Source organism: Syntrophorhabdaceae bacterium (assembly GCA_028698615.1).
Classification (GTDB): Bacteria; Desulfobacterota; Syntrophorhabdia; order Syntrophorhabdales; family Syntrophorhabdaceae; genus Delta-02.
This window is the reverse complement of the sequence record JAQVWF010000005.1, coordinates 55,354-112,826: the sequence shown is the minus strand read 5'-3', so window position 1 is coordinate 112,826 and position 57,473 is coordinate 55,354. Positions and strand designations below refer to the sequence as shown.

Below are 57,473 nucleotides of genomic sequence, written 5' to 3'. Positions count from 1 at the left end.
AGCTAATTAACGAGGGGCTAAAACGATTGAAGGCATCAGGAACAGAGTTAGTATTTGTTCTCGGACACCCTACATATTATCCACGTTGCGGATTCGCTCCGGCAGGAAGACAGGGGTTTGAAGCGCCCTATCCCATACCTGAAGAGCATTCAGCGGCATGGATGGTTCAAGCATTAAATGGTGATGCCTTAAGGAATATCAACGGAAAGGTAGAATGCTCAAGAGCTCTTAACGAACCGCAACATTGGAGAGAATAAGACTTGCTAACAAAGGGCTAAAGACCCGCAACAGCGGCAGTTGAACAACCAGGGGGCCTTCGTTAATAACGAAATAACTTTCTCAAGCAAGGTGCCTGTCTTCTTGCATTACGCTGAAATATAAGACGGAGGGAGTCTGACGGGCTGAGTTGTTTACTTATTGAACGTCACCTGTCCGGCCTTGGAGAGGAGGATAGTGTCAAGAATCTTTCGCACTGGAAAGTGCATTTGTCAAGAATAAAGATTTGACCCCGTGCCCCCCAGTCTCCTCCCTCACCACCAACTACGGGAATAGGGAGGAAACGTTCATTGGAGAGCAAGTAACCCTCTCGGGCAAGTTTCAATCACCTGCTCGCAACGATGCCCTGGCTTTGCCCAATACACTCAAACATGACGTGAAGTTCGTATGGATTGGGTTTCTTGCTGTTTTTTCAGGCTATGTTTCCTGCGTGTCCTCCGGCTCGCGCCATGCCTCATCCCCGAACAGCCGCGCTCCGAATCACACCCGTTTCATCGTTCCCTTGACCCGGTGTATCACAAGTGTTACACTGATAAGCGAAAGGAGATCTCATGCCGACCAAGAATGCGAGAGTGAATGTGGTATTGGAGAAACCGCTTTACGCGGCGGTGGATGAGATAGCGAAGCGACAGGGGTTGTCCAGGTCCATGGTGGTGAGAGACCTGGTCAGGGAAGCGATCGAGCTTCGCGAGGATCTGGCCCTTGCCGCATTCGCCGAACGACGGGAAAAGAGTTTCGATGCGAAAAAAGCCATCGCCCACGAGGACGTATGGGGCTGATGTGGAATACGTACTCAAGTACCATCCATCCGTCAAAACGGAAGATATCCCTAAGCTTGACAAACGCATTGCCGCAAGGATAAGAGAGGCCATAGAAACACGACTCCTCACGGCACCTCAGGAATACGGCGAGCCCCTCAGAAGAACTCTGAAAGGATACTGGAAACTCCGCGTCGGCGACTACCGGGTGGTGTTTCGAGTGCAGGACACAAACGTCCTGATCCTCGGGATCATTCACAGGAAAGAGGTCTACCAGATCATCGAGAAGAAAAGAATTCCGGGTTAGAAGAGACTGATGACCCAAGCGCAGACACGAAAGCTCACGAGCAAACGGAAGGCCCCCTGCAGGGCGTACGAATGTAAGGGTAAGGTTCTGGTCTTGTCTGAAACCTGAAACTTGAAACCGTCTTTTGCTCGAACCGCCCCATCGGGGCGTAAGGTTTGGCGGAGGGAGTAGGATTCGAACCCACGGGGCGCTTGCACGCCCAACGGTTTTCAAGACCGCCGCTTTCGGCCGCTCAGCCATCCCTCCGGGATTGATTATTCTAAATATTTTTGAATCAAATGTAAACCGTTACCACCGGATAAGGCTGCTTCCCCATGTGAGTCCGCCGCCGAAGGCGGTGAGGAGGACGAGGGAATCCTTCTTTATTGTGCCGTCGCGCACTGCTTCGTCGAGCGCGATGGGCACCGTCGCCGAGGAGATGTTGCCGTATTTCTCTATAGTCATGTAGACCTTTTCCTTGGGGACACCGAGCTTCTTTGCCATGCCCTGGAGTATCCTCAGGTTCGCCTGGTGGGGAATGATAATGTCTGCGTCATGGACGGTGTAGCCGCTGAATGCCGCCGCTTCCTCGCTCGCCTCGGCGAATCGCGTGACGGCCACCTTGAAGGACTTGTTCGCCTCGATCATCTTGAGGAAATGAAGACCTTTGTCGACGCTTTCATGGGAGATGGGCGTCGTCTTCGATCCCCCGCCGGGCATGAGGAGCGTGTCGCCGGCGGCTCCGTCCGTATGGATGTGGGTCGAGAGGATCTGCGCCCCCGTTTCTGATTCCGTCACCACCACCGCGCCTGCGCCGTCACCCCAGAGGATACAGCTCTCCCGCTCCTTCCAGTTGACCACCCTGCTCATTATCTCGCCCGCAACCACGAGAACCTTCTTGTTCGCCCCGGACTTTATTAACTTGTCCGCCACGTGAAGGGCAAAGAGAAAACCGGAGCAGGCCGCCGTCACGTCGAAAGAAACGGCATTGGTGCAGCCCAGCTTGGCCTCGAGCCAGTTCGATCCCGCAGGACAATGGGTGTCCGGCGTGATCGTGGCGAGAATGATAAGATCAATGTCGGACGCCTTGACACCGGCGACCTCCATTGCCCTCTCACAGGCCACCTTGCAAAGGTCGGACGTCGCCTGGTCCTTATCGGCTATTCTTCGGGATTTGATCCCTGTCCGCGTATAGATCCATTCGTCTGTCGTCTCGAGAAATTTTTCAATATCGAAATTCGTCATGATGTGCTCGGGAACGTACGAACCCGTCCCGATGATGGCAGTTCTCTTCATGGAAAGCTCCGTTTTTCTTGGTTTTGCTGCTAAATAGAAACAAAAATATCAAGGCATTGTCAAGGGAAAACCCGGAAACGATGGATCGTGTGCCCGGATATCTCTAAGGGGCTTAATTTCCTTGACATGAACTATCTATGTCTATAAAATATGGGTCATATTTCAATGAAAACTGACCATATCGACACTCGGGGATTCATCACCGTCCTGATCCTTGCCCTTCTGTGGGGAATCAATTACTCGGCGATCAAGATCTCCAACACGGGGTTCTCGCCCGTTTTTACATCTTTCCTTCGCTCCGTGATAGCTTCGGCTCTGGGGATCGCCTACTGCCTCGCCATCAAACAGCACCTCTATCATCGCGGAACACTCCTCGTGCACGGGATTGTCGTGGGGATTCTCTTCGGACTTGAGTTCGCCTGCCTTTACCTTGGTTTGCTGTTCACGGGCTCGGCAAGGGCCGTCATCCTCATCTACCTTTCGCCTTTCGTGGTTGCCGCCGGAGCTCATCTGTTCCTGGGGGAGCGGTTAAGCCCCCTCAAGTGGACGGGCCTTCTCCTCGCCTTCGCGGGGCTGGTCAGCGTCTTCTACGGCAAGCCGTCGGGCTATAACAAGCTGATGTTCGCAGGCGACATGCTGGAGATCCTCGCGGCCTTCTTCTGGGGTGCCACGACTCTCTACATAAAGAAATATCTCGCGGAAAAGATGCATCCCATAAATACGTTCCTGTATCAGCTTGTCTTCTCCATTCCCGTTCTCTTCCTGTGCGCGTATTTCATCGAACCCGAGTGGGTCAATAACCCCGGGGCAATGGCGATCTCGTCGCTCATTTTCCAGGCAGTTGTCATTGCCTTTGCTTCATACCTGTTCTGGTTCAAGCTCATCCACGATTATCCCGTAGCGAAGCTCTCGGTGTTCACCTTTCTCACACCGATCTTCGGCGTGGCTTTCGGAGTCCTTTTTCACGGCGAGGAGTTCACCATGGGGCTCGCAGCTGGTCTTTTCATGGTATGCGCCGGCATATACGTGACAAACTATAAGAAATGAAAAAACACAGGCTAATAACAGCGGCAGGATTCGTCATCAGCATCGTACTTCTCTATTTCTCCCTTCGGGGAATAGAATACCGCCAGCTTGCCGAGTCCATCGCCAGGGCCGACCTCACATACGCCTTGCTTCCTGTCTGCTTTATCTTCGTCTGCCTGACGCTGTGCTCCTTCAGGTGGTCCTTGATAATGGGCAGCAAGGTCAGGCTCCGCGATGCCTTTATCGCACTTGTCATCGGGCTCTTCATCAATAACGTCATGCCCGCCCGAATCGGCGAGGTGGCGCGGGGCTATGCCATCTCGAAGCGAAGGGGCATCCCTTTTACCTACGCCGTATCGACAGTGTTCATCGACAGGGTCTTCGACCTTCTGGGCCTTCTCTCCATCACATTTCTTTTCTTCCCAGGTCAGGCCCTTCCCGTCTCGGTATCCAAGGCACTCTATGCTCTCGTGGCCATCTTCGTGGTCTGCGTGATCGTGCTCTTCGCCGTGAGCCGCGAAGGAACCGCCTTGAAGATGGCCCGGTTCCTCGAAGGGTTCAAACGTCCCTTTCTCGCAAGGCTCGCGACGAGGGTGCTCGAGATCCAGGAAAACCTTCGCCGCATAAGCAGGCCGGGGCACATTGCGCTTTTCATCGTGCTTTCCATAGCCAACTGGCTGTCCATGAGCACCGCCCTTTACTTCTCCCTGAAGACCCTTGGAGTCTCCCTGCCCTTTGCCTATGTTCCCTTTGTTTGTGCTCTTCTCAACTTCGGCCTTGCCGTCCCCTCTTCCCCGGGCTACATCGGCGTCTACCAATTCCTTCTTGTCTACCTCCTCGCCATCTTCGGGGTTCCCAGAGCCCAATCCTTCGCGGTGTCCCTCTTCTTCCACGCCTCATGGTACATCCCCTACAACATCATGGGATTCATCTTCATCATCAAGGAACATCTGCACATAAAGGACATACAGAGGATGGAGGAGTAGAAAACGGTTTACGGTTCCTTTACGCGGGAACGCAAAAGAATTATGGGTATTGCGGTATCGCTGAGAGTCCGGCCTTCTCGTCGAGGTCCAGGGCCACGTTCATGTTCTGGAGAGCCTGGCCGGAGGCCCCTTTGACGAGGTTGTCGATGGTCGAGATGACTACGATACGGCCGTCATCGAGAACCTTGAGGCCGATATCGCAATGGTTGGAAAAACGGACATAGCGGGTGTCGGGATAGACGTTCTCATCCATCACCCGAATAAAGAAGTCGTCCTTGTAGGTTTCACGAAAGACATCGAGAACGTCGGCGGTCCTCGCGGCCTTCGCCAGCCTGCTGTATACCGTCGTCAGAATACCGCGGGACATGGGCACAAGATGGGGTATAAAGGAGATCCTCTGAGGCGAGTATTTGTTGACTTCCTTCTGTATCTCCGGTTCATGACGATGGACACCCACGCTGTAGGCACGGAAGCCCTCGGAGACCTCGCAGAAGAGGCTGCCTACCTTCCCCTCACGGCCGGCGCCGCTGACACCCGATTTTGAATCGATAAAGATATCGCCCTCAAGCATCCCATTCTTGAGGAGGGGGTAAAGAGCCAGGATGGCCGATGTGGGATAGCAACCCGGGTTACCCACGAGCTTCGCGCCCTTGATCTTCTGCCTGTACAGCTCGGGCAGGCCGAAGACGGCGCTGGGGACCAGGTCCTTCGCGGTGTGGGGCACGTAAGCGCTTTCATATATCGCCAGATCTTCGAAACGGAAGTCCGCGCTGAGGTCGATGATGACCGCCTTCCCGTCGAAAAGCTCCCGGGCCTTCTCCATGGAGGTCCCATGCGGTAAGCACAGGAAATAGACATCGCAGGAGCCGCGATAATCACCATCAGTGGGCTGCAGCACCTCTTCGAAACGGCCCCGGAAAAGGGGGAAGACCTCAGAGATCTTGCGGCCCCGATAGGTGTTGGACGTGATGAGCTTTATCTTCGCATCGGGGTGAGTAAGGAGCAAGGACATCAGGACGGAGCCTGTATAGCCCGTTGCTCCTACGATTCCGACAGTAGGCATGGATTTATCTCTTGGAGAACTGGAAGCTGGCGCGGGCGCCTTTCTTTCCGTATTTCTTCCGTTCCTTGGATCTCGGGTCCCTCGTGATGAGACCCTGTTTCTTCAAGGCTACCCTGAGTCCGGCATTCACCTCGAGAAGGGCCTTGGCAATGCCGTGACCGAGCGCCCATGCCTGGGCGGGTATTCCGCCGCCGTATATGTTCGCGACGACATCGAATTTCCCGACGTTTCCCGTCAATACAAGGGGCTTGCTGACCATGAGCCGGAGTTCCTCTACGGGAAAATAGTTCTCAAACGGCCTGCCGTTAATAAGAAACTCCCCGGAACCCGGTTTTATCCAGACCCGCGCGACGGCGGTCTTTCTCTTTCCAGTTGCGTAGTACCTCTTTTCAGGCACCTTGTACCTCCTTAAACGATATCTCCCTGGGCATCTGGGCCTTATGTGGATGTTCGCTGCCCCTGTACACCTTCAGTTTCTTAAGAATCTTCCTGCCGAGTGTATTCTTGGGGAGCATGCCTTTCACGGCCAGGTATATGACCTCTTCCGGCTTTTTCTCAAGCATGGTCTTGGCGTTTGTCACGCGCAACCCGCCCGGATAGTTGCTGTGCCTCTGATAGGTCTTCTGCAGGAGCTTGGCGCCGGTAAGCTTTATCTTCTCAGCATTGACGATAATGACAAAGTCGCCCGTGTCGGCGTGCGGCGTAAAGACCGGCTTGTTCTTGCCCCTGAGGATCGTTGCAACCCTGGCGGCCAGCCTTCCTAATACGGCGCCGTCGGCATTCATTACGTACCAGTCGTTCGAAACTTCACCTTCTTTTGGAAAATATGTCTTCATAACCATTTTCACCCTTAAAAAAATTTGTCTAAGTTAATATATTTGCTGCTCTAAGTCAAGCAAAACTTTAAGATTTACGCTTGCTGGAAGGGGTTTCAGGGCCCTTTGGCCGTATGAAAAAGAACAAGACCCTCCCGCTGTCCTTCCGGGTCATCCGGCGATTCGCTTAATATCCTGACGAGCCTGCCCCGGCCGCATTCCTTTTCAATGCTCTCCACGAAGATCTCTTCGGTGATAAGATACCTGCCGGAGTCCGCGGTGAAGGAACAGGTCTCGGCGACATTCTTCAAGGTCTTCACGGGCTCTGTCCTGTCGAGATAGAAAATGAGGGACGAATTCGCCACCCCGTACATGGCAGTCCTGTCGCGTGCTTCTCCGCGTGTCTTCTCTGATACCTTAAGGGCGAAGGGCTTCAGGACCCTGTCCCTCTCCCCTATTAAAGTCCCCGCGGTAAACCCCCATAGGAGGAGTGTGAAAAAGAGCAGGAACACGAGGACCGATCCCGGCAGGAACATTCTCTTAAACAGAAATATCAGCGCCGCCACCCCGGCCGCGGCGATCAGGGGCCCGGCAACTATCTCGGAAACATGTCGGTATTCCTCGAATCCAAAGTAACCGAAAACCAGGGCCAATCCCGCAATGACCGGAAAGAACGCCGTGACGACAAGGCCCGCCTTCATCGCGACCGAGGTGCCCTCCCCATCGTTACTCAGAAATCCGGCAAGGGACCTTCCCATGATCAGCGCAAATGCGGGAACCAGAGGCAATATATAGTAGCTCCTCCTCGAACCGGAAAGGGTAAAGAAGAGAAAGACGGCGACTGTCACAGTCGCAAGCCAGCGTCTTTCCGGACCCCCCTCCCATTTCTTCATGTGGACGAGCGCCCCGACGGCAAGAAACGTCCAGGGGATGAGGAATACCGGCGTGTGTTTGAAATAGACATAAAAGGGTTCGACGTGGTCGAAAGGCTCCAGGAATCTCACCACATTCTCACGCCACATCAGCGTCACCGCCTCCCACGACCCCGTCATGATAACCGGTAAAAAAAGGAGCAGGGCAAAGAGGGCGAGTCCGCAGGCTGCCGCGAGAACACCTTTTGGAGAGAGTATCCAACCAAAGTGGGCGCTCACCTTCCTTCCCATCTCCTTGAACCCGTGCCGACGCGATTCATCGAATATCTCCACACAGCTCACCGCGAAGACCGTTGTTACGGCAACGGCAGGCGCCAGCGGTCCTTTACAGAAGGAAGATACCGCGCCCACAAGGTAAAAGAACATGTACCTGGTAAAGGGGCGCTTACGATCTTTTCCTTGCACGAGCCACAGCATGGACCATATGGCCAGAACGTTGAGCACCTCCGCCGATGCCGTTCTCGACCAGAAACCGAACATGGCCGTGGTCAAAAGGATAAGGCCGGCGAAGAACCCCGCCGCGAGACCGAAAAGACCCCTGCCGATGGCGAAGACAAGGGCTACCGTCCCTATTCCAGCCAGGACACCGGGGAGACGGGCAGAAGTCTCGGTAACACCCCAAATGAGGGAGAAAGGAACAATGGCCCAATAGCTCAGGAGCGGTTTGTCAAAGTACACAATGCCGTTGATGGTGGGGAGGAAGTAGTTGCCCGTCTGCATCATCTCCCGGGCAATGACGGCCCATCGTCCTTCGGAACCCCACAGCGAGCGCACCGAAAGGCCGGAGAACAAGAGAACGGCAGCCGCCGCAACAAGGACGGTGAGCGCAATGTAATCAGGAAGGGACCATTTCTGACCGGCCGTGCTGTTCACATCGGTTCTCATTGGGTTATTCTGCTTTGAGGACGGACTCTTCCTTCTTGCACTGGACCAGAAGGCTGGCAACGAACAGAATTATGGTGAGGACCAACAGCGCAAAACCGTGAGAGTTATCCTTGATGAAACCAGGATCAAAGGGCCAGAGCTTTTCAAAACTGGCCCCCTTCAGGGTATGAATGAATATGATAAAACCTCCCGTTGCCCAGAACCGCATGAACCGGGATATCTCGTTGCGTGTGATCCTCTGCGTCGAGAATCCCTTCCCCACTTCCCTCATGCTCCGGATAGAGTACGCATCGGGGAATATCTGGGGAACGTCGACACTGTAGCGCAGGTAATCGCTGTTGTGGAGCTGGGCCAGCGTGGCCTCCTCCTTCCTGATGGTCGGGCCGTAGGACCAGTAGAACAGGAACGGGTAGATGAGAAGGAGGTAGACGTTGCCGCTAACGAGGCAGAAGCTCGAATCTATGAGATAGTTGGCCATGTAATAGGGATGCCGGACCACGCCGTACGTCCCCTCCCGGCACAACACCACATTGCGTATAAGGACACCCTTCGTCATATAGTGAAAGAAACAGCCGAAGATCAAAAGGGCCCCCGCTACTGCAAGCCTCACCCAATCCAGGTTGTAGAGCACGGCGGAAATGAAACAGACTACAATGATAATATCGCGCAGGTTGCTGCGGTTGATAAGGGGCCGCCTGCCCCCTGGATGTCTCTTCTCTCCCAGGTTCGCTTCAAGCGGCGATCTGTTTTCGGCAGGCTCGTTCTTTGCCACAACTGTTTGTCCCGTATTGCTTTTTCTTCATTCGGATGGTATCTTTTACTGTCGTTACGTATATCACGAGCACTGAAATATTACAAGAAATAATAACTTAGGCGGATTCCGATGAAAAAATTCAAGATCCTCGTCACAGACCATCTTGCCGAAGAGGGGCTGAAGATCCTCGCGGCAGACAAGGAAGTCGACATCGAAGTCAAGGCTGGCATAAAGCTCGATGAATTGAAAACAATCATCGGCAACTACGATGCCATTATTACCCGGAGCGGCACGACGGTCAGGGAGGATCTCATTGAGAATCCGGGCCGGCTCAAGATAATCGGGCGCGCCGGTGTCGGCGTGGACAACATCGATATCGAGGCGGCCAGCAAGAAAGGCCTCATCGTGCTCAATGCCCCCACGGGGAACACCCTGGCCGCGACAGAGCTTACCATGGGCGTCATGCTCGGCGCCGCGCGAAAGATACCGCTCGCCAACGAGTCCCTTAAGCAGGGCAAGTGGGACCGAAAGAAGTTCATGGGGATCGAACTCAACAACAAGACCCTGGGTATTATCGGTCTCGGCCGCATCGGGAGCAACGTTGCCATCCGCGCGAAGAGTTTCGGCATGAAGGTCATCGCCTACGACCCCTACATAAAGAAGAGCAAGGCCGAGAGCCTCGGGGTCAATCTTTACGACGAGCTCGACGACCTTCTCGGGGTTTCCGACGTCATCACCTTTCATACGCCCCTCACGGGAACGACGAAGAACATGATCACCGCCGAAAAGCTTGCCATCATGAAGGACAACGTCATTCTTGTCAACTGTGCCCGGGGTGGGATCGTTAACGAGAACGACCTTTATGATTCTCTCGTTTCGGGAAAGATCTTTGCCGCCGGCGTCGACGTCTGGGTAGAAGAACCACCCAAAAACAACAAGCTCCTCACCCTTGAGAACGTTTTTGCCACGCCGCACATCGGCGCCAATACGGCGGAAGGCCAGAAGGCCGTTTCGGCCATCGTCGCCGAACAGGTCCTCAATGCCCTCCATGGCCGCCCCTATCAGCATGGCGTCAACATACCTTTCATGAAATCCCTCCTCCCGGACCACCTTCAGCTTTATTTCAACCTGTCTGAGAAAATGGGCAAGCTTGCGGCCCAGATCAGCAAGGGCAGGCCCGAGAGGATATCGGTGGTCATGGTGGGAAAGAATTTTGAGGAAGATCTGTGCGAACGCAAATTCGACGTTCCCTTCAGTTACCAGCCCTTCACCATCGCGGGAATCAACGGCTTTCTCGATATCTCGCTCCAGGGCTCGGTAACTTACATCAACGCCCCCTACCTGGCCAAGGACCGCAACATCATCGTTGAGGAATCAAAAACGGAACAGTTCGACAAGTTCAACGACCTCATCATCTTCAACCTCAAGACTGATGTCGAGGAGATCAGCATAGCAGGAACGGTCTTCCCCGACAAGCTCGGAAGGATCGTCCTTCTTGATCGCTTTCACCTCGACGTCATCCCCGAAGGAACATTCCTTGCTTTCAAGATCCTCGATCGCCCCGGTGTCATCGGCAAGGTCGGCACCATCCTCGGCAACCACGGCATCAACATAGCAAGCTTCACCGTTTCCCGCATGGTGCAGGGCGAAGAAGTGGCCTTCGTTTCCGTGGACAGCCCCATAGGCAAGGCGGTGTTCAAGGAGATCAAGGCCATAGACGGCATGATAGAGGCAAGGGAGATCCGTCTGTGAGAGGCAGGTCACAGGTCATAGGTCGCTGCTGTCCAGGATAATACATATTCTCCCATGCCTGGTCAGTAGTAACAAGGGTTCGAGATAGCCACAGCCCTTGCTCCAGAACAAGGTTGGTCCCTTGCGTCATCATAACTGAACTGCATGCTGTCCTGCATTCCGGAACGCCGCCGCCACACGGCCCTGAAGCACCGTCCTGCGCCCACAAACATGTTTCAAACCTCAAAATTTTCTGATATGCTTTACCTATGTCGAAAGAAAAGTCAGGATCCAAAAAAAACCTGAAAAAACGCAAGGGTATAATACTGGAGATCAAGGACGGGAATAAGGACAAGGAGAAAAAAACAAAGAACTTCACCTTCCTCTATTTTATCATCGCCATCATCGGCATCTTCGTCATCAACAGCTATCTTTCCTTCCGTTCCGAGATAAAGACCGTACCCTACAGCGAGTTCAAGGGCCTCGTCACGCAGATGAAGGTCGGTGACCTCACCATCGACGCCGAAAAGATCCAGGGAACCATGACCCAGCAGGATGGCAAGAAGGTTAAGTTCGTGACGAGCAGGGTCGAGGACCCCGACCTCGTCAAGGACCTCCAGAAGAGCAACGTTCAGTTCTCCGGTTCTTTCGAGAACAAGATCCTCAGGATCATTATCGAATGGATACTTCCTTTCGCCATCATGATCCTTATATGGAATCTCCTCATGCGAAAGATGGGCGGCGCGCCGTCGGGTGTTCTTAACTTCGGGAAAAGCCGGGGCAAGATCTACGGAGAGGACGAGATAAAGATAACCTTCGATGATGTCGCCGGTGTCGACGAGGCGAAGGAGGAGCTCCAGGAGATAATCGAGTATCTTCGTTTCCCGCAGAAGTTTCTCGATCTCGGCGGAAAGATCCCCAAGGGGATACTGCTGGTCGGCCCGCCGGGTACCGGCAAAACGCTTCTCGCAAAGGCCGTCGCCGGAGAGGCAAAGGTGCCCTTTTTCAGTATGAGCGGTTCCGACTTCGTCGAGATGTTTGTCGGCGTCGGGGCATCCCGGGTCCGGGACCTCTTTTCCCAGGCCCAGCAGAAAGCCCCCTGCATCATCTTCATAGACGAACTCGATGCCCTGGGCAAAGCACGGGGCATGAATCCCCTTTCATCTCACGATGAACGCGAACAAACCCTCAACCAGCTTCTTGCCGAAATGGATGGTTTTGACACCAAGACAGGGGTCCTCATCGTGGGCGCGACGAACAGGCCCGAGATCCTGGACCCGGCGCTGCTGAGGCCGGGAAGGTTCGACAGGCATGTCCTTGTCGACAGGCCCGATATCAAGGGGCGCGAAGAGATCCTCAAGGTCCACATCAGAGAGGTCAAACTTGCGCCCAATATTGACCTCTCCGTCATCGCCGCCAGAACCCCCGGCTTCGTCGGTGCCGATCTGGCAAACCTTATCAATGAAGCAGCCCTTCTTGCCGCGCGGAAAGGAAAAACCTCCGTGACAATGGATGAGTTCGAGGAGGCCATCGACCGCGTGGTGGCCGGTCTTGAGAAGAGGAAAAGGGTGATGAGTAAGAAGGAGAAAGAGATCGTCGCCTATCACGAAACGGGACACGCGCTCATGGCCGAGTCCCTGGAAACCGCTGACCCCGTGCACAAGATATCCATAATCCCCCGGGGCATCTCTGCCCTGGGATATACGATGCAGCTTCCCACGGAAGACAGGTATCTCATGACGAAAAGCGAGCTCATCGACCGCATGTGCGTCCTTCTCGGGGGAAGAGTAGCCGAAGAGATCATCTTCGATGAGATCTCCACCGGCGCCCAGAATGACCTGGGCCGCGCAACTGATATCGCGCGGTCCATGGTAAAGCAGTACGGCATGAGCGAAAAACTCGGTCACATGACCTTCGAACAGGAACGCAAGCCTCTCTTTCTCGATATCAGCCCCGGTTCCGGCGCCAAAGACTACAGCGAGGAAACGGCCAGGGAAATAGACAACGAGGTGCGGGCCATCATCGAGCATTCCTACACAAAGGTAAAGGGCATCCTTACGGAAAAACGTGGGTCTCTGGAAGTGGTCGCCAAAACACTCCTCGAAAAGGAATCCATCGACGGTGAGGAACTGAGACGAATGCTGAAGGAATACGTGGAGGGGGACCATGGTAACTAATCTGGACAAGAAACAGATCGACCTTATCAAGGAATCCCTGTGCGTCTACGAAAAGGCCCGGGAGTGCAAGTCTTTGCTCCGCCAGGAACAGCTTTTCTTTGCCAACATCGAGGATTTCGTCGATGACAGGGGCAGAAGCTGCCTTTTCAGGCTCAAGGAGATGTGCCACGATCTCTTTCGCAATTCCACAGAAGCGAGCTATAAAGAAAAGCTCTTCGACATCACCGTCGGTTACACCTTTCACGGGGCGATGAAACTCCGCGAGAACCTCTATCTCCTGGAATACTACCAGCCCCAGTGTGAAATCGCCCTTCAGGACCTGAACGAGCAGGAAAAAAAGATCGTCAATGAGATAGGAGCGCTGGTGAAAAAGGCAAAGGCCCGCCTGAAGGAGGAGTTGAAAGAGGTTACCGTGCTTGCCGATGAACTTGTCAGGCAGCTCAAGGATCTTATCCTTCTATACAAGGCCAACTATCTGCTCCCCCGCTTCCTCTACGAATACGAGAAGACGCTTGTAAAGATATACGGACGAAAGGGCTTCGACGAGATCCTCCTCACGGCATACGCGGACGGTAAGACCCTTCTCATTTTCAAAACGGCCGCCAGCTACCTGGATAGTGAATATTTCGACAGGGCCAGGAAACTCTTCAAGCGCATCACCAGAATGGACGCCTCCAACACAACCGCGCTCTTCCTTTACCTTTTTTCGTCGGCCAACCATTTCTATTTCAAGAACATGTTCACGAGGGCCCTCGCCCTCGCCATGAAGGCACAGGACATGGAGGTCGATAGCGGCACCAGGGAAAGGCATCGCCAGTCGCTGACAGACCTCATCGCCGATCTCTCGAGGGAGATGAAGAAGAAACGAGACTAGCGGAGGCAATTATGCCCATCTATGAATATACCTGCCGCGAATGCGGGAATGAATTCGAAGTGATAGTATTCAGGGACGACGTCCCTGAATGCCCCGCGTGCGGGGCCAGGGACCCGCAAAAGAATATGTCTTCCTTCGGCTTTTCGGCGGGATCGAAGTTCAGATCGTCGGGTGGTTCGGGTGGTTCCTGCGCCGGATGCTCCTCGCCTGATTGCTCGGGCTGTTCGTGACGGCGGACAACCTGCGGAAGACCCCTGTCCTGTCAGGCACGGCACGGCACGGAATGGATCTCTCCCGCAAAATATCACGACTCATTACGAATGAAGGTATGATCGCCGAGAATGACCGTGTCCTTGTCGGTTTCTCCGGGGGCATCGATTCGGCGACACTCCTTTTTGTGCTCATGGAGATCCGGGAGAGGGTTCCCTTCGACCTTGCCGTCGCCCATGTGAACCATCTCCTGAGACAGGAAGAGTCGGAAAGGGACGAAGCCTTCACGAGGGAAACAGCGGAGCGCTGCAAGCTTCCCTGTTTCGTGCAAAGGGCGGACGTGAAGGGCTATGCCCGGTCGATGGGACTCTCTGTCCAGCACGCAGGCAGGGATATCCGGTACCGTTTCTTCAATGAAACGGCCGACCGCGAGGGATACACGAAGGTTGCCGTCGCCCACAATCTCGACGACCAGATCGAAACCTTTCTTCTGAGACTCGTCAAGGGGACGGGTATCCGCGGATTGTCTTCGATACCTCCCGCGCGCGAGAGGATAGTACGGCCATTCATCAACACCTACAGGTCAGAGATAGAATCCTATGCCGCGGCCCGCTCCATCCCCTTTGTCAGCGATTCCTCCAACGACAAGACGGTCTATGAACGCAACTACGTTCGCCACAAGATAATTCCTCTCCTCAACGAATTGAACCCGGCATTCAAGGATAAGGTCGTTTCCCTCCTCGGGGACCTCACAAAGATAAACGGCTTCTTCGACGAAAAGAAGCGCACCTTCGCTGCGAAGAATATGCGTGAAAGCGGCGGCGACACTCTCGTACCCGTCGGGCCGCTTATGAAACTCGATGAAGAGACCCGTTTCAGGGTCATCAGCGAAATCATCGGGAACCTGGCGCCTTTCGTCCCTCTCAGGGAACATATCGGGCTCATCGAAAAGGTGTTGTCCTCTCAAAGACCAAATCTGCGCCTCGATCTGCCTTCTTCTCTCAGGATAACCAGGGCCTATGACACGCTCATATTCACCACGAAGAAAGCTCCGGCGGCGGTCAAGGAGACCTTTCTCCTTGTGGAAGGGAAGAACTGCATCGCTCCCCTCGAGATGAATGTCACCGTCACCGTCTTGAAGGAACCTCCTCCTTCCTATCCAGTGAACGCTTTCACGGCATACTTCGACCTCGGCAAGCTCGGCTCCCTCGACAGCCTTGTTATCCGCACATTCCGTCCCGGCGACAGGTTCCGCCCCCTCGGTATGGACCAGCTGGTGAAGATAAAGGATTTCTTCATATCCAGGAAGATACCGCTGGAGTCACGCAGGCAGACTCCACTCCTGCTCTGCGGCGATGCAATTATCTGGGTCGTGGGCCACCGGATCGACGACCGGTTCAAAATAGAAAGCAACACCGGCAGAGTCCTGAAGGTGACCACCCGAAAATCCTGTCAACCCTCTTCAATTTCTGATTGACAGGTCCTTCCCTCATGGTGTAAAAAAGTATCCGCTATGCCTTTCGGGCACGTGAGGAGTGATGGATCCGACCTTTACTCCTTATCCAAAAAACCTAAAGGAGTTGCCGTATGCTATCCAGAAGAGCCGCCTCACTGAAACCCTCACCTACACTGGCCATCTCGGCAAAGGAAAAAACACTCAAGGCCCAGGGAATAGACATCGCCGGCTTCGGCGCGGGCGAGCCCGACTTCGACACTCCTGCACATATAAAAGATGCCGCCATCAAGGCCATCAACGACAATTTCACCCGCTACACCCCCGTCACCGGCATCGATCCTCTCAAAGACGCAATAATCGAAAAATTCAAGCGCGACAACGGCCTTGACTACAAACGCGAAGAGGTCATCGTTTCCTGCGGTGGAAAACACGGTCTCTACAACCTGTTCCAGGCCCTCTTCCAGGAAGGCGACGAGGTTATAGTCCCTGCCCCCTTCTGGGTATCCTATCCGCCGATGATCGAGCTTGCAGGCGGCAAGCCCGTAATCCTCGAAACCAGCGAGGAAGACGACTACCAGATCACAGCGGACACCCTGAAGAAACACCTCACCCCCCGGACCAAGGCAGTCATTCTCAACTATCCCTCGAATCCCGTGGGCTCTGTTTTCTATCGCGATAACCTCGAGGCTATAGGCAGGCTTGCAGTGGAGCACGACTTTTTCCTTATCTCCGACGAGATCTACGAGAAGCTCGTCTATGATGATTACCGCCACGTCAGTATCGCTTCCATGGACAACGCATTCAAGGACCGGACCATCATATGCCACGGTGTTTCCAAGACCTATGCCATGACGGGCTGGAGAATAGGCTATAGCGCGGGCCCCGCCGCCATTATAAAAGCCATGGGCAACATCCAGAGCCAGAGCACCTCGAACCCGACCTCCATATCGCAGATGGCGGCGCTTGCCGCCTTGAGCGGCAAGCAGGACTTCATCGGCACCATGGTCGCCGAATTCAAGAAGAGAAAGGATTTTCTGGTGAAAAGCCTGAGGGGCATTGAAGGCGTGACCTGTTATGACCCGAGAGGCGCTTTCTATGTATTTCCCAACTTCAATGTTGTTCTCGGAAGGCGATACAAGGACCGCGTTGTGGATTCATCGACAACGCTGACAGAGATCCTTCTCGACGAGTTTCATACCGCGGTGGTTCCCGGTGTGGAGTTTGGCAAGGAAGGATACCTCCGGCTCTCCTTTGCCACATCCATGAACGTCATTGAAAAGGGCGTGAACAGGATAGCCAAAGCGGTTGCATCCATGACCTGAGAAGAAGACCACACTTCGCAAAGAGGGGACCGATGCGGCCTTGCGCACAGTCCCCTCTTTGTCTTTGCCCTCTGGATGAAAACACCAGATTGTGGTAGTATGATGGGACAATAAGGAGGGTACAATGGCGGAAAAACAAGCGAAGAAACGTGTAACATTTAAATTCAGCGATGCCGGGGCCAGCCACGTTTATATCGCCGGTTCTTTCAATTCCTGGGACCCCTCCGGGCGCCCTCTTAAAAAGGATGCAAAGGGAACCTGGAAAACAACTATCATGCTCCCCCAGGGTATCCACCAGTACCGGTTCATTGTTGACGGCAATTGGATCGAAGATCCCTCTTCCAGCCATAAGGAAATGAACGAGTTCGGCGGCTTCAATTCCGTAGTTGTCGTCTGAACTCCCCGAAGGAGACGGAGCGGCAACCTCGAGCCTCTCACGGGAAGCAACCGGTCCTGCGGCCCTGCCCGGAACCCCTTCTACGGCTTGTCAGGCCTCAAAATCCGATTGTAATCGGTGGCAAAAGCGACTATACTCTTGCCATCCAGATCAGGAGGCAGGCAATGCTTGAAGGACACATCTACAAGACTTTTGATCTTGAGCTTAAAGAGCTCAAGGAGAAGCTCCTCTATGAAGGCGGGCTGGTTGAGAAAGCTATCAACAAAGCGATCAAGGCACTCCTCGAGCGCAACTCCGACCTTGCCGACAAGGTCATAGAGGACGATCCGGTCGTCAACGCCCTCGAAGTTGAGATCGACGAGTTCTGCCTCAAACTCCTGGCTCTGCGGCAGCCTGCGGCACGCGACCTGCGCTTCATCACGACAGCCATCAAGATCAACTACGACCTGGAGCGTATCGGCGACATGGCCGTCAATATCTGTGAGAGGGTCCAGGAACTGAACCAGGAACCTCAGCTCAAACCATACATAGATCTGCCCATGATGGCCGAGACGGTGCAGCTGATGCTCAAGGAGAGTCTTGACGCCTTTGTCAAGGAAGACGTGGCCGCCGCACGAAAGGTCACCAAGGACGATCAAAAAGTCGACCAGCTGCTCGACCAGATCTTTCGCGAGCTCCTGACGTACATGATGCAGGACATGCGGACGATATCACGGGCCACCCGGGTGCTCTTTATCTCCAAGTACCTGGAGCGGATGGCCGATCACGCCGTCAATATCGCCGAACTGGTCATCTTCCTCGTAGAGGGAAAGATAATAAGACATTCCAAGGATCCCCAGGAATAATATATGCTTCTGAGGAAATGGGTCATAATTCTACCTCTCATCGCCACTCTGCTTTCCTGTTCAGGTACCTTCAATGACAAGTCCGGAAGAAAACACACCATCACCATTGCCGGTTCCACGTCGGTCATGCCCTTCACAGAGAAGCTTGCCGAGCATTTCATGGTAGACCACAAGGGCTTCATCGTCGACGTGCAGGGAGGCGGCTCAACCGCGGGCATCCAGGCCACGATCAACAATACCGTCGAACTGGGGATGTCGTCGCGGGGATTAAAGAACGAGGAAAAGAGACTGAGCACTATCACTATCTGCTATGATGGAATAGCCATCGTCGTCCATCCCGACAACCCCATCGGCACATTGAGCCTCGACGAGATACGCCGGATATTCAGTGGCCGCATCTCGAACTGGCGACAGATGGGATGGGTTGACAGAAGGATAGACGCGGTGTCCCGTGAGGAAGGATCAGGTACACGGGGCGCATTTGAGGACCTGATCATGAAAGGTGCCGAGATAGACGACGGCACCATGGTGCAGGACTCCAACGGATCCGTCAAGGAGGTCGTCGCGACCGACCCTTATGCCATAGGGTATATATCCATGGGCCTGGTGGGCAAGAACGTGAAACCCGTTGCCATCGACGGCGTCAGCCCCTCCATCAAGACCATCAAGTCGGGCCGCTACAAGATAGTACGGCCTTTTCTTTACGTGACCAACGGGGAGCCGGACCCCAGGACCACGCAGTTCATCGACTATGTCCTTTCCGGGGAAGGGCAACAGATCCTCAAGAACGAAGGACTCGTGGGGTTTTATGATTGACAGAGCGGTAGTCAAGGAGCGCTTCGTCAAGTGGGTGCTCGTAGCCTTTGCGCTTTCATCACTTCTTTTCCTCTTTCTCATCTTCATCTTCATCCTTGCCGAGGGTCTGCCCCTCTTCCTTAAGGTGGGGGTCAAAGAGATCATCTTCGGGATGAAGTGGGCGCCAACCAAGGGTCATTTCGGCATCTTCCCGATGATCATATCGTCCTTTCTCGTCACTACCGGGGCCCTCCTCATCGGTGCTCCCATGGGTCTTTCCTGTGCCATCTATCTCTCCGAGTACGCGGGGAAGAAGACAAAGATGCTTCTCAAGCCGGCCATTGAATTGCTTGCCGGCATTCCTTCCGTTGTCTTCGGCTTCCTCGGCGTCATCTATATCGTCCCTCTCGTCAGAAATTATCTCGGGGGATCCGGATTCTCTCTCATATCCACATCCCTTGTTCTCGGCGTCATGATCCTGCCCACCATCATCAGCATCTCCTTCGACGCCCTTGTCAGCGTCCCCAAGACCTATCGTGAAGGCTCGGCTGCGATGGGCGCTACGAAATGGCAGACCATCTACAAGGTCATCATTCCCTCCGCGAAATCCGGCATACTGGCAAGTTTCATCCTCGGCATGGGAAGGGCGATAGGAGAGACGATGGCGGTCATCATGATCGCCGGCAACGCCCTCAAGATACCTACAAGTATCCTCGACCCGTTGAGGACATTGACGGGCAATATCGCCCTGGAACTCGCGTACGCCACCGGCGACCATCGCCTCGCGCTCTTCTCGACGGGTGTGGTCCTCATGCTCATAATCATGATACTCAATTATATCGCTAACTTCGGCATAAAGAGGAAAATCGCCAAATGAGAATCAATCCTCGGATAATCAACCGGTTCGTCAGGATGGGACTCAACGTACAGGCATTCTTCACTGTCGGGATACTCATCGTCATCGTGGCGATAATCTTCTTCAAGGGCTTCCCGCATACCAATTTCGCGTTCATCTTTTCCTTTCCCGAGGACATGGGAAGGGAGGGCGGCATCTTCCCCTCGATCGTGGGAACCATACAACTCGCCCTTTTGTCCATCCTTCTGGCCACCCCTCTCGGTCTCGGGACTGCGATATTCCTCACGGAATATACGAAGGAGTCCCTCTTTACGAAATTCATCCGCTTCGGCGTCGAATCTCTTGCGGGAATCCCGTCGATCCTCTATGGCCTTTTCGGTTTTATCTTTTTCGTGATAAAGCTGAAGATGGGCTGGTCTCTGCTCGCAGGCGTTCTCACGATGACCATCATGATCCTCCCCACCATCATCAGGACATCCGAGGAGGCGATAAGGGCCGTGCCCCGGCAACTCAGAATAGTCAGCTACTCCTTGAGCGCAAGCAAATGGGAAACGATAAAGAAGGTGGTTCTCCCTGCCGCCATGCCGGGGATACTGACGGGAATCATGCTCAGCATCGGGCGCGCCGTTGGTGAAACGGCGGCTATCATCTTCACCATGGGCAGTTCACTGAGGCTCCCCCTTTCCCTCATGGACTCGGGCAGGACCATGGCGGTCCACTTTTACATCCTGGCCCGCGAGGGCATATCCATGGAGAAGGCGTACGGCACCGCGGTGGTGCTTGTACTGAGCATCCTGCTCATCAACATACTGGCGTATTACATCATGAACAGGGCCATTGCGCGATATTCATAACAGGGATATATGGAACCAAAGATCTCAACAGACAGATTAAGAGTATCCTTCGGCAAGGTAGAGGTGCTGAAGAATGTTACCATCACCGTTCACAGGAATACTATCACCGGTTTCATGGGGCCTTCCGGAAGCGGCAAGTCCACCCTCATTTCCGTCCTCAACCGCATGATCGACTTTGAGAACAACGTCAGGATCGATGGCGACGCGGCCATAGACGGAACGAGCATCCTCGACGGGAGCATCAACCCCATAGAACTGCGAAGACGCGTCGGCACCGTTTTCGCCGTCCCCATCCCCCTTCCCCGCTCCATATTTGAGAATATCGCCTATGGACCGAGGCTCAAAGGGATAAGCGACCGCACCAATCTCCACCATATCACTGAGGAGAGCCTGAAAAAGGCCTTCCTCTGGGACGAGGTGAAGGACAGGCTCGGCACATCCGCGCTGAAGCTTTCCGGAGGACAGCAGCAGAGGCTTTGTCTTGCGCGCACCCTGGCGCTGAAACCGGAGATCATCCTCCTCGATGAACCATGCTCCGGCCTGGACCCCATCTCGACAGCCAAGATAGAGGACGCGTTGAGCGAATTGAAATCCGACTACACGATCATCCTCGTATCCAACAATACGAAACAGATCGCCCGGATAAGCGACTTTTCGGCCTTCTTCTATCTCGGTGAACTTATCGAGTACAACACGACGGAAAAGGTCTTCACTGCGCCTGCCGAGACGAAGACAGAAGACTACATACAGGGAAAGTTCGGATGATGGATACATTCGCTTTGCGAACGAAGGGGCTCAATCTCTATTATGGAGATTTCCACGCCCTGAAAGACGTGGACTTTCAGGTATACTCCAATGCCATAACGGCGCTCATCGGCCCGTCGGGATGCGGAAAATCAACCCTTCTTCGCTGTTTCAACCGTATGAATGACCTCCAGGAAGATGTCCGCATCGAGGGCAATATCTATGTGCATGACGAGAGATTGGAAGAGATCGACATCATCAATCTGAGAAAAAAGGTGGGCATGGTCTTTCAACGTCCCAATCCCTTTCCCTTTACCGTATACGAAAACATGGTCTACGGCCTCAAGGTCCACGGCATGGGAAACAGACGCGGCTGGCGGGAGATCGTCGACCGCTGTCTTCACTCCGTCGGCCTCCTGGAAGAGTTGGAAAACAAGCTCCATACGCCCGCTCTCGAGCTCTCCGAAGAGATGAAACAGCGCCTTTGCGTCGCCCGCCTCCTCACGGTTGAACCTGAAATAATTCTCCTCGACGAGCCCTGCTCCGCCCTCGACCCCATAGCCACGATGAGGATCGAGGAACTCATGATGGAATTAAAGGAGCGCTACACCATCCTCATCGTCACCCACAACATGCAGCAGGCCGCCCGCGTCTCCGACCATACGGGCTTCATGCTCCTCGGCGACCTCGTGGAATTCGGCGACACCTCCCAGATATTCACTTCCCCCCATGATGAACGGACTGAAGGGTACATTACGGGAAGATACGGATAGGAGACGGGCAAAAGATTCTTTCCTATCACCTATCATCTCTCGTCTATCGCCTCTCTCTGTGCGCTCCGTCATTGACATCCTTTCCCGCCCATAGTAAGTTTTCGAGAAAAACCACAGGGGGCTGGTATGGGAAATTTTCTCGAAGTAATTGAATGGTTTGACGACACGGGCATGGAGATCGCCCACAGGATACCCGAGGAAGGGTCGGGAGATATCAAGTACGGGGCGCAGCTTACCGTTCGCGAAAGCCAGGCGGCGATATTCTTTTATGAAGGGAAGGCGTACGATGCGGTAGGCGCCGGGCGCTACACGCTCTCCACCCTCAATATACCCATTATCACGAAGCTGCTGAGTCTTCCCTGGGGCTTTACGAGTCCCCTTCGCGCTGAGGTCTGTTTTATCAATACGAAAACGTTCACCAACCTCCCCTGGGGAACGAGGGATCCCGTCGCATTCAAGGATTCCACGCTGGGACTCGTCAGGCTGCGCGCCTTCGGTATGTTCAATATCAGGGTGATCCAACCGTCGCTCTTCATCAACACCCTCGTGGGAACAAAGGCATCTTACACCGTCGAGGATATCCAGGACTACCTGGGGAAGGTCATACTTTCCCGTTTCAACGACTATCTCGGCGACAACCTCGATAGCCTTCTCAATCTGCCGGGGAAATACGATGCCATTTCGGCAGGACTGACGGGGGTGCTGGAAAAGGATTTCTCCCATTTTGGCATCCAGCTTTCAGGCCTTTATATCAACTCCATCACTCCACCCCAGGAGGTCCAGCAGGCCATCGACGACAAGAGCAGACTCGCCGTCTTCGACGATCTCAACAAACTCCTCAGGATGAAGACCGCCATGGCCATGGAAAGCGCCGCGCAGAACCCCAGCCAGGCAGGCGCCGGTCTCGGTATGGGACTTGGCTTCATGATGCCCGCCATGTATGCGGAAACCCTCAAGGGGGCGTCTCAACCCGTCGATGTGATCAAGTGCCCGGAGTGTCAGAACCCCATCGGAAAAGATGCCCAGTTCTGTCAGTCCTGCGGCCACCATTTGCTTGTGATCTCTCAATGCCCGAAGTGCGGCAAGAACCTCCCCGCACGGGCGAGCTTTTGTCCTTCCTGCGGTCAGAGTGCAACGGCAAAGGAAGAACCTCTGAAGTGCCCTCATTGCGGAACTGACAACCTTTCAGAATCAGTCTTCTGCAACCACTGCGGGGAAAAGATCTGACGGTCATGCAGATCGAGCACCTCTGTCCCCAGTGCGGCGCCCCGGTCGTCCTCGAAGAGACCGACAGGCTGCTTACCTGCAATTTCTGCAAGACGAGACTCTGCATGCAGCCCCGGGATTATTTCCGATATTGCTTCTCACCCTCGGACCCCTTCCTTGAAGAGGTCATCTACGTGCCCTACTGGCGTTTCAGGGGTGTGCATTACACGTGCAAGACAAGCGGGATAGCGAACGGGATCATAGACAAAACCTTCCTTGCCATCGAGAGTAAACATTTCGCGCAAACCCTGGGACTGCGGCCACAAACACTGAAACTGCACCTCGCACGGCCAGCGGCCAATACCAGATTCATCCCGCCGAGCATTCCTTTTGACAAGTCGTCCGTGAAAACACAACACGACGTGGTCTACGAAACGGTGACGCTTCACGAGACCCGTTTCGTCCGGCGCGGCACGCAGGGAGACTATGCGGAGATCCCCGTAACGAGAAAGGAATTGAAAGAGGAGCGGATCTACCACGAAGCGTTTATCGCCGATTCAATGAGCCTTATCTACGCGCCGATGTTCGTCCGCAACCACCGTTTTTGGGACGGCATACTCAACGAACCGCTCCATGGGAGCCCTCCCTTGTATGAATCATTTCCGTACGAGGTCTTCTCCGGCGGCTGGGCAGTAGACTTCCTGCCAACCCTGTGCCCCCAGTGCGGCTGGAACACGCTGGCCGAAAGAGACAGTTGCGTCCTCTTGTGCAATACATGTAACTCCGCCTGGGGAACGGATGGGCAGGCCCTCAGGCGCGTCGGTTTCGCAACGGCCCTGTCGAAGAAGGCCACGCGGGGATCCGCGCGCCAATATCTGCCTTTCTGGCGGCTCCGAGTTGATATCGAGGGTTTGGAACTGGATTGTTACGCAGACCTGGTACGACTTGGAAACCTCCCAAGGGTCATACAGCCGGGTTGGGAAGAACCTCCATTCTTCTTCTGGGCGCCCGCGTTCAGGATGAGTCCGGCCGTCTATCGGCGCATGTCAAAGCAGTTTACAATCGCCAATTTCTCCGGTGGATTTGAGGACAGGCTGCCTGACGCGCCTATCCATCCCGTTAACCTCACCGTTCAGGATGCCCTCGACAGCCTGATAACGATCATAGCCGACCTTGGCATCAACAAGAGAAAGGTCCTGCCCCTCCTTCCCGACATAAAGATAACCCTCCGGGAGGCGCTGCTTGTATTCTTTCCCGTCACCGAAACCGATCACGAATATATCCAGCCGGACATAAAATGCGGTTTCATGAAGAACGCGCTGGAACAGGGAAGGAACATCTGAAGCCTGGAACCTGAGACTGTCCTTCCCGGTCATACGTTGAACCGTATGTGGAGGATATCTCCGTCCCCTACGACGTAGTCGCGGCCCTCCAGTCTCAGGAGGCCCTTTTCGCGGGCAGCGTGTTCGCTGCCGCAGGTGAGGAAATCGTCGATATTGATCACTTCGGCCCGTATAAAACCCTTTTCCATGTCTGTATGGATCTTGCCGGCGGCCCTGGAGCACGTTGTTCCCCTGGGGATGGTCCAGGCACGCATCTCCTTGCCCACGATCGTGTAGAACGTGATGAGGTCGAGGATATGGTACCCGATATGAATGATCTTCTCAATGGAGAACTCCTTCATATCATAGAGCTCCATGTAAGAGGCCCTCTCATTCTCCGCCAGGGCGCTGAGGTCCTGCTCCAGTTTGCCGCAGATGTAGACAACCTCCCGGCCCCTCTTTCCGGCGGCCTCTTCGATCGCCGGCTCCGGGATGTTCGCCAGGCCCTCTTCATCGACGTTCGCAATGTAGAAGAGCGGTTTTGTCGTTATGAGGTCGAAGGTCCCGAGGACCTGCTGCTCATTCCCGTCAAAATCCTCCATGACCACAAAGCGCCCCGCCTCAAGATAGCGTCTCACCCTGAGGAGGAGTTCCATCTCCGTTTCGCCCTTGTCCTTTGAGATCTTCGCGAGACGCTCTATCTTTTTTATGCGGTCTTCAACGATCTCCAGGTCGGAAATGATGATCTCCGTCTCGACAATATCCATGTCTCGCGCGGGATCGATATCGGCATACACGTGGGGTACCTGACCGGAGTTGAATGCACGGATGACATGGCCAATTGCGTCCACATTCCTGATGTGGGAAAGAAACCTGTTTCCCAGTCCCTCCCCTTTGTGCGCGTCCTTGATGAGACCTGCGATATCGACGAATTCGATGGTTGTCTGCGTCACTTTTTCAGGCTTGAGGAGATCGGCCAGGCCGAACAGCCGGCCATCGGGAACAGGGACAACGCCCACGTTGGGATCGATGGTGCAAAAGGGATAAGGCTGGCAGGGCACCGCCAGTGCGGTGAGTGCATTGAAGATGGTTGATTTGCCTGAATTGGGAAGACCTACGAAGCCGCACGAAAAGCTCATCGCCCCTGTCTCACTCCGGTCCGCGCCTGTTGTAGAGACTCATCGCCTTTGGGCCGCCTTCGAAGACAAAAACCTTTAAGGCGTCGCAGGCGATATCGATGATATCCGCGAGTTCCCGGGTCTCATCTCCATCGAACCGCGCCAGTACGTATTCCTCGGCAGCCATGGATGGATTCCTTCCTATGCCTATCTTAAGACGCCAGAAGTCCACGCCGCCGACGCTCTCGATGACGGAACGAACGCCCTTGTGACCCCCGTCCCTTCCGCCGGAACGGATCCGCATCTTGCCAAATTCCATGTCCATGTCGTCGTGTATGACGATCATACGATCGGGGGACACTTTGAATTTCCCGGCCAGCCTGGCCACGGGACCGCCGGACAGGTTCATGTACGTATCGGGTTTTGCAAGGATCAGGTCTTCTTTCGACCCGATCCTGCAACCCGAATCTTTCTTCTTGACGGGTATCTTGAAACGCTCTGAGAAACGGTCTATGACAAGATAACCAATATTATGCCGCGTAAAGGCGTAATCGGAGCCCTTGTTGCCAAGCCCACATAGTAGATGCAAGGAACGTTACTCCTCCTTCTCCTTCTCCTTCACTTCGGCAACCTCGGCCACTTCCTGCACGACGACCTTCTCTTCAACCGCAGGAGGTATGATGCTCAAGATGGCGATATCGCCGTGCTCGACCATTTTCACCCCAGGCAGGGAGATGTCGCTGACATGCACGGAGTCACCGATATTGAGTTCCGTGATATCCACGGAGATCTCTTCCGGGATCTGACCGGGAAGGCATTCAAGCTTGATGGACCTCAGATGGACATCCACGATACCGCCCAGAACCTCGCCCTTGGCCTTGCCCTTCAGATGGATAGGAACCTCGACCTCGACCATCTTTTCCATGGAAACCTGGAAGAAATCGATGTGCAGGATCCTCGTGCCCAGAGCGTCCCTTTGCACCTCTTTCACCATTACCGGCCTGTTCTCCACGGCGTCGCCGCCATGGATCTCCATGTCGAGGATGACGTTTCTTTTCATGTGCCGGGTAATGCTGTCCCAATCCTTCGCTGAGATCGTTATTGAAACGGGTTCAACGCTGCCTCCGTAGAGCACTGCCGGTATCTTCCCTGCACTTCTGGTCTTTCTTGCAACGCCTTTTCCTGTTGCTGTTCTTCTGTCTGCCTTGATCAAAACCTGTTCCATAATCTTCCTCCCAACTATATGAACAACGAACTTACAGATGCATCGCTATGTATTCTTTTGATGGCCTCTCCGAGTATGGGCGACACATCCAGAATCTTAAACTTATTAGATTGCCTGCCGATTTCCGAAAGGGGGATGGTATTGGTCGCTATCAATTCCTTGAGAGGGGAATTGTTTATCCTCTCGATCGCCTGTCCCGAGAGCACCGGGTGGGTGCAGCACGCATAGACGACTTTTGCGCCGCCGTCTATGAGGGCCTGGGCTGCCTGAACGATAGTTCCTCCCGTATCGATCATGTCATCGATGAGGATCGCCGTCCTGCCCTTCACGTCGCCGATGACATGCATCACCTTCGACTCGTTGGCCTTTTCACGCCTCTTGTCGATGATGGCAATGGTCGCGTTGATCCTCTTGCCCAGCTCGCGGGCACGCTCGACCCCACCTGCATCGGGAGAAACGATCACGACCTCTCCATCGATCTTCTTTATGTATTCGAACTGAACGGGAAGTGCATAAAGATGGTCCACGGGGATGTCAAAGAAACCCTGGATCTGGCCGGCATGAAGGTCCATGGCCAGTATCCTTGAGGCTCCGGCCACGGTTATGAGGTTGGCCACAAGTCTCGCCGAGATGGATGTGCGGGGAAGAACCTTACGGTCCTGCCTGGCGTATCCATAGTAGGGCATCACAACAGTTATCCTGCCCGCGGAGGCCCGTTTCAGAGCATCCACCATGATGAGGAGTTCCATCAGGTTATGGTTCACGGGCGGACAGGTGGACTGAACCACGAAAGTGTCCATACCGCGGACGCTTTCATCGATCGAAACCTGGATCTCGCCGTCGCTGAACTGATTAATTTTGGCCTTAGCGAGTTTGATCCCGAGGTACTCGGTGATCCTGGAGGCCAATTCCGGGTTTGCGTTGCCAGTTAATATTCTGAGCTTGTCCAATCAAAACCCCCTGAGAATTATATGTGTATACTGGGGCGGGAGGATTCGAACCTCCGAATGCAGGCTCCAAAGGCCTGTGTCTTACCGCTTGACGACACCCCAAATGATTGTCATACTGCCTGAGGTCTGTTTATCTCCACTTCGTAAGCTCCGAGAACGCTCTCCTCGATCATCTGCCGGGTGACACTGTTCAAGGGATGCACCGTATCCCGGAATGAGCCGTCCTTCATCTTTTTGCTTGGCATTGCGACGAAGAATTTGCCCTCACCCTGGATTACCTTCAAATCGCGAACAATGAAGCAATCGTCAAAGACGATCGATGCGTACGCCTTCACCCGCTTCTCGTCAACGGGGAATATCCTTACGTCGGTAATCTCCATTAGTTTACCCCTCCCTGTACGCTGTGCGCAACAAAAACAGTACCCATCTTCTTTATTGCCGACAATGATGCCTGACACGCATCTTGCTCATTCCCGAAGACAGCGAACACCGACGAACCGCTTCCGCTCATCAGCGAACCGAGGGCTTTTGTCCCTTTCAGCATATCCTTTATCACTTCGATCTGCGGACACATGGCCATACCGACACTTTCCAGATCATTTTCCATAATGGCCGCGATTTGTTCCGGATTGCTGAAATTTTGCATCAATTTAATATCGTTTTGCTTCTTTGTCAACACGATTCTCAAGCCCTCGTAAACCGCCTTCGTGGATATGTTGACATTCGGATACACAATCACATACCACAGAGAGGGGAGTTGGACCGGTCTGATCACATCGCCTATTCCCTCCATGATGCAGGGCTTTCCGTGAAGGAACAGGGGGACATCCGCGCCTACCCGGCTGCCGATGCCGCCAAGCTCTTCACTGTTCAGCCCCAGTTCCCAGTGCGCGGAGAGCTCCTTGAGAACCGTGGCGGCATCGCTGCTTGGTCCGCCGAGACCGCTGCCGATGGGTATCCGCTTTTCGATGAGTATACGGACACCCCTCCTGACGCCGGTCGCCTCCCGGAGCATCCGTACTGCGCGATAGACCGTATTACCCTCGCCCCGGGGAAGGATTCCCCTGTCATCGTCAACGACTATCTCATCGCCGGCAATATCCTCGATATGTATGGTGTCGTACAGGGAAACAAGGTCGACAAGGCTTCTCAGGTCGTGATATCCGTCAGGTCTTCGGGAAAGGACCTTGAGGTAGAGATTGACCTTGGCAGGAGAAATAAACGTCTTCTTCACAGGGCTCATCCAGAATAACCAATCCCAGGGGTTGTATAATATATAACCAAATTCCAACACCTATTTGGTTATAATCTTCATTTACATTATTCCTTCTATCTGGAACTTGTCGATCCCGAAATCGCGATTGGCAACGAGGTTCACCTTTGTCCCGTAGGTGCTCTCTATTTGCTCGAGAGAACTCTTTTCCTCTTCATAGAGCAGGTTGGCCACGTCCGGGGACAGATAGATATTGAAGACCTTCCCCTCCCCTTTCCTGCAAGAACTCCTGAGTTCTCTGAGCACCTCATAGCAAACTGTATGGCGGGATTTGACATATCCCGACCCCTCGCAGTTGGGGCATGTCTCGGTGAGCAGATTAACGACGTTGTGCCGCGTGCGTTTCCTCGTGAGCTGGATAAGCCCCAGTTCACTGATAGGGTACGCAAAGGTCTTTATTCTATCTTTCTTCAGAGTGTCCATCATTGACTGAAAGACCATGTCCCGGGACTCCTTGCGCTCCATATCGATAAAATCGACTATGATGATGCCTCCCACATTGCGCAGGCGTATCTGGTAGGCGATCTCCTTGACAGCTTCAAGATTCGTTCTCAGGATGGTGTCTTCCAGATCCTTTTTACCCAGGTACCTTCCCGTGTTCACATCGATGACGGTAAGGGCCTCGGTATAATCCAGAACGATGTAACCCCCTGACTTAAGCCATATCTTTCTTTGCAGGAGTTTGGCCACCTCCATCTCGATACCGTAGACCTCGAAGATGGGGTCGCGCTCATCGAAATAGACGACCTCGCACCCCTCCTCCGGAAGGTATTCCTTGAGGAACTCCTCCAGCCGGCCGTAGATGAACTGATCGTCGACGATGACCTTTTTCAGGTTGTGGGAATGGAGATCGCGGATCACCCTGAAAATGATGCCAAGCTCCTGATGAAGGATGGCGGGCGCCCTGGTGGCCTTCGCCTTGACCTGAATGCTCTCCCAGATGCGCTTCAGAAAGTTGAGGTCCGTCTCGAGTTCCTCGGCGCTCTTGCCCTCCGATGCTGTCCTGCCTATCAGTCCATATCCCCTGGGGCATATGTCCTTCATTACCGACGCCAGGCGTTTGCGTTCCTCTTCATCTTCGACCTTCCGCGACACGCCGATGTGGTCCGTACCGGGCATGAGAACGAGGAGCCTTCCCGGAAGGGTGATCTTCGACGTGACACGTGTGCCCTTCTGACCGATAGGCTCTCGGGAAACCTGGACGATGAGCTCCTGCCCGTCCTCGAGGACGCCCTCTATCCTCTCCCCTGCCTCGAAATGAAAATCGGAACTGTCGAACTCCTCGTACATCATGCGGTCGAGAATGATGTCGCCTACGTAAAGGAAGGCAGACTTTTCCAGACCGATATCAATGAAAGCGGCATCCATGCCGGGAACGATCCTTACGACCTTGCCCTTGTAGATGCTCCCCACCATGCTATGATCGTTCTTCTTTTCAATGAAGAATTCCACGAGAACACCGTTCTCGAGGAATGCGATCCTTGTTTCACTATATGTCACATTAATAACAAGCTCAGATGCCATGCATACGTCTCGATTCCACTTTTATGATCCTTGTAAAGCAACCCTGCATCCAGAGCTGTTTCACACCCTTGCCGTGCCACAAATAGAAATACCTGCCCCTGGCCCGCCTCCACAGAGTGAGCCCCTCTTCCACTGGAGCATCCGCACTGAGAATAAACAAGTATTCTTTTACCATATCTTTCAGAGAACCTTCAATGAATTCGTAGATCTTAATACCCGATGGAAGCCTTTCGTTGATCCTTCCCACCGTCGACACATCCACGACCACGCCGCTGTCCGTCTCGATCTCGATAAATTCACTAAAGCTTTCCACGCCCACGGGAAGAGCGTCCGTCAGGGCTATCTTCGGCAACGGATGATACTTTCCCCTCGTCCTGATCCTGACACTCGAGGCCTTCATGGCCCTCACGATAATGTTCATGGTGTCAAGATGACCGATGTAGCGTGCATCACCGTATTTGCCATAGCGAAAGGTGAACTTTTTCGGCGCCTCGGCGGCGCCTGTACTCTCCACAGCGGCATCTCCGGAGACTATGGCCCTGTCGGGTACGTCCTGTCGGCCTTCTCTTCCTTGAACCGAGCATCCCAGACCGCAGCCGGCGCAGCCGCTCAGGCAAGACACCGTCATCTCCCCCGACGCCGCCTTATCCAATTCCTTAACGAGGAAACCATCCCCAAGACCCATGTCGACCATATCCCAGGGCAGCGTGCCGGCCGTATCGCGGCCGCCGGTGTAGGTCTTCATATCCGTCGAATTCTCATCGAACCATTGCCGGTAAGGTTCGAAGGAAAAGAATTCCCTCCATGCCTCGAGACGCACCCCCTTTGCATGAAGATGCTCGAAAAGGGGTGCGAGATGTTCGTCCGCCCGCGCGACAATGCTTTCCACAACACTCACCGAGGTGTCGCGGTAGCGCACCCGTACGCCCGTCCTTTTCAGGGCGTCCTTGATGATCATGATCTTCTCCGTGAGGACACTTTCGTCATCCATGGGGAGCCACTGGAAAGGCGTATGCGGCTTCGGTGTAAAGGGGGATACGGAGAGGTTCACGTCCATGCCCGCCGACCGGAATGGCGCTATCACGTCGCGAATGGCGACGAGATCGTCCTGCGTCTCCCAGGGAAAACCGACCATGAGGTAGAGCTTCAGCCTGCGCCAGCCCAGGGCCCTGAGCTGGGGCAACTGAGCAACGAGACTGTCCACGTCTATGTCCTTGTTGAGCCGGGAACGAAGAGAGGTCGTCGGGGCCTCGAGGGCAAAGGTGAAACCCGTTCGCGCCATCTGGCCCATTGCCGATATCTCGTCACTCCCGATGCTGCCTATCTTGAGCGACGGCAGGCTCACCGACAGGCCGTGATACCTTTTCTTTGCATATTCCAGCACGTCGAAGAGAAAGGGGTAATCACCCGAACTGAGCGAAAGGAGAGATATCTCCTCGTATCCGGTGTGGCTGAGACCTTCATCGATAGCGGCCTTTACCGCCTCGAAGGACCGTTCACGGTAAGGCCGGTAACCGAACCCGGCAAGGCAGAACCTGCAGCCGTTGCCGCAGCCTCGCGATATCTCGATGTTGAGTCGGTTATGAACGCTGTCCACGGTGGGTATGGGAGGTCGGGCGGGGTGGTATCCATTATCAAGATCACGGACGAAGAGGCGCTTCACCTTCGGCGAGGGCGCGAAGGGGGAATGGACCCCCTCCAGTTTGGCCAGTTCCGCGATCATCCTGTCCCTTGACTCCCCTTTCATGCTGCGTGCCGTATTGAGCAGGGAAACAAGCACCTCATCACCTTCACCCGCCACAATGATATCGAAGAAACGCTCGTAAGGTTTTGGGTTGAGCATGAGCGGCCCGCCGCCGATGACAATGGGGTCGTTCCCCTTACGCTCTTCAGCGCGTATCTTCACGCCGCCCAGGGAGAGCATGTTGAGAACGTTGGTCACATTGAGTTCATAGGTCAGCGAGAACCCTATGAGGTCCATGGCGTGAAGAGGAGTCTTCGACTCCAGCGTCCCAAGGGCCGTGCCCGATCGCCTGAGATGTTCTTCCATATCCGCCCAGGGAGCGAAACAGCGCTCGCACCAGACCCCCTCAACGTTGTTGGCGATCTCGTAAAGCAGAAACAGCCCGTAGTAGGACATTGCTATCTCGTATATATCGGGATAGCACAGGGCAAAGCGAACCTTGACGTCCTTCAGGTCCTTCTTCACATGATTAGGCTCGCAGCCGATATAACGTGCCGGCCTGAGAATGTTTCGCGGGATATCAAACATTATTTTCTTTGAGTTTCAGGTTTCACGTTCCCTGAAACTTCTTCATTATCCTTTCCAGATCTTCGGTCACCATCGACTGGATGCGGTCGAGGCCCTCCTTCGTGTCGGCCTCGAACCTCAGAACAAGGATGGGTTGCGTGTTGGAGGGACGAACGAGTCCCCAGCCATCGTCGAACATCGCCCGCACGCCGTCGATGTCTATGATGGGATACTGCGAGCGATAGAGTTCCGTCAGTTCCCGCACGACATCGAACTTCACCCTGTCCGGGCAATCCGTGCGTATCTCCGGCGTGAAATACGTCTTCGGCAGGTCGGCGAGGAACTCGGATACGGGCCTGCCGTCCTCCTCCATTATTTCGAGGAACCGCAAAGATGCGTAGATGGCGTCGTCGTAGCCGAAAAAACGGTCGGCGAAAAAGATGTGACCGCTCATCTCTCCGCCCATCATGGCGTGGACCTCCCTCATCTTCTGCTTGATGAGCGAATGGCCCGCCTTCCACATGATGGGAACGCCGCCGCGCTTCGCTATATCGTCGAACAGGTTCCGGGAGCACTTGACTTCCGAAACGAATATCGCCCCCTTGTGTTCCTTGAGGACCTGCCGGGCATAGATGAGCATGAGATAATCGCCCCATATGATGCCGCCCTTCTCATCGATGATGCCTATCCGGTCGGCATCACCGTCATATCCGATACCGACATCCGCCTTTTCCCTGAGAACGGTCTCCCTGAGAGCGGCAAGGTTCTTCTCCACCGTGGGGTCGGGGAAATGGTTGGGGAAATGGCCGTCCATGTCGCAAAACAGCTCCGTCACATTCTGGCCGAACTCCTTCATGATGGGAGCCGCGATAACCCCTCCCGTGCCATTGCCGGCATCCATGACGACGTTGAACCTCTTTCCTATCTTTATGCTCTTGCGCAGATACCCGTAATAGTCTTTCACGATATCCTTGTATTCGCGGTATGATCCCACGTCGCTCACGTATCTTTCCGCCTCGATGATCCTCCTCATATCCTGTATCTGCTCGCCATAGAGCGTTGCCCTGTCGACGGCAACCTTGAAACCGTTCATGCTGGGAGGGTTGTGGCTCCCTGTTATCATGATGCCGCCTTCGACATCGAGGTTGAAAAGCGAATAATAAAAGAGCGGCGTCGGCGCGAGGCCGACATCTACGACGTCGAGGCCGCTTTCGACCATGGCTTCGGCCAGAATGTCACGGTAATGCCCGGAACTGAGCCGGCAGTCGCGGCAAAGAGCTGCCCTTTTCTTCCCGAGCCTCACCATGTAAGCCCCGAAGGCCTTCCCTATGCTCCGAACGACGTCATCGGCGAGATCGTCCTCCACGCTTCCCCTGATATCGTACTCTCTGAAGATCTCATTGTTCATAGCGACTCCTTATCGGGACCCTGGTCTGCAAACATTGGCAAGAGACGGTACCGACCACACAGAGACGTGACGCCGTCGGCGTCCTTTCAGTTGTGGGGAGCGGCCTGTGCCGCCGCATCCAATGACGGCTTCTGACGCAAAAGCTCGATCATCATGAGGGCATTCCTGGCCGCTTTGCCTGCATGGCAGTTGTTGAAAAAGACGAAGGTCGTACCGGCGGTTTTTGAGGCAATATCCTCAACAGGTTGTACGAATGTCTTCAATTCCTTCTCTGTATACAGGTAATCATACCGGACATCGACGGGTTCCCTGAACCATGCCCTGTTCCTCCCGTGAAAACGGAAGTATCCCGTCTGCGATGTCAGAACGGGTGTGAAGGGCATGAGGCCCTTGAGCCTGGGCTCGTCAACAACGCAAAACCCGAGCGACAATTCCCTGAGAAGGTCGAAATATCGTTCCTCGAACCATCTGGCGTTGCGGAATTCGATGATCGACTCATAGTCCGCAAACTCATCCCTTATCTTTCGAAGGTATCCGATATTCTCGTCAGTGGGGAGGAACATGTAAGGAAATTGGAACAGAAGGGCCTTCATGCTCTCTCCCAGCGGTTCGATGCCCTCTTTAAAGAGACGGCATGTTTCTCTTATATCGCCGATGATTGAATGAGTGATGCCTTTGTATGCCTTCACAACAAAGGAAAAATCCGACGTCGTCCGTCGTGCGAAGGATTCCATGGTCTTGCGGGACGGCATGGAATAATATGTGTAGTTCACCTCCAGGGCCCTGAACCCCAGCCTGTTGACATAGTGGGACAGCATGTCCTGCTTTTTCGTGCCCTGCGGGTAAACCTCGCCTATCCAATCATCAAAAGAAAAACCGCTTGTTCCGATCAATATTTCGCCCATTTCGTTTTAATTTGACAAGCTATTTGTATGTAAATAATATATGTCAACGCCCAAAATCTCAAGGCAAAAAGGGGAACCGATGGAGAAACAATACGTCATAGACGATATAAACCTGAAGGAATCCTGGAGACTCTTCCATATCATGGCTGAATTCGTGGAAGGCTTTGAAAATCTTAACGAGGTCAACCCTGCCATCACCGTTTTCGGCAGCGCCCGCTGCCAGAAGGGCCACGATCTTTACGAGAAGACGTACGGACTGGCCAAGCTCCTCGCCAAGAACGGGTTCAACATTATTACCGGGGGCGGGGGCGGCGTCATGGAGGCGGCGAACAAGGGGGCAAGAGACGGAGGAGCCAAATCCATCGGCATCAACATCGAACTGCCCTTCGAGCAAAAACCCAATCCCTACGCAAACGTCCGGTTGAGCTACCGGTACTTCTTCGTCCGTAAGGTCATGTTCCTCAAGTATGCCATGGCCTATGTCGTTATGCCCGGCGGCTTCGGCACCCTCGACGAGCTCTTCGAGGCCATCACCCTCATCCAGACCAAGAAAATGAGACCTTTCCCTGTTATCCTCTACGACTCAACATACTGGAAGGGACTCGTTGACTGGATGAAGGAGCAAATGCTCGAGCACAGCAGAATCCTCAAGGAAGACCTCGAGATCTTCAAGATAATGGACGACCCCCAGGAGATCGTCGATTACGTGAAGAGGTTTGTGATCCTTTGAACCAAATGATGGGTAGAGGAATAAGACGTCTTTCCCGTTACCTATCACCTGTTACCCGTTATCCAGTTTTCTCGTGAAGACGAGATATCCCGTATGTGCTATCATCCGGTCCGTGGGACGGACCCGTTCGGCAACGGTCTTGTATTTTCTCATGAGGATCTCAAGGACCTCGGTGTCGCCGTAGCCCTCTTCGAGGGCCTTCAGGACCTCCGATATCTGGTTGGCCGTGGGTACGATCATGCCTATGGGGGCGCTTCCTTTCAGCAGCCCCCTCACCTTTTCCAGAACCGTCCACGGTTCCCTCACGTCAATGAAGGCGGCATCGAAATCGCCGACAGCATGCCCGTTGAATTCCTCGTTGTGGAGTTCCACGTTGCCCCATTCTCCAAAGCGGTCGAAGTTCCGCTTCGCGTTCCTGAAGTGTCTCTCTTCCTGCTCGAAGGAAACGACAAGCCCTTCGGGTCCCACCGCATGCGACATGATATACGTGTTGGCTCCGCTGCCCGTACCCACCTCAAGGACGCGGGAACCTTTCTTGAGGCTCAAGCGAAAAGCGATGAAGAAGCTTTCCTTGGGAAAGACTATCTGGGTCTCCCTCTTGAATCCGTACATCACGATGTCCTCGATCGTTGGCTCGAAAATATCGTATTCTCCGATGCGTATTCCATAGGGCTTGCCGATGAGATCGCCGTAGCGGAGCATCCCGCCTTTGCCGTGGAACGACTGATCGGATGCTATTCGCTTGAAGTACTTCCTGCCCCGCCAGATAAGGAGTATCAGTTGATCGTCTTCAATGGTCTTCATGGGTTCACTCTTTCCGTCCGGCCGTCATATCGGGATATGGGTTCCCTGCTAACGGAGCCTGTATTCCACGGGTAAAAGAACAACTAACCGGACGGGTACCTTTCGTTTAAGATCTGTTTTAGCTATTGTCTCCCTGGCGTTCTCGTCAAGGACGGAAAAACCGGAGCTGTCGATGATCTTTACATCATCTATGGAACCATTCTCGTGGACAGTGAATGAAAGGACCACCTTCCCCTCCCATCCCATTCTTCTTGCCCGCTCCGGGTAAACGATACCCTGCATGATCCTGTCGCGGATAAAGGAGAAGTTTCGTTCATCAGGACCGCCGGAACCGATGTAATTGAGCGTCCTGGCACCCGCGGCGCCCGTGCCCGCGCCATTACCGTCAGGCGCCGGCGTAACCGTATGTCGTGCACCGACACTATCACCGGCAACGGCCACCTGTCCCTGCGGGTCGAACCCGGTGAGGGCCTTCCTGTCGAGATCATGGTCCTGCGGCGCAACGGCCGTCATCCTGTAATCGCTCCCGCGGCTGACCGTTTCGCCATGTCCAACGCGCCGAGGCTGCCGGTCCCGCGGCGCCCTCTCTTGTTTTTGGGCACCGGCCGGGCCGCGCCCTCCTCTATCTCCCGCATTGTCGCTCCCCGACCCCTTGACGACGCTGAAATCAAGGACAATGCTCTTCTGGCGCGCCACCATTTCAAAGGGAATGATCACGACCGCGACTGCCACCGCAAGATGCAGCACCAGAGACACGACGTAACCGGCATGGCCTCTCCCGGTCAATTCTCTTCCTCTGTCTGGAGACTTACCTTCCTGAAACCCATGGACTTCACTGTTTCAAGGACCTCGACAAATCGCTGGAGGTGAATATCCCTGTCAGCCCTTATCAAAAACGGGGTGTCACGTGAGGTGCCGCCGAGGGCATCCTTCAGGCCCGCCAGTTCGACGCGCCGTGCCTGATAGTAAACAACGCCGCTTCTATCTATCTCGATGACCCCCGTCTTCATGGCATTCTCCTGAGCCCCGCTCGTTTTTGGGAGATCAACGGGGATTATGCCCGTCGCCACGAAAGTCCCGGTCATGAGGACTATCACGAGAAGGACAAGCATGACGTCGATGAAGGGGATCATATTGATATAGTTAAATTCTTTTTCATCCATTATGCCGGACAGCCTTCATGCCTGTTATTTCAGTACTGAACAGCGATCCCCCCACCGCACCTCCTGGACCCTCAGCCCCGTCCGGGCCCATCCCCGCCTGCCGGCCTGGAACTGCCTCCGTAAGCGGCATCCCACCGCAGAAGGGCTACCTTGACCTTCCTGACGAGGTAGTTGTGAAAGACAATGGATGGTATGGCCACGACAAGCCCGATAGCGGTAGCCTTGAGTGCCAGTGCGAGGCCGAACATGACGCCCGTCGCATCCACGTATCCCTGACTGCCGATGGTCGAGAAGGTGAGCATGATACCCAAAACGGTGCCGAGAAGACCCACATAAGGGGCATTGCTCCCTATGGTAGCGATGACGGACATCCTTTTTGTAATATCTATCTCCAACACTTTTCTGTCCTCATGGTAGCAGGAAATGTCGAGGCGCTTGAAAAAAAGATAACGCTCGACAAAGAAAGCGACGGAAAAAAATGACATTACTCCCAAAAGCCCGATGATCCCGTAATCTATCAGGTAAGCCAGCCATTGCATGTGTGTAATCTATTATAAATACTGGTTGTTGTCAAAAGTTCTTCTCCTGTGGTAAATATGAGGATCAATACCAGGAGCGACACCATGACAGCAGCAAACAACCTCATCGGCTGTATAACCCCACAGGAACAGAAAGAGCTGAAAAGTACAGATATCACGTGTGCTGACGGCGTCTCCTTTGAAGGCCATGTCTTTCTCGTTTCCCTCATGCCCTGCTGCGGTCTCCTCGCCCTTCCTTTCTGGGCCAAGGTGTCGGGCTGGCTCATCAATGAACGGCAGGAGGAAGCGGTCCTGGGCATTGTTGTCACGCTCTTTGACGCGAATGCAAAGCCTCTGGCCGATTACTCCGATGTTGTCGCAATAGAAGCCGGCGAGAAGGGATCATTCGATGTCAAGCTTATCGATTTTCAGGAGACCGCCGAAACCTATTCCATAACCGTCACCGATATGGAGCTTGCCTGAAGAGACCCGGTCATGGATGATAACGATCCCATCAACAAACCCTTTTCCGAACTCTCCCGCTTCCTGAAGGAACACCGCATCAAAGTGAAGAAAGAGCCAACGGCGTCGCGAACCAAAGAGGCGGCCCCTGCCCCCCAGGAAGAAGAGCGCCTTTTGAGCGAGGCCATGGAAGGTGTGCGGACGATCCGCCGGGGCGAAAGGAAAATAAGGGCAAAAAAGCACGCGCCCGTCATGGCGCCCTCCAGGGAGAATGAAGAAGAAAGACTCTTGCGGGAGGTGCTGGCGGACCACAGCGTTATCAACGTCACCAACCTTCCGGAGTACATGGAGGGCTGTGTCGAAGGCATAAATCCCCTCATCATGGAAAAACTCCGGAAGGGCGAGTTCTCCGTCCAGCAGGTCATAGATCTCCACGGTCTCTCGATAGAGAGCGCCCGCGAGACTTTCGAATACTTCCTCAGCGACGCCGTCAGGAAAGGCCTCAGATGCGTGAAGGTGATCCACGGCCGGGGCCTCAGGTCAAAACGGGACCCCATTATCAAAGATTACCTCAAGACATGGATAGTACGAGCAATGCACCGCAAATGGGTGACCGCCTTTTCAAACGCCACAATGGCCGAGGGCGGCCCCGGCGCCACCTGCATCCTCCTGAGAAGCAAACCGGAAAAGAAACGGATACATATAATAGGGTAGAGACAGCTTGAATGCGTGACATCGTTTCGTTTTCCGGATCAACCGCAATCATCGGATCCGGGGGGGTCTCGGGAACCGTCGCCGCTGGCCGGAATGGACAGTTTTGACTTTAATTTGCGGCTTTGTTCTGTTATAAGGTACAAGGAGGAAGGCATGGACAAGGTCGGGATCGTGGGCGTGGGGAATATGGGGGAGTCTATTCTCAAAGCCCTGTTGCGAAACGGGATCAGGAAGGACAACCTTTGCTTTGTTGAGGCAAAAAAGGACCGCGCCCTCTATATCGGAAAAACATACGGCATCAAGGATGAAGAGAAGGCTGCGAAGCTCGCGAAGACGTCCGATCTCATCGTTGTGGCCGTCAAGCCCCAGGATGCCCGAAGGATACTTCCCGATATAGCCTCCTCCATGGATGCATCGAAGATCCTCATCTCCATCATGGCCGGTGTCACCATGTCGAACATCCAGATGCTCTCGGGCAAACCTGTCAAGGTCGTCAGGATGATGCCCAACATCGCCGTCAAGGTCGGTCAGGGCGTCATAGGCGTCGCGGCGGGCGCGGATGTAGCCACGGAGGACCTCGGGAAGATAAAGACGCTCTTCTCTTCCGCGGGCCTCACCGTCGACGTGGGGGAAGAACTGATGGATGCCGTCACTTCGCTCGGCGCCAGCAGCCCGGCTTTTTTTCTTTTCTTCCTGGAAGCGATGATCGATGCCGGTGTCAAGATCGGCATTCCCAGGGACAAGGCAAAGACGATCTCCCTCCAGGTCATCAAGGGGACCGTTGCCATGCTGGAGGAAGAAAATATCCACCCCGCATTGATGCGTGAAATGATAACCTCACCGGGGGGCACAACCATCAGCGGTCTTGCCGTCCTGGAGGACAAGGCTTTCAGGGGAAGCGTCATGGAGGCAATAGAAAAGGCCTCTCAGAGGGCAAAAGAGCTTTCCCTATGATGAACCAATACCGGAGCAAACGCCAGTTGATGGTGGATACACAGATCACTGCCCGAGGTGTGACGGACAGGAGCGTTCTGAATGCCATGTTGAAGGTTCCGAGACATCTCTTCGTCGATGAGGCCCTGTGGCCCGAAGCGTACGAGGATCACCCTCTTCCCATAGGCGAGAAACAGACCATCTCACAGCCTTATATAGTGGCCCTCATGTCGGAACTCCTTCGTCTCACGGGAAAGGAAAAGGTCCTTGAGATCGGTACGGGGTCGGGCTATCAATGCGCCATCCTCGCGGAGCTTGCGGACCAGGTCTACACCATAGAGCGTATACCCGCCATTGCAAAACGGGCGCGAAGGATCTTCGATCAGTTGAAATACGCCAACGTGATCGTTCACATCGGCGACGGCACCCTTGGCTGGAAGGAACACAGCCCCTACGACGGCATCATCGTGACTGCAGCCTCCCCCCACCCTCCGGCCGCCCTTCTCGAGCAGCTTGCCGCGGGAGGCAGGCTTGTTATTCCCATCGGAGACGAATTCTCCCAGGACCTCGTTGCCTTTACCCGGGATGACAAGAACAGCTATACGGAAGAGAACTACGGCAGCTGCAGGTTCGTAAAACTGATCGGGCAGCAGGGATGGAGAGAATGAGCGCGGAAAAGGACGCAATAGATTTTGTCCATTATGACGATATCCAGGTAGAACGCCTCTACATGAGGGACCTGCGCAAGTTACCCGTCATAACCGTCGAGGAAGAAAAGATGTACGCCCGCATGGTGGCCGAGGGCAGCCCCGAGGCGCGCACCAAGATGATAGAATCAAACCTGCGTCTCGTCGTGAAGATAGCACGCAGATATGTGAATCAGGGAATGAGCCTCCTTGACCTCATCGAGGAAGGAAACATCGGTCTTATCAAGGCCGTGGAGAAGTTTGACCTGGCAAGGGAATGTCGGTTCTCCACATATGCCACATGGTGGATAAAACAATCCATCGAGCGGTCAATCGCAAACCATTCGCGGACAATAAGACTGCCCGTCCATGTATCATCCAGGGTAAACAGGATATCGAAGATCATCAGCGCCGCCGTGGAAAAGACGGGCCGCGAGCCTTCGCTGGAAGAGATCTCCAGCGAATCGGGATACCGCATCGATTTCGTCAGAAACCTTTTCACCATGGCGATAAAAACGTACTCCCTCGAAAGCTATATCGACGAGAACAGCAAACTCACCCTCGAGGAAGTGATCCCCAATCCGGACAACGAGGAGCCTCTTTCCATCCTGGAGCATACAAGACGCATGGAGGAAGTCGCCTCGTGGCTCGACACCCTCAACTCCGACGAAAGACAGGTGCTCCTTCTGCGTTTCGGCCTTGACGGGGACGACCCGCAGACACTGGAATCCATAGGGAAGACCTTTGGCGTAACACGAGAACGGATACGCCAGATCGAACAGAAAGCTCTCAATAAACTCCGTAAAACTGTCAAGAGACGGAATATTGGAACAGAAAGCATCTGAACCCCCGCGCCGAAACCCGGCACTGGACATCATTCGCAAAGGCTCCGTCATCACGATCATCACACTTATCAGCAGACCGCTGGGCTACGTCCGTGAGGCCATCCAGGCGTATCTTTTCGGGGCCACCCTTCTTGTCGATGCCTTCATCGTGGCATTCAATTTTCCGGAACTTATCCAGACGCTCTTCTTCTCGGGTGCAACGAGCGCCTTTCTCATACCGGTGTGCACCAAATACCTTAACGACCGCGAGGAATACTCCCGCATTTACTCGACATTCATAAACATCTCTGTGATCCTCACCCTCTTCGTTTCCCTTGCCTTCTTCCTCTTCAGCGGGACCGTGATCCGGATGATCGCTCCGGGGTTCACCGAAGAAGCCAGGACGATCACGAACAACCTCTTCCTTATCATGATACCCGTCATTGCCTTTCACACGCTCCTTTCCGTCATGAAGGCATTTCTCAATGCAAAAGAGCATTTTGCCGCCCCCGAGCTGTCGGGAATAGTCTGGAACCTCTTTTTTATAGCGTCGGCGGTCCTTCTCGGAAAGAAACTCGGCATCTACAGTCTTGCAATAGGGGTCAGCGTTGGGTCTTTTCTGCAGATCGTCATGCAGTACCCTTACCTGAGGAAATTCGGTATCCGGTACCACCTGGCGCTCGATCTCAAGCATCCCGCCATCACCACCGCGAAACGCCTTTTCGCCGGGGCGCTTATCGCAACGTCCATCGTGCCCATCAACAGTTTCGTCGGAAGGATCATCGCGTCCTACCTGCCTCACGGTGAGGTGGCCTCCCTGTCCTATGCCTTCAGGATATTCATCCTCCCCTTCAGTCTATTTGCGGTTCCCGTGTACACCGTAATGTTCTCAAAGCTCTCGAAACTTTTTCACGATAATGACATGCAGGATTTCAAGGCCCACATAGACAGCTCGATCGTCCTCATTTGCGTCACCCTTATCCCCGCCACCATCCTGCTGTGCGCCACAGGCGATCTGTGCGTGAAGATACTCTACGAACGGGGCGCCTTTACCGCAGCCGATACGGCAATGACGAACCGGGCCCTCTTCGGCTACAGCGTGGGGCTTATCTTCTACGCCCTGTCCATCTCCTTCGTGAGGATATTCAATGCCATGCACGACATGAAGACGCCGGCCCTCATCGGCATCACCTCCATCGCGCTCAATGCCGTCATCGCATCCATTCTCATGGTCCCCTTCAGGAATCTGGGGATATCCCTGGCAACCTCCATCGTGTCCCTGTACAACTTTCTCTTTCTCTACATCATCCTCAGGCACAGGACGCGCTACACGATGGCCCGGCCGGCCATGAGAGACATCATCAAGTCCCTCCTTGCCGGGATACTTCTGACCCTTTTTATCGTCCTCACTCGCCGCCTTCTGCCCGGCGGCCTCCTTGTCCCGCTTTTTCTCAGCGCTTTTTTCACAATTGCTGTTTATGGTATAATGTTCAAAAGCTATTATCGAAGGCTCTTGCGCAGGAGATAAGGGCATGCCCGTAATACCCAGGAACGAGCTGACACCGGCAAAAATCTTGAATCACGTCGAGAGGGTCCATGCGGAGAATTACGGCGATCGCGGCGTTGGTCTGATCTCACGCGTCTTCGGGGACATCGTCGATCTTTTCAATGGCAGAAGGCCCGGCTATCACCGGTGCGACGCGGAATACCACAACCTCTATCACACCATGCAGACCGTGCCGCCCTTCGTGGAGATCATCAACGGATGGAACAAGAGCGGTGCGATACCGAGGGTTTCGGTGGATTTCTTCGATTACGGAACTATCGCGGTTCTTCTTCACGACACGGGATACATTAAAGAGATGGGGGACGATGACGGCACCGGCGCGAAGTACACCCTGACCCACGTCCAGCGCAGCATCGATTTCGCAAAAGTCTACCTCAGGGAGATACACCTGCCTGTCGACGGGGTACGCCATATCCTCAACATCATCAGATACACCGGGGTCACCCTCGATATAGCCACCCACTTTCGCAACGACGAGGAACGGATAGTGGGATGCGCGCTGGGCACGGCTGATCTCCTCGGCCAGATGTCCTCCCCTGACTACATTGACACCCTCCCCATCCTTTTTAATGAATTCGCCGAATCCTACAGTTTCGAAGGTGTGGAGAAGCTTCACGGAAAGGGCTCTACCCTCTACGCAAACGTCGATGAGCTCATCAGGACGACGCCAACGTTCTACGAGGAAGTGGCGCTCAAGCGCTTCAAGATGATGGGCTCCATGGAAAAATACATCCCCTATCACTACGGCGGGGAAGAAAACCCCTACATGACAGCCATAGAAAGAAACATAAGGACCATTAAGGAAAAGTGGAACGCGTGACCGGCAATGACCAAACCGTTACACTCCCCTTCATTGACTCGATTCCGGGGCTGTGTTAGCATTCCTCATTATAGAGAACAATCAAAGCAAAGTGAGAGCATGACAAAAACTATCAGAGAGTTTCATGTGTCACGAAGGGCAAGGGACACGTATCGGTTCAGTGATCCCCTTTTCACCCTGAGCGGCAATATCATTTTTACCAACTTCCTTGCAGCCCGCACCTTCGCGCAGGAGATCAACAAGAAGCGGGACCTTATCCTCTATCCCGAAAGTGCGATACGCGCGGGTGCGCTCATTGCCATGGGTCTCATTGACGAGATCCTCCACTATGTGGTTGGCACATATGTGGACGCGACACAGAAGGATATCATGGCCCACGCCCTTTCCCATCTGGAGACAAAACTTGGCCGCGAGGAGATGGAGAGGGTCATACGCCAGTTCAGCGACGAATTTCCACCCCTTGGCGTCTATCAGAGAAAAACGACGATCGATGAGTACTTGAGGGGCCAGACGGGCGAGACCTCTAACCGGCAGATAGTGCTCGAGGAGATGCTCCTCCTCTGGCTCGCGAACATGAACCCCGCCTTCTCTCCCTTCGTTGAACTCTTCGACGATTCCTCTCTCAGGAGGGAGACGCCATTTCTCACGGTTATCGCGGAATTGAGGCACTTTTTTGACACCCAGATCCTCTTCGGCCCGGAGGGGCAGAACCTGATCGACATGCTCCGCAGTCCCGCCATAGCCGTGCCCCACTCCCTGTCGGGACAACTCGAATACATCATCGAGCACTGGGGATACCTACTCGGCACCAAATTCATCTCTCGCATGCTCAAAAGCCTCGATCTTTTCAAGGAAGAGGAGAAGATGCCTTTTCTCGGGCCCGGTGAGGCGCAGATCTATCGCTATACCGGCCTGGAATCCGAAACGGAACAATTCAGCGCCGACAAGGACTGGATGCCGCGGCTGATCCTCATTGCCAAGAACGTGTATGTCTGGCTCGATCAACTGTCAAAATCATATGGCCGGCCGATAAACAAACTCGACCAGATACCCGATGAAGAGCTTGAAACCCTGAGCAAACGGGGCTTCACCGGTGTATGGCTCATCGGGGTATGGGAGCGCAGCGCCGCTTCGCAGAGCATCAAGCAGATGTGCGGCAACCCCGAGGCGGTTCCTTCGGCTTACTCGCTCCATGATTACATCATTGCCCATGACCTCGGCGGCGAGGAGGCCTTCGTCGACCTCAGGGACCGCGCGACCCGGATGGGTATCCGGCTTGCCAGTGACATGGTGCCGAATCATGTGGGGATCTACTCGCGCTGGGTCATCGAGCATCCCGATTGGTTCGTTGCTGTCGATCACAACCCCTTTCCCTGGTATTCCTACGCCGGGCCCAACCTATCTCACGACGACCGCGTCTCCATCCAGATAGAGGACCATTATTACAACCGCACAGATGCCGCCGTTGTCTTCAAACGCCGTGACAACTGGACGGGAGACGAAAGGTTCGTCTATCACGGCAATGACGGGACGAGCATGCCCTGGAACGACACCGCCCAGTTGAACTATCTCCATCCCGAGGTGCGCGAGGCGATGATCCGGACCATTATCCACGTGGCCCGGAAATTTCCCGTCATCCGTTTTGATGCCGCCATGACGCTCACGAAGAAACATTTTCAGAGGCTCTGGTTCCCCGAACCGGGAACAGGCGGGGCCATACCCACGCGAACGGAACACAGCCTGACCTATGACGACTTTTCGAATGCCATGCCCAAGGAGTTCTGGCGCGAGGTCGTCGACCGCATCGCCGTGGAGGCGCCGGATACGCTCCTGCTCGCCGAGGCGTTCTGGCTGCTGGAGGGATATTTCGTCAGGACCCTGGGCATGCACCGCGTTTACAACAGCGCCTTCATGAACATGCTCCGCGACGAGGAGAACTCCAAGTATCGTCTTGTCATGAAGAACACCCTGGAGTTCGATCCGCAGATACTTCGCCGTTTCGTCAATTTCATGAACAACCCCGACGAACGGACCGCGGTGGACCAATTCGGCACCGGCGACAAGTATTTCGGGGTCTGCACCATGATGGCCACAATGCCCGGTCTTCCCATGTTCGGCCATGGGCAGGTCGAAGGTTACGCGGAGAAGTATGGAATGGAATACCGCCGCGCCTACTGGGACGAGACACCCAATCAGTATCTCGTCGAACGCCATCAGCGGGAGATATCCCCTCTTCTTCACCAGCGCCACCTCTTTGCCGACGTGGAGAACTTTCTTCTCTATGACTTCTTCACACCCGAGGGAGGCGTCAATGAAGACATCTTTGCATATTCGAACCGTTTCGGGGACACCAGGACTCTCTTTGTCTTTCATAACAAATACGCGCCGGCAAAAGGCTGGATCCATAGATCTGTCGCATTCTCCGTCAGGGAAGACCATACAGAAACCCGCCGACTCATGCAGAAGGATCTTGCGGAGGGTCTCGGCCTCAGACGGGATGGCGGGTATTTCACGATCTTTAAAGACCATGTCTCGAATCTGGAATACCTGAGGGAAAACAGGGAGCTGGCTGAAAAGGGTCTTTTTGTGGACCTTCAGGCCTATCAGTATCACGTGTTTATCGATTTCAGACAGGTCGAAGACAACGAATGGCACCATTACGGGCAGTTATGCAGTTATCTCAACGGCAGGGCCGTTCCCAGCATCGAAGAAACCATGCGCGAGATCTTTCTGCAGCCCATCCATCAATATTTCCGGCAACTGGTAAACCCCTCCTTCTTCAGACATATCCTGATCACCCACCGGGACATAGTGAACCGCGAGGTCTTGCTGCCGCCCAGTGCCCTGACCGATGAGGTTACGCACAAGCTTGGAAACCTTCTTCGCGAGATCAAGACATACACTGGCTCATCGCAGGATGAACAGGTCATCATCCATGAGGTCACGAGGAAGCTCACGACGCTGATGACATCCCATCCTTTCACAGAGCATATTGCCGACAGCGAGACGGATGTCCATGCCCTCCTGTCCCAGGAGCTTTCCGCCGCTCACCTGGCATGGCTTTTCGTCCATGTCCTTGGAGGCCTCATCGATGGCGCCGGGACCCGCGAGGAGGTCAGCAGAAGCTGGATAGACGAATGGCTCTTCGGCCGGATCATCGGCGAAACGCTGGGGGAACTCGGCTACGACGAAAAGGAGGCACGTGCCGCACAACTGCTCATCAAGATATTCACCACTCACCAGAGCTGGTGCGAGGAGCCGAACGCGCGGGCAGTTCTTACATCGCTCATGGCCGACGGCGATGTTCATTATTTCCTGGGAGTAAATCGTTATCAGGGCGTTCTGTGGTTCAGCAAAGAGGCCTTCAACGACATGATCGCCTGGATGCACTTCACCGCCGGCGTTTCGATAATGTCCCGGGAAGGGGCCGAGGAAAGGAAAATGCTTGACGGGCTCCGCGAGTGTTTCAAGGCCATAGGCATGCTGCACCGGGCATCCCTGTCGTCGGAATACCAGTTGGAGAAACTGATGACCATTGTAAAAGAAGATAACCAATAACCAATTATTTCTTCTTCAGCACTTTCTCTTTACAGGGCATGTTTTTGTGGACAAGCGTCTTCTTGAGGCTGCATCTGACAGCAACGAAGGTCCTGCAGCTTCCTGCCCCGTCCACACCGCTCTCCTTCGGCATTGACGCGTATTTGCATAAGAGGTCGCAGAAATTCATGAGCTCTTTCATGGAAACTTATCTACCATATCCCACACTCCGGCACAAAGGTTTTTCGGGCCCTCATGCCGCCACGATAACAACAATGGCAAGGAACAAGGCCACCAGAACGAGCAGTATTATCCACGACAAAGCACTGGTCTTAGCCTGGTCCTTTCCGCCCGGCCCCGGCATGTCTTCGTCTTCGGCACGCTTTGCAAGCCACCGGGATGCAGCAAGGAAAAGGGCAAGGCCGATGATACCCGCCGAAACCCATGGCAATACAGCTCCCCAGGACGGATCCGGCCGTCTCGTAAGAACAGCGACCGCACCCCCAAAACCTGTGACGGCCGTAATGCCCCCCACCAGCTTGCCTATGATCAAATGGAGCTGCTTCGCTTCAGACTTCAGCCGCGCCTTCATTCGTGCCTCCCGATGCCTATGATGCTATGCGCAGGGCGATCATGGGAACAAGATTGAACAGAATGATACAGACCTTGTAGAACGCCATGCCCGTGTAATGGATCGCATCGAAGGTCTCTCTTGATATCTTGAACCACTGACCGTGCACCCGGTACAAGATCTCGTGGGCCCGGGAAAAAGCCAGGAACCACAACAGTAACACCATGAGATTGATGACCGTGCACCAACCGAAGAATATCATCGCCTTTTCGATTATCACAATGAACCTCCCATCGGTTCTTACCCCTCCATCATTGACAGGCTAAAAACCACGAAAGCCATTTGGGAACAGGAAGGACCGATTCCCTGTACATTACATTGTCACCGGGCTTTTTGCAAGAGGGAGAACACGGGTGATGGGTGATGGGCTGCAGGAGGAGATTCCGTCTCACGACCCATTACCTGTAACCCATAACCCGTCTCTTTAAAACCTTATCATCAATCCGCCGATGTATGTGTTGTCGGCCTCGGCTTTATTGAGGCCGCGCTTGTAGCCGAGGTCGAGGTCGATCTTGTCAGTTATGGAGTAGATGAGACCCCCGAGGAAGAAGGCGGGGTCGGTGGATGCCTGCCGGTCGGTATTCGTCTTCATTCCCACATTCGCCACAAGTTTGAACGGTTTCGCCACCGTTACCACACCCGCTAGGTCGGCTCCCCATATGTCCTTTCTATCATCCGTTTTGTTCTCATTGCGTTTGTACCCGGCATTGAGATGAAAGGAGACCGGTCCTATGTCCTTTGTGGCTATGAAGAGCGCTCCGTAGGTCATTCGGCCGGTTCCGAAACCCTTGTTGTGATTCCCCGTCGGGAAGGACACCCCGGGCTTCAGTGCCATGGCAAAACCGTCCTTCTCGAAGAACCGCCACTTTGCCTCCAGCGTCATGTCGGTGATACCATCTTCGTTGTGGATGGTATCACCGTCTTCCCTGATCTTCATCTTCTCATAGGGCATTCCCAGAAGAACGTCCAAATTGTCGAGAATGCCATAGGAAAGGGTAGTACTGGCGGAAGATGCATCTTCCCTGGTCACCACGCCGTCGTCATCCGTCCTGTGGTCGGACATTTCGAAACCCAGCTCCACCTGGAACGCACCCTTCCCAAGGGTCCCCGCGTCATCGGTGATCAGCGGCCGGGCGGCAAAAGCCGCCGGCGGCAGGGAAATGACCATGGCAAGAACGAGGGCTACCTTCAGCGTCTTTGCTCTGCTTAACCCGATCTGCGACAATGTGATCATGTCTCTCTCCTTATGTCTTAGTCGAAGATTACTCTTATCAGTTAACAAATCTAAATCCTTGTTCACGCGACCTACCTTTCAGCGGTGCGGCGGCAATATCTGCCCCGGCATGAATCCACAGGTCCGGTCTGCCCGGCGTCCCCTTTTTCTGATGCCATAAGACGCTGCAGACATCCCCGCAAACTGCATACGCCGCAGGAATGGATCATGATCATAGGGATGCTCCTTGACCTGGCGGCGTTCACCGCTTCCCTTCTCAACTGATGCGACACCTTGCCGGTGAACATCACCATCACGTCGACGGCCTTGAGGCGTGTCACCAGACCCGTCTTCGTTTTGGTAAAGACCCTCAATTCCACTCCATGTCTCAGCGCTTCAGTCTCATAGTCCCGCTCCAGCCTGTCCATTCCACCAATTAACGCAACGCACATTGATACCTCCTTATAGTCTGTCCAGATAGACTCTTCATTCTGTTTTCCTGTCAGTGCGCTGGCACGTGCATGAGGAGCACTCGCCGCACTTCCCTGAGTTCTGACCCGCCAGCACACGATACACGGCCCTGATACCCAGAACGACCACGGCAGCCACGATCACCAGAACAACGATCAATTCCCCAAAAGGTTCACCCATGAAACTCCCCCTCTCACATACCGATACCAAGCAATCGGCCCGCCTGGAATACGATCACCGTCAGTATCCACGCCATCACCGTAAGCCCCGCGAGCTGGAAAAGTGCCCATCTCCAGGAATTGCTCTCCCTGCGCGTCACCGCGATCGTAGCCATGCAGGGAGCGCTCACGAGGCAGAAGAGCATGATGCAAAACGCGACGAGCGGCGTGTAGTTCGCGCGCAATTTATCCCGAAGCGCCGAAGACCCTTCGTCTGCCCCCTTGCCGACGCTGTGGACTATGCCCATCTGGGCCACAAACACTTCCTTGGCGGCAAATGCCCCGATCAGGGCCGTACCGATCTTCCAGTCAAATCCCATGGGCCGAAGGATGCGCTCCATACCATGGCCGATCCTTCCTGTAATGCTGTGGCGAAGAGACGACTCCGTTATCGTGTTTTCGATGGACGCGATCTTCTCTTTCTTCGTCTCCTCGTCCGTTGCGGTCGCCTCCACCGCCTGCTTCTCTTTCTCAAACCGCCCTGCCTCGTCCTCCGGCAGTCCCGGAAATGTTGTCAACGCCCACAGGACTATGGAGATGCCGAGAATGATCGTCCCGGCCTTCTTCAGGTAAAGCCAGCCTCGCTGCCACATATGGGTCATGACGCCCCTTAGAGTCGGCATCCGGTACGGGGGAAGTTCCATCACGAAAGGTACGGACTCGCCCTTGAAGATGGTGCTGCGAAGGATTTTCGCGCTCACAACGGCAAGAAGCATCCCTATGACATATATGATCCAAAGCATCGGGGCGTTCCATGCCTGTGGAAAGAACGCGGGGATTATGAGCGCGTAGATCGGAAGCCTCGCTCCGCAGCTCATCAACGGGACCACGAGCATCGTTACCAATCTGTCCCGCCTGTTCTCCAGCATCCGTGTGGCCATGATCGCCGGAACGGAACAGCCGAAACCGATGAGCATGGGGATGAAGCTCTTGCCGTGAAGCCCTATCCCGTGCATCAGGCGGTCCATGATGAATGCCGCCCGTGCCATGTAGCCGGAGTCCTCCAGGATTGCTATGGCAAAGAACAGAAGGAGAATATTCGGCAGAAAGACGATAACGCCGCCAACGCCTCCGATGATACCGTCGACCAACAGCGATCTCAGCAGGCTTTCCGAACCTTCCGGCCACAGAGCACCGACGCGTGCTCCCATCCATCCAAAAGAGCTCTCGATCCAGCCCATGGGCGGATCTCCCAGGGTAAACGTCAGGTAAAAAACAAGGTACATGAAACCGAGAAAGATGGGCAGACCAAGAACCCGGTTGGTGATGACGGCATCTATCTTGTCCGAAACGGTATGGACCACTTCAATGCTGGAATGCACGGCCTCCTGGCAAGCACCGGAGATGAATCCGTATCTTCGGCTGGCAATAGTGGTCTCCGGGGGTTCGCCCAGAATCTTTTCCACATGGGTGGAACTTCTCGCCAACTGAGCATCGACTTCTTCGGAAGCAACCTTTTCCCTGACATCCCTGTCATTTTCAAGAAGCTTTACAGCCAACCAGCGTGCACCATATTTCTCTGTCAGGGAAGGATTACTCCTGAGCAAAAGCTTGATCTTGCTAATCTCTTCCTCGACTTCGTCTCCGTAATTCACGTCATACGTGTCCCGAGAATTGTTTGCGCTTGATGCGATGGAAACGATCTTATCCATCAATTCATCCACGCCGTCGCCTTTGTGTCCCACGGTCCTCACTACCGGCGCATTGAAAAACTGCGAAAACTTTTCAAGATCGAATTCATATCCCCGCACACGGGCCTCATCGCTCATGTTGAAGGCAAGCACGAGCGGCGCCCTTGTTTCCATGAGCTGAACAGCAAGGTAAAGGTTCCTCTCCAGATTTGACGAATCGATGATGTCCACCACCACATCAGGTTTCTCATCAATAATAAAGTTTCTGGCTACCAGTTCCTCGGCGGAATACGCCGTAAGGCTGTACGTACCCGGAAGGTCGACGAACATGATCTCATGATCATCATGTTGCCGATAGCCTTCTTTTCTCTCCACGGTTACGCCGGGATAGTTCCCGACATGCTGCCTGGCACCGGTCAGACTGTTGAATATGGTGGTTTTCCCGGAATTGGGGTTCCCGGTGAGGGCCACAACGATTTTTGATTTCATTAGCTTTATCGTCCTCCTGCTGTGTCTCAACGTAATTAGGGCGAGCCAAGTAAGTTAGGCAGTCCTAACCGCGTCAGCAAATTTTTTTATACAACGATTATTCTTCCGGCCATTCCCTGACCCAGTATAACGCGGCTGCCTTTGACGGCGACTATGAACGGTCCATGCGTTGAGTTTACTATCACGTCCACCGGGACTCCCGGCACCAACCCCATTGCCGCCAGCCTCCCTTGAAGGCCCTGTCCGGCGATCACGGCGACTATATACACCCTTTTCCCGGCTTCAACACCACTGAGCGGCATTCCATGCACCCACTAAATCCTTCTCTCTTCAGCGTCAGATAAGCTCAACGTCTATCCCTTCTGCTTCATTCTTTCTCAGCGACAGGTGATAACCCTTGACCTTCACGTCAATCGGATCGCCCAATGGCGCTATACGTTCCACCTCGATAACTGAACCAGGGGTAACACCCATCTCCAGTATCCTTCTACCCGCCTCACCCCGTCCGCGAACCTTCACGACCTTGCATTTCTGACCGGGCTTTAAATCTTTCAACCGTGACGATACCATTACTTTTGTACCTCCTTGCCTGGCACGTTGCCTCACCTCTTCAAGGCATGCAGAGACGCATTTCTCACAGTTTTGCTGAGCATCCGTTTGGTCACACTGATACCCGAAGCCTTTTATCCACTTCTGTCCGCCACGGGGACAGGTCTCCACGAACTCCACGAACCTCACGAACCTCTCCACTATGTCCTTCGGAATGGAATGTTCCATAAGGCATGCCGCCGTGTCCGCGTCCGCATCAGGAACCGCAAGCACCTCAACAAAAAAATCATGGAGCACCTCGTGTCTCCTGACAACGTCCTTGGCCGCCACTTCTCCCTGTTCCGTGAGGGTTATGAGATCATAGGGCGAGTAATTGATCAGCTTCTTTTCTGCCAGCGAGCGAAGCGCACCCGTCACGGACGCATAGCTCACCTTGAGCCGCCGCGCAATATCTCGCGGCTTCACCGCATGCTTATCGGTAATGATGTGGAATATAGCCTCCAGGTAATCTTCAAGGCTTGCTGTCAGAGTTTCCGTTGCTGTCATACTTGTCCTCCCTAATAATAATGTGCTTAGGCTCGCCTAACTTTCTACCTCTTTCCTAACCATATTACAAGTACTTTTTGCTCTTCGGGATATTCTTTTCTCTTTCCCATATATATCCTGGGCTGATCACTTCCTCAACCCGAAGCCAGTTTCTTCGAAGCGAGACATAGCCGTGAATCGCCTGCTGTGATACAATTCGTAACGGCGCAGCGCCGGGGAGCGCCAAAACCTCACGATACAACAAGGGAACATTTCAAAAGGGAATTGAGCCGTGACGGACATTCCAAAAAAAAAGGTGCCTCCTGGTGGGGCACCGTGATATCACATTATATGGAGGATCAGACTTTCCTGCTCGGTCCGCTTAAGATGTGTAAACCTCCCGGGAAGATGCATCGAGCAACCGCAAATCCTCTTCTGTCAGATCGACGGGTACACCGGATATGTTCTCGACGACCTGTGCGGCTGAACGGGCACCGACGATCACGGACTTTACCCCCGGTTGCCCGAGGAGCCACGAAAGCGCCACGGCGGCCGCCGTTGCGGACTTGCGCTGTGCCATTGCCTCCACCTCGTCAACAAGGTGGCGCACCTTTTGCCAGTATTTCGCCTTGAAATGGCGGTAAAAGAATGACCGGGCGTCACCCTTTTTGAATTGGGGGCAAACGCGGTACTTCCCTGTCAGCATTCCGGCACCCAGGGACCCATAGGAAAACACATTGATATTATTATCGACGCAGATGGGGAGCAGGTCCTTCTCTGCCCCCCTCTCCAGGAGAGAATAATGCGGCTGCAGGGAAAAGATCGGTGCGTGCCTCAGGGCCTCCTGGAGTTGTGGTCCGCTGAAATTGGACACCCCGATGTGACGGATCTTCCCCTGCTCCCTGAACCGCATGAGAGCGGACATTGTTTCTTCCATGGGGATTCGGGGATCCGGCCAGTGACACTGGTACAGATCGATGTAGTCTGTATTGAGACGCTTCAGAGACCCGTGGAGGTCCTTGTCGATATACGAAGCGGAGAGATTGTGCTCATAGGTGCGGTTGTATATGTCGAGACCGCACTTCGTCGCAAGGAAGATCTTGTCCCGAATGTCCCGGATCGCTTTGCCGACGAGTGACTCCGCATGGCCGTCTCCGTATACCGGGGCGGTGTCGATGGCATTAATTCCATTATCGATGGCGCTTTCTATGGCCCTCATGGCGTTCGCCTCATCGTAGGGCCCCCAGTGGCTGCCGCCTATGGCCCAGGTCCCCAGGATGATGGCCGATATTTCATCGTCCGCGTTGTTCAATTTCACCTGCTTCATCTTCGCTATTGCACCCTCTTCCAGGAATTGTCGGGATCGAAGGCCTTTATGGAACCCGCCGCTCTCCCCGTATTTCTGCCAAGATCCTTCTCGTAGACAACACCATCCTGATTTACGATGAAGGTCATCACTCCCGTCATACCGTACCGGGCCGGATGGGCGACGAGGGCAAATCCGCCGATCATCCTGGCCTTCACGACATAGTCATATGCACCGCCGGGGGCATTCTTGCCCTGGGCGCTGAGTATCCTGTAGAAATAACCATGGTAGGGAACGGGCTTGCCCGTTGCCTGCTTTGGCGTGTAGCCTTCCTTCCTTGCCCTTGCCATGAAAAGGCCCATGGGGCTCGGCTCCTCGCCCTCCCTGGTTTCCCAGTAGAGCCCGTTGCGTGTTCCCGGATCGCTCATGAACTTGCGGGCGTATTCCGTCATGCCGTCCTTCTGGCCGACCATCCTCGCATAGTCCTTTTGGGCATCGACGTAGGCAAGGCACGCCTGAACAGCATTGAGCTCGTTCCTGCCTATCCTCCTGCGGAGTATCTCGGTCTTGCCGTCCTTTGTATCGAAAGACCACCTGTCGCCTTTCCTGACCAGGGGGACGGGGAAGGGCCATTCGTTGTTGCCGACGTAGAGGAACGCCTTCTTGTCCGTTGACATCTCGATCCTGCTCTTTTCCTGGTAGGCCTTGACAAAGCGGTCAAAGAGGTCCGTGTTGACAGCCTCATCGCGAGAGATGACAACACCCTTTCCCTCCGGCCCGAAGAGCGCGAGCATCGCCTTCGTATCCTTCGCCCTCGCGGCATCGGCAAGTATCCTTACCGCCTCGTCGGCGGAAGCGAAGGTCAACTGCTTTACCGGTTTCGCCGGAGCGGCAAATGCTTCCGCTCCCGCCAGAAAGACGGCAAACAGGACAGCGATGCCAAGCGCCCGGCCGAGTCTTCGCATGGATATGATTTCTGTTCTATTCATAACGCGGATCATACGTTTTCCTCCTCGTGGGGTTTACTATGCACCTCATACCAGCCTCCGGGGCCTAACGGCGACGGCCGCGGCTGGCTCCGGCCCCTGATTCCCTTGCCCCTCCGGAACGAAGACCGGACATACTCTCATGACTGGAGCGGCCCCGTTCACTTTCCATCCTCGTTTGCGCGCCGCCGCGATCCATCCCTTCAAAGGCATTGCCGCTCCCCTGTCGTTCCATGGCGCTGCGGTCATATTTTGGGGTCTCGGGCCGGGAGCCCGCTGATGGTGACCTTCCCTGTCCCATGGCATCCCTTCCTGAGCGGCCGCCGGCCTGCGGCTGCATGCCCTTCGCATCAGGCGAATAGCCCCTGAAATCCTTTCTCGCATCGGCGCCGGACCTCGGGGCCTGCCCATATTTTGCGCCTGTTGCCTGGTCCCGGTAGGCAACACCCTTTCTGTGATCGGGGTCGTGCTTCCATTCACCGTGGCCGCCGGGGTTCGTCGATATCCTGTTCGCGTAGTTGTTTCTGTTGATCTGGTTATTGACATTGACGTTCTTGTTCACGTTCACGTTCACGTCACCATGGTTCCAGTTGCATCCTCCCCATGCGTAACCCCAGGCCGCGCCCACGGCCACGCCTGCGGCAAAGGAGAATGCCGCCACCCCCGCCGTGTATCCCGGCGGATAGTAATAGTAAGGAGGATAGGCGGGATAGGGCCACGCCCCGTAAACAACCGTCGGGTTATAGGTGGGCACATAGATCACCTGCGGGTCTGCCGGCACTATCACGATTGACTGCTCCTGCACGACCACCTTCTGTTCTTTCGTCGTCTTCAGGTTCCCCGAAGCCTGGGCCTTTGCCCTCAGCTTCTGGACAGTGTTCATGACATCCTTCTGCTGGGCGAGGAAGACATCTCCCAGTTTTTGAGTCCAGTCAAGCTTCTCGTTCATCATGGTCAGCACCGAAGGGAAGTTCACAAGGGATTTAACGCTTGGGTCCCATCTCTGTTTCTCCAGGGCAGATGTCAATTGATTTCCCTTGAGATTGGGGTTCGCTTTCACCCACCTCGTTGCCTCCACCACCTCAAGAGGATATGTCGACGCCATCAGTATCTGCGCGATAAGATCGTCGGAATAAAGGGCGATCGGCGCCAGTATCTGCTCCAGTTCCTCCTGCTTGAACACGGGCTTCGACGTCCCCGTACCCTGGGCGAACACCCCTGCGGGAACGACAAGGGACAATACGAGCATCCATATCAACGTTCGTGCAAAAACTCTATTCATCATGATCCTCCTATCATGCAGGACAACAACTGCGACAAACTCCACAATAACGGCCTTACTCTCAACCTGATAATACCTGAGCTGCGCATTTTTCTGCCGCATGGCATCAAGAAAGCCCGGC

Annotated in this window: 61 protein-coding genes and 2 tRNA genes (1 of these 63 running past the window's edge); 29 read left to right on the top strand and 34 right to left on the bottom strand. The window is 54.4% G+C overall.

Annotation, left to right across the window (positions count from 1 at the left end; all coding sequences use genetic code 11):
• The 3 genes from PHC90_03680 to PHC90_03670 all read left to right on the top strand — a co-directional run.
• Positions 1-257 carry part of the coding region annotated (locus tag PHC90_03680; protein MDD3845441.1) for an N-acetyltransferase on the top strand (this coding region is incomplete at its 5' end). 132 nt of the annotated region lie to the left of the window's left edge, so 257 of the 389 annotated nt are shown.
• A gap of 570 nt (positions 258-827) precedes the next feature.
• Positions 828-1,055, top strand: a complete 228-nt coding sequence (locus tag PHC90_03675; GenBank protein MDD3845440.1) for a ribbon-helix-helix domain-containing protein — start codon at positions 828-830, stop codon at positions 1,053-1,055.
• Position 1,056: 1 nt separating this feature from the next.
• A complete protein-coding gene (locus tag PHC90_03670; protein ID MDD3845439.1) occupies positions 1,057-1,341 on the top strand; it encodes a type II toxin-antitoxin system RelE/ParE family toxin in 285 nt (94 codons plus the stop codon).
• Positions 1,342-1,497: 156 nt separating this feature from the next.
• Here the strand turns inward: PHC90_03670 and PHC90_03665 are convergent.
• Positions 1,498-1,587 (bottom strand) — tRNA-Ser (locus PHC90_03665).
• A 42-nt stretch (positions 1,588-1,629) separates the two neighbouring features.
• Positions 1,630-2,616: a ketoacyl-ACP synthase III gene (locus PHC90_03660; GenBank protein MDD3845438.1), complete on the bottom strand. Its 987-nt coding sequence runs from the start codon at positions 2,614-2,616 to the stop codon at positions 1,630-1,632.
• Between the two features lie 165 nt (positions 2,617-2,781).
• Between PHC90_03660 and PHC90_03655 the strand changes: the two genes are divergently transcribed.
• Together PHC90_03655 and PHC90_03650 are read left to right on the top strand one after the other, a co-directional pair.
• Positions 2,782-3,663 carry a DMT family transporter gene (locus tag PHC90_03655; GenBank protein MDD3845437.1) on the top strand — a complete coding sequence of 294 codons (882 nt, stop codon included), beginning with the start codon at positions 2,782-2,784 and terminating at the stop codon, positions 3,661-3,663.
• Positions 3,660-4,628, top strand: a complete 969-nt coding sequence (locus tag PHC90_03650) for a lysylphosphatidylglycerol synthase transmembrane domain-containing protein (GenBank protein MDD3845436.1) — start codon at positions 3,660-3,662, stop codon at positions 4,626-4,628. Before PHC90_03655 ends, PHC90_03650 begins: the two co-directional genes overlap by 4 nt.
• A gap of 40 nt (positions 4,629-4,668) precedes the next feature.
• Here the strand turns inward: PHC90_03650 and argC are convergent, their stop codons facing one another.
• The 5 genes from argC to PHC90_03625 form a co-directional block, all read right to left on the bottom strand.
• On the bottom strand, positions 4,669-5,691 hold the full coding sequence (gene argC / locus PHC90_03645) for an N-acetyl-gamma-glutamyl-phosphate reductase (GenBank protein MDD3845435.1): 1,023 nt from the start codon (positions 5,689-5,691) through the stop codon (positions 4,669-4,671).
• Positions 5,692-5,695: 4 nt separating this feature from the next.
• Entirely contained in the window at positions 5,696-6,088 is a 393-nt protein-coding gene (gene rpsI, locus PHC90_03640; GenBank protein MDD3845434.1) for a 30S ribosomal protein S9, read from the bottom strand.
• Positions 6,081-6,527, bottom strand: coding sequence for a 50S ribosomal protein L13 (rplM, locus tag PHC90_03635; protein ID MDD3845433.1), 447 nt, complete (start codon positions 6,525-6,527; stop codon positions 6,081-6,083). Before rplM ends, rpsI begins: the two co-directional genes overlap by 8 nt.
• 95 nt (positions 6,528-6,622) lie before the next feature.
• Positions 6,623-8,323, bottom strand: coding sequence for a glycosyltransferase family 39 protein (locus PHC90_03630; GenBank protein ID MDD3845432.1), 1,701 nt, complete (start codon positions 8,321-8,323; stop codon positions 6,623-6,625).
• A gap of 4 nt (positions 8,324-8,327) precedes the next feature.
• Complete coding sequence (locus PHC90_03625) at positions 8,328-9,095, bottom strand: hypothetical protein (GenBank protein MDD3845431.1); 768 nt, start codon at positions 9,093-9,095, stop codon at positions 8,328-8,330.
• Positions 9,096-9,206: 111 nt separating this feature from the next.
• Here PHC90_03625 and serA point away from each other — a divergent pair, with 111 nt between their 5' ends.
• The 15 genes from serA (at position 9,207) to PHC90_03550 (ending at position 24,660) form a co-directional block, all read left to right on the top strand.
• Positions 9,207-10,829 (top strand): phosphoglycerate dehydrogenase, encoded by a 1,623-nt coding sequence (gene serA / locus PHC90_03620; GenBank protein MDD3845430.1) that lies wholly within the window; start codon positions 9,207-9,209, stop codon positions 10,827-10,829.
• Positions 10,830-11,077: 248 nt separating this feature from the next.
• Complete coding sequence (gene ftsH / locus PHC90_03615) at positions 11,078-12,985, top strand: ATP-dependent zinc metalloprotease FtsH (protein ID MDD3845429.1); 1,908 nt, start codon at positions 11,078-11,080, stop codon at positions 12,983-12,985.
• Positions 12,975-13,859 (top strand): hypothetical protein, encoded by an 885-nt coding sequence (locus PHC90_03610; GenBank protein MDD3845428.1) that lies wholly within the window; start codon positions 12,975-12,977, stop codon positions 13,857-13,859. The genes ftsH and PHC90_03610 overlap by 11 nt, the downstream gene beginning before the upstream one ends.
• 11 nt (positions 13,860-13,870) lie before the next feature.
• A complete protein-coding gene (locus tag PHC90_03605; protein MDD3845427.1) occupies positions 13,871-14,089 on the top strand; it encodes a zinc ribbon domain-containing protein in 219 nt (72 codons plus the stop codon).
• Positions 14,071-15,546: a tRNA lysidine(34) synthetase TilS gene (tilS, locus tag PHC90_03600; GenBank protein MDD3845426.1), complete on the top strand. Its 1,476-nt coding sequence runs from the start codon at positions 14,071-14,073 to the stop codon at positions 15,544-15,546. Before PHC90_03605 ends, tilS begins: the two co-directional genes overlap by 19 nt.
• A 110-nt stretch (positions 15,547-15,656) precedes the next feature.
• Entirely contained in the window at positions 15,657-16,847 is a 1,191-nt protein-coding gene (locus tag PHC90_03595) for a pyridoxal phosphate-dependent aminotransferase (protein ID MDD3845425.1), read from the top strand.
• A 124-nt stretch (positions 16,848-16,971) separates the two neighbouring features.
• The gene (locus PHC90_03590) at positions 16,972-17,244 is read left to right on the top strand and encodes an isoamylase early set domain-containing protein (GenBank protein MDD3845424.1); all 273 of its coding nucleotides are present in this window, start codon (positions 16,972-16,974) and stop codon (positions 17,242-17,244) included.
• A gap of 164 nt (positions 17,245-17,408) precedes the next feature.
• Entirely contained in the window at positions 17,409-18,089 is a 681-nt protein-coding gene (gene phoU / locus PHC90_03585; protein ID MDD3845423.1) for a phosphate signaling complex protein PhoU, read from the top strand.
• 3 nt (positions 18,090-18,092) lie between these two features.
• Entirely contained in the window at positions 18,093-18,905 is an 813-nt protein-coding gene (locus tag PHC90_03580) for a phosphate ABC transporter substrate-binding protein (protein MDD3845422.1), read from the top strand.
• Entirely contained in the window at positions 18,898-19,761 is an 864-nt protein-coding gene (gene pstC / locus PHC90_03575) for a phosphate ABC transporter permease subunit PstC (GenBank protein MDD3845421.1), read from the top strand. Before PHC90_03580 ends, pstC begins: the two co-directional genes overlap by 8 nt.
• Positions 19,758-20,594, top strand: a complete 837-nt coding sequence (pstA, locus tag PHC90_03570) for a phosphate ABC transporter permease PstA (protein ID MDD3845420.1) — start codon at positions 19,758-19,760, stop codon at positions 20,592-20,594. Before pstC ends, pstA begins: the two co-directional genes overlap by 4 nt.
• Before the next feature lie 9 nt (positions 20,595-20,603).
• Positions 20,604-21,359, top strand: coding sequence for a phosphate ABC transporter ATP-binding protein (locus PHC90_03565; protein ID MDD3845419.1), 756 nt, complete (start codon positions 20,604-20,606; stop codon positions 21,357-21,359).
• Entirely contained in the window at positions 21,356-22,111 is a 756-nt protein-coding gene (gene pstB / locus PHC90_03560) for a phosphate ABC transporter ATP-binding protein PstB (protein MDD3845418.1), read from the top strand. Before PHC90_03565 ends, pstB begins: the two co-directional genes overlap by 4 nt.
• A gap of 126 nt (positions 22,112-22,237) precedes the next feature.
• A complete protein-coding gene (locus PHC90_03555; GenBank protein MDD3845417.1) occupies positions 22,238-23,338 on the top strand; it encodes an SPFH domain-containing protein in 1,101 nt (366 codons plus the stop codon).
• A gap of 5 nt (positions 23,339-23,343) precedes the next feature.
• Positions 23,344-24,660 (top strand): hypothetical protein, encoded by a 1,317-nt coding sequence (locus PHC90_03550; protein MDD3845416.1) that lies wholly within the window; start codon positions 23,344-23,346, stop codon positions 24,658-24,660.
• 29 nt (positions 24,661-24,689) lie between these two features.
• Here PHC90_03550 and ychF read toward each other — a convergent pair whose 3' ends face one another.
• The 11 genes from ychF to PHC90_03495 all read right to left on the bottom strand — a co-directional run bounded on the left by ychF (position 24,690) and on the right by PHC90_03495 (position 35,281).
• Complete coding sequence (ychF, locus tag PHC90_03545) at positions 24,690-25,778, bottom strand: redox-regulated ATPase YchF (protein ID MDD3845415.1); 1,089 nt, start codon at positions 25,776-25,778, stop codon at positions 24,690-24,692.
• Between the two features lie 10 nt (positions 25,779-25,788).
• The gene (pth, locus tag PHC90_03540; protein ID MDD3845414.1) at positions 25,789-26,346 is read right to left on the bottom strand and encodes an aminoacyl-tRNA hydrolase; all 558 of its coding nucleotides are present in this window, start codon (positions 26,344-26,346) and stop codon (positions 25,789-25,791) included.
• Between the two features lie 6 nt (positions 26,347-26,352).
• Complete coding sequence (locus PHC90_03535; protein MDD3845413.1) at positions 26,353-26,982, bottom strand: 50S ribosomal protein L25; 630 nt, start codon at positions 26,980-26,982, stop codon at positions 26,353-26,355.
• A gap of 14 nt (positions 26,983-26,996) precedes the next feature.
• The gene (locus PHC90_03530) at positions 26,997-27,932 is read right to left on the bottom strand and encodes a ribose-phosphate pyrophosphokinase (protein ID MDD3845412.1); all 936 of its coding nucleotides are present in this window, start codon (positions 27,930-27,932) and stop codon (positions 26,997-26,999) included.
• 30 nt (positions 27,933-27,962) lie between these two features.
• Positions 27,963-28,034, bottom strand: a tRNA-Gln gene (locus PHC90_03525).
• A gap of 8 nt (positions 28,035-28,042) precedes the next feature.
• Complete coding sequence (gene spoVG, locus PHC90_03520; GenBank protein ID MDD3845411.1) at positions 28,043-28,312, bottom strand: septation regulator SpoVG; 270 nt, start codon at positions 28,310-28,312, stop codon at positions 28,043-28,045.
• On the bottom strand, positions 28,312-29,166 hold the full coding sequence (ispE, locus tag PHC90_03515) for a 4-(cytidine 5'-diphospho)-2-C-methyl-D-erythritol kinase (GenBank protein MDD3845410.1): 855 nt from the start codon (positions 29,164-29,166) through the stop codon (positions 28,312-28,314). Before ispE ends, spoVG begins: the two co-directional genes overlap by 1 nt.
• 81 nt (positions 29,167-29,247) lie before the next feature.
• Positions 29,248-30,729: an Rne/Rng family ribonuclease gene (locus tag PHC90_03510; GenBank protein MDD3845409.1), complete on the bottom strand. Its 1,482-nt coding sequence runs from the start codon at positions 30,727-30,729 to the stop codon at positions 29,248-29,250.
• Positions 30,719-33,001 (bottom strand): TIGR03960 family B12-binding radical SAM protein, encoded by a 2,283-nt coding sequence (locus PHC90_03505; GenBank protein ID MDD3845408.1) that lies wholly within the window; start codon positions 32,999-33,001, stop codon positions 30,719-30,721. Before PHC90_03505 ends, PHC90_03510 begins: the two co-directional genes overlap by 11 nt.
• 22 nt (positions 33,002-33,023) lie before the next feature.
• Positions 33,024-34,388: a phosphomannomutase/phosphoglucomutase gene (locus PHC90_03500; protein ID MDD3845407.1), complete on the bottom strand. Its 1,365-nt coding sequence runs from the start codon at positions 34,386-34,388 to the stop codon at positions 33,024-33,026.
• 86 nt (positions 34,389-34,474) lie between these two features.
• Complete coding sequence (locus tag PHC90_03495) at positions 34,475-35,281, bottom strand: DUF72 domain-containing protein (GenBank protein MDD3845406.1); 807 nt, start codon at positions 35,279-35,281, stop codon at positions 34,475-34,477.
• Between the two features lie 91 nt (positions 35,282-35,372).
• Between PHC90_03495 and PHC90_03490 the strand changes: the two genes are divergently transcribed.
• Positions 35,373-36,023: a TIGR00730 family Rossman fold protein gene (locus tag PHC90_03490; protein MDD3845405.1), complete on the top strand. Its 651-nt coding sequence runs from the start codon at positions 35,373-35,375 to the stop codon at positions 36,021-36,023.
• 51 nt (positions 36,024-36,074) lie between these two features.
• Here the strand turns inward: PHC90_03490 and PHC90_03485 are convergent, their stop codons facing one another.
• From PHC90_03485 to exbB, 4 genes are all read right to left on the bottom strand, one after another.
• Complete coding sequence (locus PHC90_03485; GenBank protein ID MDD3845404.1) at positions 36,075-36,827, bottom strand: hypothetical protein; 753 nt, start codon at positions 36,825-36,827, stop codon at positions 36,075-36,077.
• 48 nt (positions 36,828-36,875) lie between these two features.
• Positions 36,876-37,613, bottom strand: a complete 738-nt coding sequence (locus PHC90_03480) for an energy transducer TonB (protein ID MDD3845403.1) — start codon at positions 37,611-37,613, stop codon at positions 36,876-36,878.
• On the bottom strand, positions 37,610-37,990 hold the full coding sequence (locus PHC90_03475) for a biopolymer transporter ExbD (GenBank protein ID MDD3845402.1): 381 nt from the start codon (positions 37,988-37,990) through the stop codon (positions 37,610-37,612). Before PHC90_03475 ends, PHC90_03480 begins: the two co-directional genes overlap by 4 nt.
• A gap of 71 nt (positions 37,991-38,061) precedes the next feature.
• Positions 38,062-38,529 carry a TonB-system energizer ExbB gene (gene exbB, locus PHC90_03470; GenBank protein MDD3845401.1) on the bottom strand — a complete coding sequence of 156 codons (468 nt, stop codon included), beginning with the start codon at positions 38,527-38,529 and terminating at the stop codon, positions 38,062-38,064.
• Between the two features lie 84 nt (positions 38,530-38,613).
• On the opposite strand from exbB, the gene PHC90_03465 reads away from it, so the two are divergent.
• From PHC90_03465 to PHC90_03430, 8 genes are all read left to right on the top strand, one after another.
• Positions 38,614-38,991 (top strand): hypothetical protein, encoded by a 378-nt coding sequence (locus PHC90_03465; GenBank protein MDD3845400.1) that lies wholly within the window; start codon positions 38,614-38,616, stop codon positions 38,989-38,991.
• 12 nt (positions 38,992-39,003) lie between these two features.
• Positions 39,004-39,684, top strand: coding sequence for a Smr/MutS family protein (locus tag PHC90_03460; GenBank protein MDD3845399.1), 681 nt, complete (start codon positions 39,004-39,006; stop codon positions 39,682-39,684).
• A gap of 153 nt (positions 39,685-39,837) precedes the next feature.
• Positions 39,838-40,638 carry a pyrroline-5-carboxylate reductase gene (gene proC / locus PHC90_03455; GenBank protein ID MDD3845398.1) on the top strand — a complete coding sequence of 267 codons (801 nt, stop codon included), beginning with the start codon at positions 39,838-39,840 and terminating at the stop codon, positions 40,636-40,638.
• Positions 40,635-41,285, top strand: a complete 651-nt coding sequence (locus PHC90_03450) for a protein-L-isoaspartate(D-aspartate) O-methyltransferase (protein ID MDD3845397.1) — start codon at positions 40,635-40,637, stop codon at positions 41,283-41,285. Before proC ends, PHC90_03450 begins: the two co-directional genes overlap by 4 nt.
• On the top strand, positions 41,282-42,148 hold the full coding sequence (locus tag PHC90_03445; GenBank protein MDD3845396.1) for a sigma-70 family RNA polymerase sigma factor: 867 nt from the start codon (positions 41,282-41,284) through the stop codon (positions 42,146-42,148). Before PHC90_03450 ends, PHC90_03445 begins: the two co-directional genes overlap by 4 nt.
• Complete coding sequence (murJ, locus tag PHC90_03440; protein ID MDD3845395.1) at positions 42,129-43,655, top strand: murein biosynthesis integral membrane protein MurJ; 1,527 nt, start codon at positions 42,129-42,131, stop codon at positions 43,653-43,655. The genes PHC90_03445 and murJ overlap by 20 nt, the downstream gene beginning before the upstream one ends.
• 4 nt (positions 43,656-43,659) lie before the next feature.
• Positions 43,660-44,514 (top strand): hypothetical protein, encoded by an 855-nt coding sequence (locus tag PHC90_03435; GenBank protein MDD3845394.1) that lies wholly within the window; start codon positions 43,660-43,662, stop codon positions 44,512-44,514.
• 126 nt (positions 44,515-44,640) lie between these two features.
• Positions 44,641-48,072, top strand: coding sequence for an alpha-amylase family glycosyl hydrolase (locus PHC90_03430; GenBank protein MDD3845393.1), 3,432 nt, complete (start codon positions 44,641-44,643; stop codon positions 48,070-48,072).
• A gap of 4 nt (positions 48,073-48,076) precedes the next feature.
• Here the strand turns inward: PHC90_03430 and PHC90_03425 are convergent, their stop codons facing one another.
• The 12 genes from PHC90_03425 to PHC90_03370 form a co-directional block, all read right to left on the bottom strand.
• A complete protein-coding gene (locus tag PHC90_03425; GenBank protein ID MDD3845392.1) occupies positions 48,077-48,253 on the bottom strand; it encodes a hypothetical protein in 177 nt (58 codons plus the stop codon).
• Positions 48,254-48,304: 51 nt separating this feature from the next.
• Positions 48,305-48,643, bottom strand: coding sequence for a hypothetical protein (locus PHC90_03420; GenBank protein MDD3845391.1), 339 nt, complete (start codon positions 48,641-48,643; stop codon positions 48,305-48,307).
• A 16-nt stretch (positions 48,644-48,659) separates the two neighbouring features.
• Positions 48,660-48,902: a hypothetical protein gene (locus PHC90_03415; GenBank protein ID MDD3845390.1), complete on the bottom strand. Its 243-nt coding sequence runs from the start codon at positions 48,900-48,902 to the stop codon at positions 48,660-48,662.
• A 204-nt stretch (positions 48,903-49,106) separates the two neighbouring features.
• Positions 49,107-49,916, bottom strand: a complete 810-nt coding sequence (locus PHC90_03410) for a transporter (protein ID MDD3845389.1) — start codon at positions 49,914-49,916, stop codon at positions 49,107-49,109.
• Positions 49,917-49,987: 71 nt separating this feature from the next.
• On the bottom strand, positions 49,988-50,347 hold the full coding sequence (locus tag PHC90_03405) for a DUF2325 domain-containing protein (GenBank protein MDD3845388.1): 360 nt from the start codon (positions 50,345-50,347) through the stop codon (positions 49,988-49,990).
• Between the two features lie 34 nt (positions 50,348-50,381).
• Positions 50,382-50,546: a hypothetical protein gene (locus PHC90_03400; GenBank protein ID MDD3845387.1), complete on the bottom strand. Its 165-nt coding sequence runs from the start codon at positions 50,544-50,546 to the stop codon at positions 50,382-50,384.
• A 13-nt stretch (positions 50,547-50,559) separates the two neighbouring features.
• Positions 50,560-52,704: a ferrous iron transport protein B gene (gene feoB / locus PHC90_03395; protein ID MDD3845386.1), complete on the bottom strand. Its 2,145-nt coding sequence runs from the start codon at positions 52,702-52,704 to the stop codon at positions 50,560-50,562.
• Between the two features lie 86 nt (positions 52,705-52,790).
• A complete protein-coding gene (locus PHC90_03390) occupies positions 52,791-53,006 on the bottom strand; it encodes a FeoA family protein (protein MDD3845385.1) in 216 nt (71 codons plus the stop codon).
• Between the two features lie 34 nt (positions 53,007-53,040).
• The gene (locus PHC90_03385; GenBank protein MDD3845384.1) at positions 53,041-53,799 is read right to left on the bottom strand and encodes a DtxR family transcriptional regulator; all 759 of its coding nucleotides are present in this window, start codon (positions 53,797-53,799) and stop codon (positions 53,041-53,043) included.
• Positions 53,800-54,160: 361 nt separating this feature from the next.
• Positions 54,161-55,105 carry an aldo/keto reductase gene (locus PHC90_03380; GenBank protein MDD3845383.1) on the bottom strand — a complete coding sequence of 315 codons (945 nt, stop codon included), beginning with the start codon at positions 55,103-55,105 and terminating at the stop codon, positions 54,161-54,163.
• A gap of 5 nt (positions 55,106-55,110) precedes the next feature.
• Entirely contained in the window at positions 55,111-56,073 is a 963-nt protein-coding gene (locus PHC90_03375) for a DUF2950 domain-containing protein (protein ID MDD3845382.1), read from the bottom strand.
• Positions 56,074-56,137: 64 nt separating this feature from the next.
• The gene (locus tag PHC90_03370; GenBank protein ID MDD3845381.1) at positions 56,138-57,355 is read right to left on the bottom strand and encodes a DUF3300 domain-containing protein; all 1,218 of its coding nucleotides are present in this window, start codon (positions 57,353-57,355) and stop codon (positions 56,138-56,140) included.
• Positions 57,356-57,473: the final 118 nt, after the last annotated feature.

Excerpts from the sequence above, each read along its gene's own strand:
- PHC90_03390 (MDD3845385.1), bottom strand. The coding sequence starts at position 53,006 with ATGCCGCTCAGTGGTGTTGAAGCCGGGAAAAGGGTGTATATAGTCGCC.
- PHC90_03490 (MDD3845405.1), top strand. The coding sequence starts at position 35,373 with ATGGAGAAACAATACGTCATAGACGATATAAACCTGAAGGAATCCTGG.
- PHC90_03410 (MDD3845389.1), bottom strand. The coding sequence starts at position 49,916 with ATGATCACATTGTCGCAGATCGGGTTAAGCAGAGCAAAGACGCTGAAG.
- PHC90_03675 (MDD3845440.1), top strand. The coding sequence starts at position 828 with ATGCCGACCAAGAATGCGAGAGTGAATGTGGTATTGGAGAAACCGCTT.
- phoU (MDD3845423.1), top strand. The coding sequence starts at position 17,409 with ATGCTTGAAGGACACATCTACAAGACTTTTGATCTTGAGCTTAAAGAG.
- PHC90_03505 (MDD3845408.1), bottom strand. The coding sequence starts at position 33,001 with ATGTTTGATATCCCGCGAAACATTCTCAGGCCGGCACGTTATATCGGC.
- PHC90_03435 (MDD3845394.1), top strand. The coding sequence starts at position 43,660 with ATGCCCGTAATACCCAGGAACGAGCTGACACCGGCAAAAATCTTGAAT.
- PHC90_03465 (MDD3845400.1), top strand. The coding sequence starts at position 38,614 with ATGACAGCAGCAAACAACCTCATCGGCTGTATAACCCCACAGGAACAG.
- PHC90_03535 (MDD3845413.1), bottom strand. The coding sequence starts at position 26,982 with ATGGAACAGGTTTTGATCAAGGCAGACAGAAGAACAGCAACAGGAAAA.
- PHC90_03555 (MDD3845417.1), top strand. The coding sequence starts at position 22,238 with ATGGGAAATTTTCTCGAAGTAATTGAATGGTTTGACGACACGGGCATG.
- pstB (MDD3845418.1), top strand. The coding sequence starts at position 21,356 with ATGATGGATACATTCGCTTTGCGAACGAAGGGGCTCAATCTCTATTAT.
- exbB (MDD3845401.1), bottom strand. The coding sequence starts at position 38,529 with ATGCAATGGCTGGCTTACCTGATAGATTACGGGATCATCGGGCTTTTG.
- proC (MDD3845398.1), top strand. The coding sequence starts at position 39,838 with ATGGACAAGGTCGGGATCGTGGGCGTGGGGAATATGGGGGAGTCTATT.
- PHC90_03375 (MDD3845382.1), bottom strand. The coding sequence starts at position 56,073 with ATGAATAGAACAGAAATCATATCCATGCGAAGACTCGGCCGGGCGCTT.
- PHC90_03595 (MDD3845425.1), top strand. The coding sequence starts at position 15,657 with ATGCTATCCAGAAGAGCCGCCTCACTGAAACCCTCACCTACACTGGCC.
- PHC90_03660 (MDD3845438.1), bottom strand. The coding sequence starts at position 2,616 with ATGAAGAGAACTGCCATCATCGGGACGGGTTCGTACGTTCCCGAGCAC.
- pstC (MDD3845421.1), top strand. The coding sequence starts at position 18,898 with ATGATTGACAGAGCGGTAGTCAAGGAGCGCTTCGTCAAGTGGGTGCTC.
- PHC90_03425 (MDD3845392.1), bottom strand. The coding sequence starts at position 48,253 with ATGAAAGAGCTCATGAATTTCTGCGACCTCTTATGCAAATACGCGTCA.
- PHC90_03400 (MDD3845387.1), bottom strand. The coding sequence starts at position 50,546 with ATGGGTGAACCTTTTGGGGAATTGATCGTTGTTCTGGTGATCGTGGCT.
- PHC90_03445 (MDD3845396.1), top strand. The coding sequence starts at position 41,282 with ATGAGCGCGGAAAAGGACGCAATAGATTTTGTCCATTATGACGATATC.
- pstA (MDD3845420.1), top strand. The coding sequence starts at position 19,758 with ATGAGAATCAATCCTCGGATAATCAACCGGTTCGTCAGGATGGGACTC.
- PHC90_03655 (MDD3845437.1), top strand. The coding sequence starts at position 2,782 with ATGAAAACTGACCATATCGACACTCGGGGATTCATCACCGTCCTGATC.
- PHC90_03405 (MDD3845388.1), bottom strand. The coding sequence starts at position 50,347 with ATGTGCGTTGCGTTAATTGGTGGAATGGACAGGCTGGAGCGGGACTAT.
- serA (MDD3845430.1), top strand. The coding sequence starts at position 9,207 with ATGAAAAAATTCAAGATCCTCGTCACAGACCATCTTGCCGAAGAGGGG.
- PHC90_03650 (MDD3845436.1), top strand. The coding sequence starts at position 3,660 with ATGAAAAAACACAGGCTAATAACAGCGGCAGGATTCGTCATCAGCATC.
- PHC90_03565 (MDD3845419.1), top strand. The coding sequence starts at position 20,604 with ATGGAACCAAAGATCTCAACAGACAGATTAAGAGTATCCTTCGGCAAG.
- PHC90_03550 (MDD3845416.1), top strand. The coding sequence starts at position 23,344 with ATGCAGATCGAGCACCTCTGTCCCCAGTGCGGCGCCCCGGTCGTCCTC.
- PHC90_03500 (MDD3845407.1), bottom strand. The coding sequence starts at position 34,388 with ATGAACAATGAGATCTTCAGAGAGTACGATATCAGGGGAAGCGTGGAG.
- PHC90_03580 (MDD3845422.1), top strand. The coding sequence starts at position 18,093 with ATGCTTCTGAGGAAATGGGTCATAATTCTACCTCTCATCGCCACTCTG.
- PHC90_03590 (MDD3845424.1), top strand. The coding sequence starts at position 16,972 with ATGGCGGAAAAACAAGCGAAGAAACGTGTAACATTTAAATTCAGCGAT.
- PHC90_03370 (MDD3845381.1), bottom strand. The coding sequence starts at position 57,355 with ATGATGAATAGAGTTTTTGCACGAACGTTGATATGGATGCTCGTATTG.
- PHC90_03485 (MDD3845404.1), bottom strand. The coding sequence starts at position 36,827 with ATGAAGACCATTGAAGACGATCAACTGATACTCCTTATCTGGCGGGGC.
- PHC90_03450 (MDD3845397.1), top strand. The coding sequence starts at position 40,635 with ATGATGAACCAATACCGGAGCAAACGCCAGTTGATGGTGGATACACAG.
- PHC90_03610 (MDD3845428.1), top strand. The coding sequence starts at position 12,975 with ATGGTAACTAATCTGGACAAGAAACAGATCGACCTTATCAAGGAATCC.
- ychF (MDD3845415.1), bottom strand. The coding sequence starts at position 25,778 with ATGAGCTTTTCGTGCGGCTTCGTAGGTCTTCCCAATTCAGGCAAATCA.
- PHC90_03630 (MDD3845432.1), bottom strand. The coding sequence starts at position 8,323 with ATGAGAACCGATGTGAACAGCACGGCCGGTCAGAAATGGTCCCTTCCT.
- ftsH (MDD3845429.1), top strand. The coding sequence starts at position 11,078 with ATGTCGAAAGAAAAGTCAGGATCCAAAAAAAACCTGAAAAAACGCAAG.
- rplM (MDD3845433.1), bottom strand. The coding sequence starts at position 6,527 with ATGAAGACATATTTTCCAAAAGAAGGTGAAGTTTCGAACGACTGGTAC.
- PHC90_03605 (MDD3845427.1), top strand. The coding sequence starts at position 13,871 with ATGCCCATCTATGAATATACCTGCCGCGAATGCGGGAATGAATTCGAA.
- PHC90_03385 (MDD3845384.1), bottom strand. The coding sequence starts at position 53,799 with ATGACAGCAACGGAAACTCTGACAGCAAGCCTTGAAGATTACCTGGAG.
- PHC90_03380 (MDD3845383.1), bottom strand. The coding sequence starts at position 55,105 with ATGAAGCAGGTGAAATTGAACAACGCGGACGATGAAATATCGGCCATC.
- PHC90_03475 (MDD3845402.1), bottom strand. The coding sequence starts at position 37,990 with ATGGATGAAAAAGAATTTAACTATATCAATATGATCCCCTTCATCGAC.
- feoB (MDD3845386.1), bottom strand. The coding sequence starts at position 52,704 with ATGAAATCAAAAATCGTTGTGGCCCTCACCGGGAACCCCAATTCCGGG.
- PHC90_03420 (MDD3845391.1), bottom strand. The coding sequence starts at position 48,643 with ATGAAGGCGCGGCTGAAGTCTGAAGCGAAGCAGCTCCATTTGATCATA.
- PHC90_03460 (MDD3845399.1), top strand. The coding sequence starts at position 39,004 with ATGGATGATAACGATCCCATCAACAAACCCTTTTCCGAACTCTCCCGC.
- spoVG (MDD3845411.1), bottom strand. The coding sequence starts at position 28,312 with ATGGAGATTACCGACGTAAGGATATTCCCCGTTGACGAGAAGCGGGTG.
- PHC90_03510 (MDD3845409.1), bottom strand. The coding sequence starts at position 30,729 with ATGGCATCTGAGCTTGTTATTAATGTGACATATAGTGAAACAAGGATC.
- argC (MDD3845435.1), bottom strand. The coding sequence starts at position 5,691 with ATGCCTACTGTCGGAATCGTAGGAGCAACGGGCTATACAGGCTCCGTC.